This window comes from Dactylosporangium sp. NPDC006015 (assembly GCF_040614215.1).
GTDB classification, from domain to species: domain Bacteria; phylum Actinomycetota; class Actinomycetes; order Mycobacteriales; family Micromonosporaceae; genus Dactylosporangium; species Dactylosporangium maewongense.
Genome location: NZ_JBEXUD010000012.1, coordinates 225,820 through 283,490, shown reverse-complemented (window position 1 = coordinate 283,490; position 57,671 = coordinate 225,820). Strand labels below are relative to the sequence as shown.

Here is a 57,671-nt window from a genome sequence, read left to right as displayed (position 1 = left end):
CCGGCGGCGAGGTCGGCGCCCGCGAGCCCGATGGCGGCGAGCTTCCAGGTGCCGGTGCCGGCGAGCTCGGCGACCGTCGTCGTCTGCCCGGCCGCGGTGCGCAGGGTCAGGGCGCCGGTCCCGTCGTCGTGGTAGGTGACGACCACGACCAGGCTGTCGCCCGCGACGGACGCGGCGTAGCCGGTGTCGGCGGTCAGCCCGAGGTACGTGGTGCCCGCGGCCACCTGCGTCTGCCAGTAGCCCTTGCCGTCGAGGGTGCCGGTGCGCAGCCCGGTCGCCGCGTCGCCCGCGCGCACGGACAGTCCCAGCGTGCTGGGGACCGGGCCCAGGTCGGCGCCGACCCCGCGCGGGTACATGACCGGCCCTGGTCCGGCGGCCGCGACGGTACCGGGGGCGACGAGCGCCACGACGAGCAGGACGAGGAACAGAAGTCTGTGGGATGTCATGCCTTCACCGCTCCCATGAGGCCGTTGACGACGTACCGCTGCGCGGCGGCGAACAGCAGGATCACCGGGATGACCACGATCAGCGCGCCGGCCATGAGCACGTTGTAGTGCTGCACCGCGCCCGACTGCAGGTTCTGCAGGGCGATCGGCAGCGTGTACGTGTCGGGGTCGTTGAGCGAGACGCGGGTGAGCAGGTACTCGTTCCACGTCGGGATCGCGGTCAGCACGGCGATGGTGATGAGCACCGGCCGGGCCAGCGGAAGGTAGATGGTGCCGAAGATGCGCAGCTCTCCGGCGCCGTCGACGCGGGCGGCCTCGCGCAGCTCGGCCGGGACCGCCTCGAAGGCGTTGGTGAGCATGAGGACGGCCAGCGGGGCCGAGCCGTTGACGAACGGCAGGATCAGGCCCCAGTGGCCGCCGAGCAGCCCGAGCCGGTTCTCCAGCAGCACGATCGGCAGCAGGACGGCGACCCCGGGGACGAACAGCAACGCCATGAACATCCGGTACAGCGCGGTGCGGCCGGGGAACCGCAGCACCGCGAACGCGTAGCCGGCGGCGGCGTAGATGGCCAGGACCAGCACCACGGTCAGCGCGGTGACCTTGAGACTGTTGAGGAAGTAGTCGAAGAAGTGCAGCTCCTGCCAGGTGTCGACGATCGTGCGCAGCGTCGGGCGGTGCGGGATCAGGTGCCCGCCGGCGACGACCTCATACTGGTCCTTGAACGCGGCCGAGACCATCCACAGGAACGGGTAGAGGCTGATCGCGGCGTACAGCAGCAACAGCCCGCCGACCACGATCCGCGCCGCCCAGGCGCGTACGGCACTCATGTGGCCCGCCGCATCACGCGCAGGTTGACCGCGGCGAGGACGAGCGCGGCAACGAACAGCATCCAGCCCAGCGCGCTGGACAGGCCGAGCGTCGGGTCGAGCTGGGAGAGGAACGCGAGCCGGTAGGTCTCCAGGCCGAGCACGTTGGTGTGGTTGCCGGGGCCGCCGTTGGTCATGATGAGGAACGTCTGGAAGCCCTGCAACGAGTCGCGCAGGGACAGCAGGACGACGATCGCGGTGATCGGGCGCACCAGCGGCCAGACGATGTCGCGGGTGACCCGCCACGGTCCGGCGCCGTCGATCTGCGCGGCCTCGATCAGCGCCGGGTCGACCGCCTGGAGGCCCGCGAGGTACAGCATCATCGACACCGGTACCGCCGACCACACGGTGATGACGATCAGCGTGGGCAGCGCGGTGTCGGGGTTGCCGAGGAACCCCTGCGGCTGGCGCAGGCTGCCGAGGCCGAGCGCGCCGAGCAGCGCGTTGACGGCGCCGTCGGGTTGCAGCACGTACTGCCATGCGAAGTACACGGCGATGCCGGCGGTCACCTGCGGCACGAAGTACACGGAGCGCAGCAGCGTGCGCAGCCGGCGCACCGAGTTGAGCAGCACGGCGAGGGGGAAGCTGACCACGACGGTGAGCACCGGCACGGCCAGCATCACCCAGAACGTGTTGAGGGCGGCCTGGTGCACCCGTGGCGCGTAGCGGGGGCTGGCCCACAGCAGGTCGGCGTAGTTCTGCAGGCCGACCCAGATCCAGTGCGGCTGGAAGCCGTTCCAGGTGGCGAAGCTCAGCGAGAAGCCGTAGACGATGGTGTAGACGCCCATCACCAGGAACAGGCCGATGGCGGGCAGGACGAAGGCGTAGCCCCAGACCGCCTCGCCCGGGGCCCGCCTCTTCGGTTGACTCGCCACCGTCATTACTGCTTGGCCCAGTAGGAGTCGATGACCTTCGTCATCTCGGCGCCGGCCTGCTCCGCCGACTTCTTCGCCAGCGGCGTGTAGTCCATCAGCGCCGAGGCGACCGTGGGGCCGTCGTAGCTGTTGGGCCGGTAGGAGGTGTCGCCCGGGTTGTACGCCGACGGGCCGGAGCCGAACGCCTTGATCATCGCGCCCAGGGCGGGGCCGACGGCGGCGGCCGGGTCGGCGCCCAGGTCGGTCGGCGGGACGTCGAGGGCCTCCTTGGCGAACGTGGCGGACACGTCGGCCTTGGCGAGGTACTTCAGCCACTGGATGGCGCCGGCCCGGTTCTTCGTGGTCGAGGAGACCGACACACCGGTGAGCGTGAACGGGGCGAGGGTCATGTTCTTGATGGCACCGGCGGCCGGCACCGGCACCGGGAACGTGATGACGTTGCCGGCGTCCATGCCGTTCTGGGCCAGGAACGCCAGGGTGAACGTCCCGCCGATGTCGAATGTGGACTTGCCCTGCGCGAAGGCGAGGTCGGCGGCGTCGATGTCGAGGCTCTGGGTGCCCGGGTGCCAGTACGGCTGGACCTGCCCGTAGGTCTGCAGCGCCTGCACGCCGGCCGGGGAGGAGAACGTGCCGGCCTTGTCCTTGCCGAACAGGGCGTGGAACTTGTCGGCGCCGAGCATGCCGTACGCCATGGGCTGCAGGAACCACTCCAGCCCGGTCGTCGGCGACTTCAACCCGATGCTCACGCCGCCGTTGTCGGGGTACTTCGCCTTGACCTTGCCCAGGGCGGCGATGAACTCCTCCCAGGTGGCCGGGGCGCCGGTGACGCCGGCGTCGGCGAGGCGCTGCTTGTTGGCGTAGACGATGCCGAACGTGCCGACGGTCAGCGGGACGCTGAAGCGCTGGCCGAGCTTGATCCCGTGGGTCTTGGCGTCCTGGGCGAGGGACTGCTTGTAGTACTGCTCGGTGACGACGCCGTCCTGGCGGACCGCCGGCAGGTAGCCGGCCAGCCATGCGTCGTCGACGTCCTTGGCGAGGTCGGTGAGCAGGCCGGGGGCGCCGAACGCGAGGTCGTCGCCGTTGGTGTGCACCTCGAGCAGGTCGGGCAGGTTCTTGGTCTGCGCGGCGGCCTGCACTTTGGTGACGAACGCGTCGTCGGGGCCGTAGGCCTCGACCTTCACGGTGATGCCGGACTCCTTGGCGAAGGAGTCGGCGACCTTCTGCAGCGCCTTGACGTGCGACTGCTTGAACGTCCACATCGTCAGCGTCTTGCCGCCGCCGGACGTGTCGTCGCCGCCGCACGCGGCGGTGCCCGTCGCGGCGAGGGCCAGGGTTATCAGGGCGGCCAGAGCCGGCCGCCACGCGCTTCGTGGGGGTGTCATCGCGCGGCCTTCGCGTCTGGGGCACCATCGACGGGCGCCACTTGCCGAGAACGTAAATCGAATTGATGTACTCTGTCAATCCATGGACGAACTTCGGTACGATCCTTCGAAACTCATCGCTGCGGCGCCCTGGCCCGCCCCGGCGGACGCCGCCCGGATCACCCGGGTCCGCACCTTCCTGTGCGGGCCGCAGGGGTGCCCGTACCTGATCGTCCGGGTCGAGACGAACCAGCCCGGCCTGTACGGACTGGGCTGCGCCAGCGACCCGCAGCGGACCCTGGCGGTGCGGTCCGTCCTCGACGACTACCTCGGCCCGCTGCTGCTCGGCCGCGACGCCGGCGACATCGAGGACATCCACCGCCTGCTGCGCAACTCCGGCTACTGGCGGGGCGGCTCGATCGCCGGCAACGCCCTCGGCGCCGTCGACGTCGCACTGTGGGACATCAAGGCCAAGACGGCCGGCCTGCCGCTGTACTCGCTGCTCGGCGGCCGGGCACGGCACGGCGCCGCGGCCTACACCCACGTCGACGGCGACGACCCGGCCCGCATCGCCGAGGACGTCCTCGCGGCCGCCGAGGCCGGCTACCGGCACGTCCGGGTCCAGGTCGCGGTGCCCGGCGTGCAGAACTACGGCACCGCGTCCACCGGCAGCGCGTGGGACCCCCTGGCGTACCTGCGGCACGTCCCGCCCGCCCTGGCCGAGGTCCGCCGGCGGGTCGGCGACGGCGTCGAGCTGCTGCACGACGCGCACGAGCGGCTCACCCCGGCCCAGGCGGTCCGGCTGGTCGCCGCGCTCGCCGGCGCGCGGCTGTTCTTCCTCGAGGACGCCCTCGCCCCCGAGGACAGCGACCACTTCCCGCGGCTCGCCGCCGCGGCCGGCTCAGCCGGCTCGGTGCCGCTCGCCGTCGGCGAGCTGTTCGACGACGTCGGGCAGTTCCTGCCGCTGCTGACCGCGCGGGCGATCGACTTCGTGCGGCTGCGCATCCCGACCCTCGGCGGCCTGACCCCGGCGCGCAAGCTCACCGCGGCGTGCGAGCTGTTCGGGGCCCGGATCGCCCCGCACGGCCCGGGCGACGTGAGCCCGGTCGCGCAGGCCGCCAACGTCGCCCTCGACGTGTCGACGCCCGCGTTCGGCGTGCAGGAGGCGGCCCGGTTCCACGAGGCCACCCTCGAGGTGTTCCCGGGCGCTCCGGTGCCGGTCGGCGGGGTCCTGTACCCGTCGGAGTCCCCCGGCCTGGGCGTCGACTTCGACGAGTCGGCGGCGCGCCGCCACCCCGCTCCCCCGCCGCTGCGGCACGACCGCTGGGCCCTGGTCCGGGGCGTCGACGGCGCCGCGGAACGGCCCTGACCGCCGTTCTCAGCCGAGCAGCAGCGAGTGGGGCTGGGCGGAGAGGAACTGCTCCAGCACCAGGCAGGCGGCGCCGATCGCGCCGACGTCGATGCCCAGCCCGGTCGTCGTCACCACCGTCGGATGGATGCGCTCCACGAACGGCGAGCTCTCCACGATGCCGGGGACGATCGCCATGAACCGGTCGGCCAGCAGTGGCCAGATCGGCCCGCCGAACACGATCATCTCCGCGTCCACCAGCGTCGCCGCCGCGCTCACCCCCCGGCCGACCCGCACCGCCCAGCGGTCGATGATCTCACCGGCGGTCCGGTTGCCGGCCTTGGCCTGCCGGCACAGCGCGCGCAGGCTCTGCTCGGCGTCCCGCGGCCCGGCCGGCTTGGACTCCGGCCCGAGCACACCCTCCTCGATCGCCTCGGCGACCAGGGCGTTCGTGGTGCAGGCGGCGTACAGCCCGCCGACCTCGCCGGCGTTGCCGGACAGTCCGCGCAGCACCACGTCGTCGACGACGAGCCCCATGCCGGACCCGGTGCCCAGGTAGAAGAACAGGAAGTTGCCGGTGCCGGTGGCCGCGCCCGCCCAGCGCTCGGCGACGGCGGCGGCGATCACGTCCTTGTCGAGCAGCACCGGCAGCCCGGTCGCCCCGGCGAGGTGGTCGCGCAGCGGCACCCGCCCCCAGCCGACCAGCTCGGGCGGCGCGATGACCAGCCCTGCTGCCACGTCGACCGGGCCCGGCGCGGCGATGCCCAGCCCGAGCATCGCCTCCCGGGCCACCCCGGACTCGGCCACCAGGGCGTTGATCGAGTCGCCCATCTCCGCGAGGGTGTGATCCGGATCCGCGGCCGGCGGCGTCGGCCGCTGCGCGCGGGCCACGACCCGGCCCAGCAGGTCGAGCACGACCATCGTCACGACGGCCGGGTCGAGGTGCACCCCGACCGCGTACCGCGCCTCGGCGTTGACCTGTAGCAACCGGCGCGGCTTGCCGCTGCCCGTGACCCGCGTGCCGGCCTCGTGGGCCAGCCCCGAGTCCAGCAGCCGCCGGCAGATGTTCGACACCGTCTGCGCCGACAGGCCGGTCGACTCGATCAGCTCGACCCGGCTGAGCCCCTCGGGCACCCGGCGGATCGCGTCGAGCACCACCGACTCGTTGAAGTCGCCCATGCGCGGCAGGTTGGTGCCGCGCCGCATCGGCAACTGTCTGCCCATCGCCATCCTCTGCTCGCCCGCCCGGAGGCATTTATCCATCGAATTGATTTAGCCTAACATCGACCGTCACCGGTGCCCGGCGCCAGGCTATCGCCCCGCCCGGGCGACGGGCGCGGTCCTCACGGTCCTCTCGGCCGTGGCGTCGCTGCGGGCTGGCGGCACGCCCTCCGGGCAGCGGCTTCAGGACGGGGCGCGGCGGCGGTAGTACCTGGCCTGCCGGTCGCGGTGGGCGCAGGACTCGTGGCAGTACCGGCGGCGCGGGTGGTGCTGCACGAAGAACAGGCAGCAGTCCGGGGTCTCGCAACGGCGCAGCAGGCTGGCCCGGCCGTCGGTGAGCAGTCCGGCGCAGGCGGCGGCCAGGGCGCCGAGCAGCGCCGCGTCGCCGGTCGCGGCGCCCCGGTCGTCCGCCACCAGCTCGCCGGTGGGCTGTCGGACCAGGTGCGGGTACGTCGGCGCCTGCGCCGCGGCCGCGTTCACGTGCGCGATCGCGGCGGCGGGTGGTGCGGTGCCGGTGACCGCCGCCGTGAAGAGCGCGTGGATGCTGTCCCGCAGGGCCCTGGCCGCGGCCGTGTCGCGTGCCGGTCGCGCGCCGGCGGTGGTGAACCACAGCCTGGACAGCTCGGCCGTGCCGAGGAAGTCCTCGCCGCCGTGCAGCGTGTTGGCGAACTCCACCACCAGCGGCTCGGTGCCCAGGATCGGCAGCTCCTCGTCGTGCATGCGGAATATTCTATGCTGACGGTAAGACGATGCTGTTACCGTCAGCGGCATGATGACCTGGCGGCACGTCACCCCGCGGGACTTCCCGCTGCTCGCCCAGTGGCTGGCGGCCCCGCACGTGGCCCGGTGGTGGAATCACGAGACGTCGGCGGAGGCCGTGGAGCGCGACTTCGGGCCCTCCGCCCGCCGCGAGGAGCTCAACGAGGACCTCCTGGCGCTCCTGGACGGCGTGCCGCTCGGGCTGGTGCAGCGCTCGTTCTGGCACGACTACCCCGAATACGTGCGGGAGATGGCGCCGACCATGGCGGTGCCGCCGCGGGCGATGACGATCGACTACCTGATCGGCGACGTGGCGGACGTCGGGCGCGGGATCGGCACCCGCATGATCCGCTCGGCGCTCGAGCACCTGTGGGCCGAGCACGGCGACGCCGAGTGCGTGATCGTGCCGGTGCACGCCGACAACATCGCGTCGTGGCGGATGCTGGAGAAGGCCGGCCTGGTCCGCGTCGCCCACGCCGAGCTGGAGCCCGACAACCCGATCGACGACCGGCGGCACCACGTCTACCGGGTGGACCGCCCCACGGCCTGACCGCCGGCGGCACGGCCCCGTTCGGGTGTCGTGCCCCCGGATCCGTGGCCCGCATGACCGGATCCGGGGACGATTGTCCTGTCCGCACCGCAGTGCGTTCGATCGACCGGCGCGGCGGGTACCAGGTAGCCGACCCTGATCGAAGGAGGCGGCTCATGCAACCCATCGACGTGGCCACGCTACGGGCCGCACCGCGGCAGGCCCGGGTCTGGCTGCGCGCCGCGGGGCGCCAGGCCGGTCCGCTGAACGGCGTGCTCGGCTGGTGGGCGGTGACGAGCTTCGGCCTGCTGAGCCTGCTGCTCGCGGTCTTCGCGATGGTGTGGCCGTCGTCGGTACGGACGTTCGGCGCTGCCGCGGTCGGCTCATGGCTGCTGTTCGTCGCGCTCGGCCGGTTCGGCGGCGGGCAGCTGCTACGCGCCCGGTACGGCGGCGCCCGATGGTTCCAGGCCGGCGCAGCGCTGCTGGCGGTGGCCGGTGTGATCGTGATCCAGCTGCCGGCGTACGACCCGACGGTCGCGGTCGCGGCGATCAGCCTCGCCCTCGGTGTCGCGGCGGCCGGCGACGCCGGGGCCGCGGCGCAGTTCCCCAGCCTCGCCCGCGGCTGCCTGCGGATGCGGGCCCTGTGCGGACTGGTCGCCGCGATGACGGTCGCCGTCGCGCCGGCGACCGGCCTCGTCGTCGCCGCCGCGTGCGTGGGCCTCGGCGAGCTCATGTTCGCCGCGCGCCTCCTGCCGGAGGTGGAGCGGCTGTCCGGGATGCTCGACCGCGAAGCACCCTGGACAGACCCCGACGACGACCTCGGTTTCGTGCTGCCGTTGCCGGACGCCGACCGGCCGTAGGCGCCCGCCCGGTCTCCCCCAGCATCGGGTCATGACGCGCGTCAGGGCTGCAGGAGGACCTTGACCGCGCGGCGCTCGTCCATCGCCCGGTATGCCTCGGCGGCCTGCTCGAGCGGGAGGGTCAGGTCGAACACCTTGCCCGGGTCGATCGTCCGGCTGGTGATGAGGTCGATCAGTTCGGGCAGGAACCGCCGTACCGGAGCGGGCCCGCCGTGCAGGTGGACGCCGGAGTAGAACAGCTCCCGCCCCGGCAGGCTGACGTCGTGGGAGACGCCGACGAAGCCGACGTGCCCGCCGGCGCGGGTGGCGCGGATGGCCTGCAGCATCGACTCCTGCGTGCCGACGGCCTCGATGACCGAGTGCGCGCCGAGCCCGCCGGTGAGGTCCTTGATCCGGGCGACGCCCTCGTCACCGCGCTCGGTGACGATGTCCGTGGCGCCGAAGTCCAGAGCCAGCTTCTGCCGGTCGGCGTGGCGGCTCATCGCGATGACCCGCTCGGCGCCGAGCTGCCGGGCGGCCAGGACGCCGAGCAGGCCGACGGCGCCGTCACCGACGACGGCGACGGTCCTGCCGGGTCCGGCCTGCGCGGCGTCGGCGGCGAACCAGCCGGTGCCGAGCACGTCGGACGCGGTGAGCAGGCTCGGGATCAGGTCGGCGTCCGGCTGGCCGGGCGTGGCGACGAGGGTGCCGTCGGCGAGCGGGACGCGGGTGTACTGGGCCTGGGAGCCGGTGCAGCCGGGCTGGCGGTTGACGCAGTGGGTCTGGTACCCGGCCCGGCAGATCTCGCACGTGTTGTCGCTGGCGAAGAACGTGCCGACGACGAACTGCCCCGGCTTGACCGTGCGGACGTCGCTGCCGACCTCCTCGACGACGCCGACGTACTCGTGGCCCATCGGCGCCGGCTCGCTCACCGCGTCGGCGCCGCGGTACGGCCACAGGTCGGAGCCGCAGACACAGGCCGCGGCCAGGCGGATGATCGCGTCGGTCGGCTGCTCGACGGTCGGGTCCGGGCGGTCCTCGACGCGGACGTCGCGGGGGCCGTGCAGGACGGTTGCTCGCATGGTGCTGCTCCTCCGTGGATGTGATGTCAGCCGGCGAAGACCTGCTTGGCGACGGTGATCGCGGTCATGGCTTTCGGCCAGCCGGCGTAGAACGCGAGATGGGTGATGGCTTCGATGAGCTCGGTCTCGGTCAGGCCGTTCTCCCTGGCGCGACCGAGGTGGAAGCGCAGCTGCTCGGCGTCACCGCCGGCGACCAGGGCCGCGACGGTGACGAGGCTGCGGTCGCGGGCGGCCAGCTCGCCGCGGTTCCACACATCGGCGAAGAGCACGTCGTCGGTGAGCTCGGCGAGCTTCGGGGCGATGTCGCCGACGGCGCGGCGCCCACCGCCGACCTGCTTCGGCTGCTCGGGCATCGGGAAGTCCCTCCGGTCGGGATGGTCGGGATGGTCGGGATGGTCAGGCCTGGTTGCCGGCGACGTACTGCACGGCTTCGGTGGCGGCCCACGAGGCGAGCAGGGCGAGGGCCTGCGCGGCCGGTGAAGCCGGTGCGGCGGCGTAGATCGTCATGCAGATGCCGTCCTCGGCCCGCAGATCCATGGTTTCGTAGGCCAGCTCGAGCTCGCCGACGATGTGATGGCGGAACGTCTTGGTGCCGGTGCCGTGGATGCGCACGTTGTGCGCCGCCCAGCGGCGGCGGAAGTCGTCGCTGCGGGTCGACAGCTCGCCGACCAGGTCGTGCAGTCCCTTGTCGCGCGGATCCTTGCCCGCGGCGGTCCGCAGGTTCGCCACGAGCATGTCGGCGGCGAGGTTCCAGTCCGGGTAGAAGCGGCGCGCCGCGCTGTCGAGGAACGTGAACCGGCCGAAGTTCGGCGCGCCGGCGGCGCTCGCGTAGACGTCGCTGTACATGGCGCGGCCGAGCAGGTTGGCGGCGAGCAGGTCCTGCCGGTTGTTCACCACGATCGCCGGTGCGGTGATCGAGTCCAGTGTCCACTGCAGACTCGGCCGCACGGTGAATCGCTTGGGCCGGTGACTCGGCCGGACCAGCACGCTGCTGCCGTTGGCCTCCTGGGCCAGGCGCATCAGATGCGCGCGTTCGGCGTCGTCGAGCCGCAGGGCGCGGGCGATCGCCTCCAGGACCCCGGCGGAGACGCCGGCCAGCGCGCCGCGTTCGAGCTTGGCGTAGTACTCGACGCTCATTCCCGCCAGCGACGCCACCTCGCTGCGGCGCAGCCCGGGCACGCGCCGCTGCCCGGCCGTCGGGACGCCCGCCTGCTCCGGGGTTATCTTCGCGCGGCGCGTGGTGAGAAAATCTCGCACCTCGGCTCGGTTGTTCACACCTTCGACGGTACGGCGCGGCCTGCTGAGCTGCGATGTACTCCTGGTACACGCCTCAGAGTCGCGACAGATGTCGAACTGCGATATGGCATAATGCATTGGCACGCGAACGGTTGCCCATTCTTTGGGCTTGTGCGGCGAATGTCGGTCATCGCTATTGGTGAACATTCGCGCGAATAAAGCCGTATCCGGAAGTTCCCGTAAATCGCCGGGCACGCCCGTTGATCGATTTGCCCCTTGTCGCCCGAAGCGCCGCGCCGGCCGCCCAGCCGGGCCGGACCGGCTCCGAGCAAACTCCGAGCTATCCATTGTGGACGAAAGTGTGCGCGACCTGGTGTCCCTGCGCAGGGCCGTGATAGGCCCTATGAGATCAACTGGCGCCCCCGGAGCAACACACGCGCCCCCAACCAACCAGAGGAGAACCGATCGTGCGCAAATCTGGGTTGAACCCCAGGCGCTGGCGGGGCAGGACGCTAGCCGCGTTCACTGCCGCCGCCGTCGTGGCGACGGGTGCGGTAACCGCCGTGCCCGCCGCTGCCGATCCCAAGCCCAACCCCGGAAAAGCCCATGACGTCGACGGGCACGGCCCGCGCGACGTCGACAACCGCCGCGGCGGCAAGGCGCCGACCGCGAAGCAGAAGGCGGCCGCCGACCGTGTCGGCGGCGCGAAGGTCCGCTGGAACTCGCTCGGCCAGCCCGAGTCCGTCGGTCCGGACAAGGCCCTGGCCACCGGCCTGACCGGCGACCCGGTCGCTGCGGCCCGCCAGTACCTGCTCGGCAACCAGGACCTGTACGCGCTGGACGCCCCGGCCGTCGCCGCGATGGAACCCCTGCTGGTCCAGCAGCTCGGCACCGGCAACGTCGTGCTGCTGCGGCAGACCTTCGGCGACCTGCCGGCCGGCCACGACGGGCTCGTGTCGATCCTGATCGACAAGGGCAACGTCGTGCGGGTCACGTCGTCGCTGACGCGGGACACCGCCGCGCCGGAGCCGGCGACGCTGTCGGCGGCCGACGCCGTCGCCGCGGCCCTCGCCGACGCCGGTCTCACGGCCGGTCAGGTCAGCGAGCCCGACGTCATCGAGGTGGGCGTGCCCACTCCCGAGGATGGCGTGCGCGCCGCCTACCAGGTGAGCCTGGTCTCCACCGATGCCGACAACCCCACGGCGTACTCGACCTTCGTCGACGCGCGCACCGGCGGCATCCTGGTCCGTGAGGACATGGTCGACTTCGACTCCGACAACCCGACCTGGGCCGTCTTCCCGGCGACCGCGCCGCAGACGCTCCCGGCGGGCACCGACCCGCGGGTGACGTGGTGCTTCACCCCGGCGGCCAACTGCATCAAGCCCGTGAAGGACGCCGCGTCGGGCAAGGCCTGGGACGTCAACCAGGTGACCGGCCAGCCGACGTTCACCTCGTCGGGCAACGCGGCCAACAACGTGGTGCAGTGGGGTGGCGGCGTCGCCGCGTTCCCGGCGGCGACCCGGACGGACCGCAACTACACCTACCCGTTCACCGACGCGTGGCACGAGGCCAAGTGCAACCCCGACGTGTTCACCGCGGCCGGGCGCAACGACGGCGACGCGGCCGTGTCGAACCTGTTCGCCATGCACAACCGGATGCACGACTTCAGCTACCACCTGGGCTTCACCGAGGCCGCGTGGAACATGCAGGTCGTCAACATCCAGCCCGGCGGCCTGGGTAACGACCCGGAGCAGGGGCGCGCCCAGTCCGGCGCTCTCAGCGGCAGCCGCAACAACGCCAACCAGAGCACCGGCCGCGACGGCCAGGCGCCGACGACCAACATGTTCCTGTGGCAGCCCGTGGCCGGCTCGGCGTACCCGCCGTGCGTCGACGGCGACTACGACATGACCGTCATCGGCCACGAGTACACCCACGCCATCACCAACCGCATGATCGCCGGGCCGAACAACGGCATCACCGGCACGCAGGGCGGCTCGATGGGTGAGGGCTGGGGCGACCTGGTGGCGGCCGAGTACCTGTTCGAGAACGGCCTGCGCGCCGCCGGCGACACCCCGTTCGTCACCGGTGCGTACGTCACCGGCAACATGCACGAGGGCATCCGCGACTACGACGCCAGCAAGAGCCCGCTGAACTACTCGGACTTCGGGTTCGACCTGGTCGGTCCCGAGGTGCACGCCGACGGCGAGATCTGGGTGGCCACCAACCTGCGGGTGCGGCAGGAATTCATCAACCGCTACGGCCTGGGCACGCCCGAGCTGCAGCAGCAGTGCGCCGACGGTGCCGTCGACGCCGCCTCCTGCCCCGGCAACCGGCGCTGGATCCAGCTGATGTTCGACTCGTACCTGCTGCAGGCGGCCAGCGGCGCCACCATGACCAGCATGCGCGACAACATGCTGGCCGCGGACCTCGTCCGCTTCGGCGGGGCCAACCAGGACATCATCTGGAAGGCGTTCGCCGAGTCGGGCCTGGGTGAGGGCGCGACGGGTTCGTCGTCGGACACCGACCCGACGCCGAGCTTCCACTCGCCGTACGCCGACAACGCCACGGTGACCCTCCGGCCGATGGCCGGTTCCTCGGGCGCGAACGTCACGCTGTACGTCGGCGACTACGAGGCACGGGTGACCCCGGTGGCCGACACCGACCCGTCGACCCCGCTGCCGGACACGTTCCAGATCCTGCCCAACACCGAATTCCACTTCGTGGTCAACGGCAAGGGCTGGGGCAGCCAGAAGTTCACCGCTTCCTTCAAGCCCGGCAAGGCGCAGGACCTGAAGCTGAAGCTGCCGCAGAACGTGGCCTCCTCGACGCTGGGCGCGGTGGCGTCCGGCGACGGCGTCAACGTCAACAAGATCAACGACGAGACCGAGGGCACCAACTGGGCGTCGGTGAACGGCGTGGCCGGCAAGCAGGTCACGATCGACCTGGCCGGCGACAAGCCGGTCAACGTCCACTCGCTCAACGTCAGCGCCATGCTGCGCCCGGCTCTCCGGGGCGACGTCGACGCCAGCACGGCGAACCAGAACCGGTTCAGCGCGCTGCGCTCGTTCGCGGTCCTCACCTGCAACGCCACCACGGCCGACTGCAGCAAGGACGCGAGCTACACGGAGGCGTTCCGCAGCACCGACGACGCCTTCCCGGGCGGCGCCTGGCGTCCGGTGGCGCCGCAGCTGAACCTGCGCGCCTTCGACATCCACCCGACGCTGGCCACGCACGTGCGTGTGGTCGTGCTGACCAGCCAGTGCACGGGCAACCCGCTGTACGCCGGTGAGCAGGACAACGACCCGCGGGCGAACACGGACTGCGCTGCCAACAGCCAGTTCCGCAACGAGGTCCGCATCGCCGAGGTGCAGGTCTTCGGCTCCAGCGGCAAGATCACGCCGGAGCAGTAGCCCGGCACCGTCAGGGCCCCGTCGGCGTCGTCCGGCGGGGCCCGCACGCGTTCAGGCGCCTACCCGATCAGGCCGAGCTGCTGCAGGTGGCTGACGTCGTCACGGACGCCCCAGTGGTCGGTGACCCGGCCGTCGGCGCCGAAGCGCATCCAGTGCATCTGCCGGAACCGGAACGGGCGCCGCGTCGGGGCGTTGCCGAGGAACGGGCCGAGGTGGGTCCCGGCGTACCAGTTGCGCATCACCACCACGTCGCCGACGCCGGTCATGTCCTCGATCTCGGTGCGGGCGTCGGGGAAGGCGGTGCGCAGCATGGAGACCAGCCCGGCGACCGCCTCCGTGCCGGTGCGCAGCGGCTCCGGCGCGGTGTGGTTGACCAGGCCCGGGGCGAAGTGCTCGGCGATCAGGTCGGTCCGGCCCTGATCCATGATCAGCTCGTAGATGCGACGCATGGTGTGCTTGTTGCGCTCGACGGTGTCGTCCGCCGGCAGTGAGATCGTCATGACCCGAACGGTAGGGACGCGCCGGCGGGCCGCCCATCCCCAGAATTCGGGGGTCCCCGCCGCGGGGCTGGGCACTAGCGTTGAGTCCATGCCCGAGACCGCCCAGGAACGCACCCGCCGCGCGGTGCTGCGCCTGTCGCATCTGGGGCTGGACCTGACGACGTACCGCACGCGGCTGGACGCCGTGCTGCGCGCCGCGGTCGGCTGGGACCTGGCCGCCTGGTCCACCACGGACCCGGCGACGCTGCTGTTCACCAGCTGCGTGCTGGTCGGCCGCGACGAGGACCACGCCCTCGAGCAGCGGCTGTTCGACCTGGAGTTCGGTGAGCCGGACGTGAACACGTTCGCGGCGCTGTTCGCCGACGGCACCGTCGCCGCCGGACTGCACGAGTCCACCGGCGGCGACCTCGCCCGCTCGCCGCGCTGGCGCGGGCTCCTGGCCGGGGTCGGGGTGAGTGACGAGCTGCGGGCCGTGTTCACCGACCGGGGCGAGTGCTGGGGCACCCTCGTCGCCTACCGGCTGGGCGGCCCGCCGTTCACGACGGCGGACGCGCAGCTGCTCGCCACGCTCGCCCCGGTCATCGGCGACGGGCTGCGGCGCTGCCTGCTCAGCGCCGCCGCGGACGCGCCGCCCGGCCTGCCGGAACCGCCCGGGGTCCTCGTCATCGACGCCGCCGGCGCGATCACCGGGCGCAGCGCCGCCGCCGAGCGGTGGCTGGCCGAGATGGACGGCCCGGACGCGCTGCCGAGCGCGGTGCGCTCCGTGGCCGCGATGGCCAGGGCCGCGGGTGCCGGCACGGGCGGCGCGACCCCGGCGCAGGGCCGGCTCCCGCGGCGCGGCGGCGGCTGGCTGCTGCTGCACGCGTCCCTGCTCGGGGGCGACGCCGGCCAGGTCGCCGTGGTGATCGAACCGGCCCGCCAGACGCACCTCGCCGACGTGCTGGTGCGGGCCTACGCGCTGACGGGCCGGGAGCGGCAGGTCACCGAGCTGGTCCTGCAGGGCCGCTCCAACGCCCAGATCGCGCGGGCGCTGGGCATCGGCGTGCACACCGTCGGCGACCACCTGAAGTCGGTCATGTCGAAGCTGGCGGTGTCGAGCCGGACCGACCTGGTCGCCGAGCTCTTCGGGCGCCACTACCTGCCGGCGCGGCTCAGCGGGTCGCTGCCCAGCCCGTACGGCTGGTATCTGCCGCCGGCCTGACCGGACGTCAAGGGCCGTGGCGAAGTCCCGCCGCATGATCCGGTAGGGCGCGGGTAACTGTGGGCGAGCCGGATCAGGACGCCGGAGGAAACCAGGATACGACCCTCAGCACCAGCTAGGAGGACGTCATGGTAAGCCTGCCCAAGCGGAACCCGGAAAAAGACCACCTGCTGACTCCGGAGAACGCGGCCCTCGTCATCATCGACTACCAGCCGCCGCAGATCTACACGGTGCGGTCCATGGACACGGGCCGGATGGTCAACAACATCATCGCCCTCGCGCGCCTCGCCCGGGTGTTCAATGTTCCGACCATTCTCTCCACCGTCAACGTGAAGTCCGGCGTGAACCCGGACACGATCCCGCAGTTGAGGAACGAGATCGCCGACCTTCCCTCGTACGACCGGACGCAGATCAACGCGTGGGAAGACAAGGAGTTCCTGGACGCGGTGAAGGCCACGGGCCGCCGCAAGCTCATCATGTGCGCGTTGTGGACGGAGGCGTGCCTGCTGTTCCCGAGCCTGGACGCGCTCAACGAGGGATACCAGGTGTTCCCGGTCGTCGACGCGCTCGGCGGCACCACGATCGAGGCACACGACAACGCGCTCGAGCGCATCAACCACGCCGGAGCCCAGCCCACGACGTGGAACTCGGTGGCGTGTGAGCTCCAGCGCGACTGGGCCCGCACGGAGACGGTCGAGGGCTTCCTGCAGACCGTCATCGACCAGAACGAGGACTGGGGCTGGTACGAGGAGATGCGGGGACGCGGCAAGCGGCTCCAGGTCCCGGTGGGCGCGCGATAGACAGCCGGATCATCTCCCCCGCACCGCGTCGGCCTTCGACCCGCCGGAAACGGGTCGAAGGCCGATCCCTGTGGGTCATGAAGGCTTCCGGATGACCATGAACCTGTGCTCGGTGCGCCGGGCGAACTTCATGGATCCGCGCAGTCCAGGGATGCTCTCCATCATCCCGAAGACCGGGATCAGCAGGATGACGACCGGAGGCTCCCACCACTTGCGCCGGCCGTCGCCGGACACCACGGCGTTGAGCCGCAGGCCCTCCCAGTACATCCAGATCGTGTAGGCCATGTTCAGCGCCCAGAACGGAATGATGAAGAGCGCCACCGGAGAGGTGTTGCGTTCGGCGACAAGGATGCTGAGCGTCATGACGACCGCGACGTTCGTGATCGGGCCGACGACCCACGACGCCACCGAGTACCCGAGCAGCAGCCGGTTCCGCAGCTGCAGCGACCGGTTGAACACCAGGGCCGTCAGCCCCCACGACCAGCGTTCGCGCTGACGGACGAAGTCACGGAGGCCGGCGGGCGACGCGCCGTAGCACCGCCCGCTGAACCAGGCGCTCCGGCCCTTGTAGCGGGCACTGAAGATCAGCGCGAACTGCGCGTCCTCGACGATGCTCCGGGGACCGAAGTCCCAGCCGATCGTCGCCTCGATCGACGCCCGCACCAGCAGGAGCTCGCCGTGCACGCCCGCGCGCGGGGTGCCGCTGCCGGTCCAGGCCGAGAAGCGCCCGACGTCCTCGGCCGGCCGGACCGAGTCCGCGAGCCAGGTGAGCGTGTTCACGGCGTATTCGCGCGGGTACGTCAGGACGCCCTGAGCCAGGTGCTTGGCGTCGGCGCCGGCCTCGAACTGCTCCTCGATGAACCGGGCCATGGTCAGGGCGGTGTCGGGGCCGACGCCGGTGTCGTCGTCCATGTGCAGCACCCACACGTCGTCGCGGTTCTCCCGCTCGTGGATCCGCAGCTCGTGCGAGTAGTTGGTGACCCGCGCCTTGAACTTCGTCCCGTTCGCGGTGTGGTACCGGCTCGGCACGACGACGAGCCGGATCAGCTCGCTCCGCGCGGCCAGCCCTGCGATCCTGTCCGCCGCCTCGCAGCCCTCGTCGATGACGATGTCGATCCGCAGCCGCGGGAAGCACGGGGGCAGGTAGGTGAGGTAGGACTGGACCGAGCGCTTGAGCGCGGGGTAGGTGTCGTTCCGCCCGATGGTGGGGACGACGACGATCAGGAAGCCCGCGCTCACCGTCACCCCGCGGCCGGACCAGCGCGCCTCCGACTCCCGCAGTGTCCTGCGGGTCCGCCGGATACCGACGATGCCGGTGATCGTGGTGATGATGGGCCAGGTCCACAGCACGGTCAGCGGCCAGCTGAGCACGCCGGTGGCGAACGGGTTGACGAACCAGAAGTCACTCGCCACGACGACCAGATAGGACAGGATCAGCGGCCAGTACCCCGGCCGCCAGCGGGCGAGGCCGCGGTGCGGCCCTCGCGCCTGCCTCGGGCCGGACACGGTCTGCGTCACCTGGGGCTGCCCTGTGGCCTGCGCTTCCCGGTCCGCGAGCCAGGCGTCGCGATGATGCCAGGCGTCCCGGTCAGGAGTCGCGGTCTTCGACGCTCTCACGTTCGCCTCCCCCTGCGTGCGCGTTGTCGCTGGGCGATGGGCTACTACCCGTGGACAGCTCAGGGGTGGCTTGGGTGATGGTGCGGAAGTCGGCCCTACTTTCGGAGTAGTACCGATGTAGCGGGCCGTTGCCACTACAGGCCGGCGGGGGCGGCGGCGCCCCCGCCCGCGACTGCCGCTCTATCGGGCCATCGCCCGATCGCCGTAGACGGTGGCTTCCTTCGCGGTCGCCTTGATGCCGTTGGCGCTGTTGAAGAGGTGCTGGCCCCACTCGGTCAACCGGCCGGGGTCGAAGCCGGTGGCCAGGTCGAGGTACTCGACGCCACCGCTGTTGCCGCTCCACGACCAGCCCAGGTATCCGATCCCGCGGGACTGCGCCTCGTTCATGATGGTGTCCTCGTCCACGTCGCCGTCGGTGTGCTTCCACCCGAACTCACCGACCACCAGCGGCAGCCCGGCGTTCTGGAAGGCGTCGTAGTAGTCGGTGACCTTCGAGGCGGTGCCGTACACGCCGTACATGTGGACCGAGAACACGATGTTGCGCCGCGGGTCGCTGTTGAACACCGACGTGGCGTTGCTACGCATGACGCCCGACCAGTCCTGTCCCCAGTTCGGCCCGTCGACCATGATCAGGTGTCGCAGGCCGGCGTCGCGCAGCTTCTTGACCGCGCCGCTCGTCGCGCCGGCCCAGCCCGCGGTGTCGGTGTTGCCGTACGGCTCGTTGCCGACGTTGATGACGACGAAGTTCTCCTGGCCGGCGAGGACGCTCTTCAGCCCGGTCCAGTATCCGGCGGCCGCGTCCAGGTCGGTGGCGTCGTCCTTCTCGCCGTGCCCGGTGGTGTCGTGGTACTCCAGGACACAGATGAGCCGGTTCTGCTTGCACCTCGCGATGACGTCGGACACCTCGCCGGCGCCGACGTCGTTCGTCAGCACGACCCGCAGGGCGTTGGCACCCAGCCGTTTGATGTCGGCGAACGCCTGGTTCTGGTCCTTGTGCCAGGCGTACGGGTGACTGACGCCGCGCATGACGAAGCTGTTGCCGTTGGCCTCGACGATGTTCCTGCCGCTGACGTGGAGCCCGACCCCGGTCCCCGTCTGCAGCGACTGCGACGACCGAGACGGGTGCTTGACGGCGAGCATGAACGCGATGAACGCGGCGCACACCACTCCCACGGTAATGACTGCTTTTCTCATGATCTCCCTAGGCTTCGGTCGCCGACCGGAGAAGGCACGGGCGACTCCACGCCACGCGGCAGGCGCACACGTGGCGGGGTTGAGTCGGGCAAGGAAGCGGGCGGCGCCGGCGGCCACCTCGCCACCGGGTGGCCACACAGGACCCGAAGGACGCCCTGAACCCGGCGACGTGCCGCCGAGTGTACGGCCCCGCCGATCACCCGCAAAGTCATCCTGGCGCGTTGCCGCACGTCAGCGGCCCTGACGACCCACCATCCGGAGCGTCGGCATCGCGGTACACCTATCTGTAAAGAAACTGTACGATGCTGCCGGGTGATCGATGAACGCCGCGGTGACACGGAAGGACCGGTGGCATGGCAGAACAGATCATGGTCGCCTTCGAGGGTGAGGGTGCCGGTGTCGACGACCTGTCCTGGGGCCAGCTGGACCTGTGGATGGCGATGCGCCGCCAGAACTCCTGGCTGCCCATGGGCGGCGCGACGCCGCTGCCCGACGACACCAGCCTCGCCGACGTCGTGGAGAACCTCCGCTACCTGATGAGCCGCTACCAGCCGATGCGGACCCGGCTGCGCTTCGACGCCGACGACAGGCCGTCCCAGGTGGTCTCCAGCTCGGGTGAGATCGCGCTGGACGTCGTCGAAGCGGGCGATGACGACGACCCGGCGGAGCTCGCCGACGCGATGCGGCGGCGGTACGAGGAGACCGACTACGACTACGTGACGCAGTGGCCGATGCGGATGGGTGTGGTGGTCCGGTCCGGACGGCCGACGCACCTCGTCGCCATCATGTGCCACCTGGTCACCGACGGCTCGGGCGCCGCGGTGATGATCGCCGAGTCCGGCGCGCGGGTGGCCACGCCGGTCAAGGGGATGCAGCCGCTGGAGCAGGCCCGCTGGCAGCGCTCACCGGCCGGTGTCCGGCAGAACGAGGCGGCGCTGCGCTACTGGGAACGGCTGCTGCGGACCATCCCGTCCCGCCGGTTCGCCGGCTCGGACGACCCGCGGCAGCCACGCCACTGGCGGGGCGAGTTCAGGTCCCAGGCCCTGCACCTGGCGACGCAGGCGATCGCCGCCCGGGCCGGCATGGACGCCTCGCCGGTGCTGATGGCCGTCTACGGGGTGGCCCTGCACCGGATGACCGGGATCAATCCGGTGGTGTTCCGGCCCACGGTGAACAACCGGTTCCGCCCCGCCCTCGCCGACGTGGTGTGCACCGTCGCCGAGAGCGGTCTCTGCGCGCTGGATGTCGCGGGGGTACCGTTCTCCGAGGCGCTGGCGCGGACCCAGCGGGCGGCGATGACGGCGTACAAACACGCCTACTTCCATCCGGTACACCTGCAGGACCTGATCGCGAGCGTGGCCGCGGAGCGGGACCCCGACTTCGACCTCGGCTGCTTCTACAACGACCGGCGCATCACCACCCGGGCGGGCGCCACCGGCCCGGCCCCGACGCCGGACCAGATCCGCGAGGCGCTCTCCGGCGGCAACACCACGTTCCGCTGGACGATCCGGCAGGACGACCCCTTCGAGCGGCTGTTCGTCCACATCGACGACGTGCCGGACACGATCCAGATCACCGTGTTCATGGACACCCACTTCGTCTCGCCCGGCGACGCGGAGGCGTTCCTGCGCGGAATGGAGGAGGTCGCCGTCGAGGCCGCGCTCGACCTGGTGCCGCAAGGCCAGACCCGGTAGGACGACGCCTTCCCGGTTCAGCGGGCCCGGCGCGGGTAGGTGTACATCTGCCCCTGCGCCCGCCTCCGGGAAGGACGCGTCGATGGATGACACCGCACGGGCCGGCAGGATCGCCGCCGAGCTTGCTTCCCGCGACGTCCACGCGGTCGCCCTCACCTGGGTCGACAACGCCGGCATCACCAGGGTGAAGACGGTGCCGGTCCGCCGGCTCACCCACGCGGCCAGCTGGGGCGTCGGCATGTCGCCGGTCTTCGACGTGTTCCTCGTCGACGACTCGGCCACCACCAGCGAGCACGTCGGCGGGCCGGCCGGGGACCTGCGGCTGTTCCCCGACCTGGACCGCGCCACCGTCCTGGCCGCGCAGCCGCACTGGGCCTGGGCGCCGGCCGACCGGCGGACCCAGGAAGGCGAACCGTGGCCGTGCTGCCAGCGGACGCTGGCCCGCACCGCCGCCGCCCGCGCCGCCGAGACCGGCCTCGAGCTGCGGATGGCGTTCGAGGTGGAGTGGTACCTCGCCACCGCCGACGGCGAACCGGCCGTGACCGGGCCCGCCTACGGGATGACCCGCGTCGTCGAGGCGGCGGCCTACCTCGACGAGCTGTACCAGGCCCTCGACGCGCAGGACGTGCCCGTCGAGCAGATCCACCCGGAGTACTCGCCGGGCCAGTTCGAGGTGTCCGTCGCCGCCGCCGACCCGGTGCTCGCCGCCGACCGGACGGTGCTGGTCCGCCAGACCGTCCGGGCCGTGTCCCAGCGGCACGGCCTGCGGGTGTCGTTCGCCCCCGTCGTCAGCGCCGGCCAGGTCGGCAACGGCCAGCACCTGCATGTCTCGGCGCGCCGCGACGGGCAGACGCTGTTCAGCGGGGGTGCCGGGCCGCACGGGCTGCGCCCGGCCGGCGAGGCCGCGATGGCCGGGCTCCTGCGGCGGCTGCCGGCGCTCGCCGCGCTCGGCTCCCCCGGTGTCGCCAGCCGGCTCCGGCTGGAGCCGCAGCACTGGGCCGCGCCGTTCCGCTGCTGGGGGCACGAGAACCGGGAGGCCGCCCTGCGGCTGGTCACCGGCAGCCCCGGCGAACGCGACCGGGCCGCCAACGTCGAGGTCAAGTGCTGCGACGGCGCCGCCAACCCGTACCTCGTCGTCGCCGCCGTGACCGAGATCGTCGCCGCCTCGTGCGGGTACGACCTGCCGCTGCCCGCCGAGGTGCCGGGTGACCCGGCGCTCCTGCCCGAGGACCGCCGCCCCGAACGGCTGCCGCAGACAGCCGACGCCGCCGTCGCCGCGCTGCGCGCCGACGACCTGCTGGCCGGCCTGCTCGGACCGGCGCTGCTGGAGGCGTACTGCGCGGTCCAGCTCGCCGAGGCCGACCGGTTCGCCGGCGCGACCCCGCAGGAGATCGTCGAGGCGACCCGGTGGAGGTACTGATCGACGGGCTGATCGACGGACACTGTCACCGGGTGCTGGCCCGCGATCTCGACCGGGCCGCGTTCGAGACCGCCTGCACCGAGGCCGACCTGCCGCCCCCGCCGGGTGTGTCCTATCTGGACAGCCGGGTCGGGCTCGCCGTGCGCCGCTGGTGCGCCCCCGCCCTCGGCCTGCCGGTCCACGCGCCCGCCGACGACTACCTGGCCCGCCGCGCCGAGCTCGGCTGGCGGGCCACGACCGAGGCCCTGCTGCGCGCCGCCGGCCTCGCCGAGCTGCTCGTCGACACCGGCCTCGACGACCCCGACCTGCTCGGCGACGCCGGCCTCGCCGCGGCCTCCGGCGCCCGCGTCCGCGAGGTCGTCCGCCTCGAACGCGTCGCCGAGACGCTCCCCGCCGACACCGGCGCCGCCGAGTTCACCGCCGCCTTCGCGTCCGCCCTCGACGGCCGGGTCCGCACCGCCGCCGCCGTCAAGTCCGTCGCCGCCTACCGCCACGGCCTCGCCGTCCCCGCGCGGCCGCCCCCGCCGCGCGCCGTCCAGCGGGCCGCCGGCGCGTGGCTGCGCGGCGGCCGCGGCCGGATCACCGACCCTGACCTGCTCGGCCACCTGCTGTGGGCGGGCGTCGGCACCGGCCTGCCGCTGCAATTGCACACCGGCTTCGGCGACCGCGACCTCGCGTTGCACCGCGCCGACCCGGCCCTCGCCCAGCCGTTCCTCGCCGCGCTCGACCCGCGGGGTGCGCCGGTCGTCCTGCTGCACTGCTACCCGTTCCACCGCAACGCCGGCTGGCTCGCCCAGGTGTACCCGCACGTGCACGTCGACGTCGGCCTCACCCTCACCCACGCCGGCGACGCGGTCCTGCCCGAGTTCTTCGAGCTGGCGCCGTTCGGCAAACTGCTGTTCTCCACCGACGCCTACCTGCTGCCCGAGCTGTACCTCGTGGGCGCCGCCCGCTTCCGGCACGCCCTGCGCCGTCTGCTCGACACCTGGCGCGCCGACGACAGCGTCAGCATCGCCGACGCCGAGCGGATCACCGCGCTGGTCGGCGCCGGCAACGCCCGCCGGCTGTACGGCCCGGGAACCACCACGACCGTGCGGTGACGTGAACCGGAGCCGGTGGCGGGACCGTCAATTGCCAGCTCAACGCCAACGGTGGAGTCAGGCCACCGCTCGATCGGGCCGGCCGGTTGCTGCGGTCTGGCGTCGTTGTTGGCGGCGAGCCAGCGGGGTGAGCATTCGTTGGATGATGAAGTATTCCGGGATCACCGCACAGATCACGATGGAGGCCCACACGCTGGACGTGTAGATGTCGGCGAAGGTGATCCAGGGGTACGGCTCCTGCAGTGCGAGCCCAAGGCCGAGGAAGGCGCGCAGGACGACCGCTGCGAAGGTGAGCGAGTAGTTGCGGATCATCCAGATGCGGTGAAGCTGCACTTCGCCTCGGCGGATCGTGCGGTAGCCCCGAGCGAGGGTGTAGACCCACGCGGCGATGAGCAGCGCGAACCCGACCTGCACCGGCACGCCGTCCAAGGTGAAGATCGTGGCGAAGGTGGCCGCGATCGTCGCCGCCACGATGCTGATCATGTAGATCCGGCCGACGATGCGATGCAGGCCCGGACGTTTGACGCGCAGCGGGGTGATGAACTGCAGCGGGCCGAGGAACAGGGCGAGGCTGGCGGGCAGGGCGTGGATCACGATGGACAGGTAGTGGGGCGCGACGTCTGGGTTGACCGGGATCCGGCTCTGCGCGGCATCGCCGGTCAGGTATGCGGGGGCAGAGAACGCCGCGACGCCCATCGCGGAGATGGTCATCAGGAGGATGGCAATCCACCACCATCGGCGGCGGCTCGGTTGGGTTGGCGATGTAACGGTCACCGGGAACTCCAATGCTAGTGAGTGGTCACTATCAAAAGGGCAAAAAAAACAGGCCGCTGGGCAGCGGCCGACTGGCTCAGCCGGAAAACAGAAAACGGGCCCCCCAGTCCTCCTCCGTGGGCTCACTGTCGAGCTTCATGACGGCGCCCACCATGAAGATGAGGCCCTCCGCGAAGAACCGGTGTGCCTGCCCGGCGTCGACGCCGGGCATCCGCTCGACCCGCTCGAAGATCGCCCGGGTCGCCCGCTGCATGACCGCGCGGATGTCCGGGTCGTGACAGGCGGCGTAACCCTGCAGATACATCGACATCAGATCGTGGTCGGCGATCAGTTCGCCCCAGGCGGCCTCCATCGCGGGCAGCGGTGCCTCGGCAGCGGTGCCGCGCTGGATCATCTCGCGTTCGATCGTCGCGAATACCTGCTGCAGCGCCGCGATGAACAGCTCCTTCTTGGTGGAGAACAGCCGGAAGAGGTTGGGGTGCGACAGGCCGGCCTCGGCGGCGATCGTCGTGGTGGAACCGCCGTGCAGGCCCTTTTGGCTGAACTCGCGAAGCGCCGCGGCGAGCACATCCTCCCGCCGCTGCTGAGCCGCGACACGAGGACGCCTCTTGGATGCTGATTCCGACACGTTGATAGTGTGCACTCACTATCTAGCGCCGTCAACTCTGGTCCCGGCCGTCGCCTCCCCGCCGCCGGTCTGACGCTCGTCGCACCGTCGCGGCGCGGCCAGGTCGCGGACCGCGCCGCCGACGGTGCCACGAGTCGCTGCGCCCGACACACCGCCCTCCGCCGCGATTCGCGGTGCCGGTGACGCCGGCCTCGACGGCGTCACCGCACCGCTGACCGCGCCGGAGATGCTCGACTTCGAGGCCGTGGCCGACGTCCTCAGCGACCTCACCGGACGCGCCGTCACCCGGGTCGTCGTGGACGACGAGGAGTGGAAGGCGACGGCAATCGACCGCGGCATGCCGCCGCAGGCCGCCGACTTCACCCTGGACATGTTCCGCGCCGCCCGCCGGGGCGAGTTCGCCGTCACCGATCCCACCCTGGAGACCGTCATCGGCCGCCCCGCCGTCCCGGCCCGCACCGTCCTCGAGACGATGGCCGCCGCGGTCCGGCGAGCCGGTCCATCGGCGGCGCGACCGGCTCGGCACAGCGGGAGACCGGCGCGTTCGCGGCCGCGTCCGGTCTCCCGCCCCGCGGGACGCCGAGCCCTACCAGCCGACCGCGATGAGCATGTACTGCGGGTTGTTCAGGGCGATGAAGCTCGACTGGTCTGCGGGTCTGGCCGTTGAACGTCCAATACCCATCCGACATCGTCAATACATATTGGTAAGAGTCCGGTACGGACGACCCTGATCGGGCCGCGATGATCGACTCGGTATCGTCGGGGTCATGCGGTACGTGGCGATCGGTGACAGCTTCAGCGAGGGTATGGGTGACGAGCGGGCGGACGGCATCCCGCGCGGGTGGGCCGATCTGGTCGCGGCCGCGCTCGGCGCCGCCGACCCGCAGTGGCGCTACGCCAACCTGGCGATCCGGGGCCGGCTGCTCGAACCGATCGTGACCACCCAGCTGGACGCCGCCCTCGCCATGTCGCCGCTGCCGACGCTGATCTCGCTCAACGGCGGCGGGAACGACATGATGCGCCGCGGCGCCGACCTCGCGCACCTCGTGCGGCTCATCGAGGGGGCGGTCGAGCGCTGCGAGGCGGCCGGGGTCCGTCTCATGGTCCTCAGCGGCGCCGACCCGTCGGACCACCTGCCGCTCGGTCGGGTGCTGCGCCGCCGCGCCGAGCAGCTCACCGAGGCGGTGCGGGAGCTGACCGCCCGCCATGGCGTGCTGTTCGTCGACTGCTTCGGCGACGCCGAGCTGCGCCGCGCCGGGTACTGGTCGGCCGACCGGCTGCACCTCAACGCCGCCGGCCACCGGCGGGTCGCGGGGCTCGTCCTGGCCGCCCTCGGCGTCCCCGGCGCCGAGCACCGGCTCGACGACACCGCGGCGGCGGCGCGCGGGCTGGCCGTCCAGGCCCGGTACTACCGCCAGCACGTCCTGCCGTGGGTGCTGCGCCGGGTCCGCGGCCGCTCGTCCGGCGACGGGCGCGTGGCGAAGTACCCGGCGTGGACCAGCGTCTCCTGAGCCGGCGGGCCGGGCTCAGGTCACCAGGCCGCGCCGGTACGCGTAGATGACCGCCTGCACCCGGTCGCGCAGGTCCAGCTTGGTGAGCAGCCGCGACACGTACGTCTTCACGGTCTCGGGGCTGATGACCAGCGCGGCGGCGATCTCGGCGTTGGTCAGCCCTTCGGCGATGAGTCGGAGCACCTCCAGCTCGCGCGGGGTGAGCGGCGCGCCGGCCGGGCCGTCGGCGGCGGGCCGGATACGCGCGGCGTAGCGCCCGACGAGCTGCCGGGTCACCTCCGGGTCCAGCAGCGCGGCGCCGGCCGCCACGGTGCGGACGCCGTGCAGCAGCTGGGTGGTCGGCGCGTCCTTGAGCAGGAAGCCGCTCGCCCCGGCCCGCAGTGCCTCGTAGACGTACTCGTCGAGGTTGAACGTCGTCACCACCAGCACCTTCACGGGCTCGGCCACGCCGGCGCCGGCCAGCCGCCGGGTCGCCTCGATCCCGTCGAGGACCGGCATGCGCACGTCCATCACCACGACGTCCGGCCGTAGGCGCTCCGCCAGGCCGACCGCCGCCCGGCCGTCGCCGCACTCCCCGACCACCTCCATGTCGGGCTGCGCGCCGATGATGGTGACGAATCCCGTCCGTACGAGGGCCTGGTCGTCGGCGACCAGCACGCGGATCGTCACAGCGGGATCCGGGCGGTCGTGGTGAAGCCGCCGTCGGGCCGCGGCGCCGCGGTGAACGTGCCGCCGAGGGCCCGGACGCGCTCGGCGAGGCCGCTCAGGCCGCGGCCGCCGTCGGTGGAGACCTCGACCGTGAGCTCGTCCGGGCCGTGATGGAGGTGCACGACGGTACGACGGCCGTGGGCGTGCTTGAGCGCGTTGGTCAGCGACTCCTGGACCACGCGGTGGGCGACGGCCTCGGGGTCGCCGGGCGTCTCCCGGGGCGTGCCGGACTCCGTGACCTCGACCGGCTGGCCGGCGCCGCGGGCCTGATCGACCGGTGCGCGGAGGTCGGCCTGCCCGCCGTGGCCGGGGTCCAGGACGTCCAGGAGCCGGCGCAGGTCGGAGATGGCGCGGCGGCCCGTGCCGGCGACGGCGGTCAGCGACTCGTCCAGGCGGTCGGGCGCGGCGGTCAGGTACCGGGCCGCCTCGGCCTGCACGACCATCGCCGTCACGTGGTGGGTGACGACGTCGTGCAGGTCGCGGGCGATCCTGGCCCGCTCGGCGGCGCGGGTGCTCTCCGCGACGTGCCGGCGGCGCTCGGCCTCGGCGGCGCGGGTGACGCGCAGCCACGCGCCGATCCCCCACGCGAGCGCCACGGCGAGATAGAACGTGAGGTACCCGGTGACGCCCTCCGCCGAGCCCCGCCGGTCCAGGGCCACGGCGAGCGGCACGTACGCCACCGTCACCGCCGCCGCCGTGAGCACCCGGACCCGGCGAGCGGCACCTGGGCGCCCGGCGGGGAGCGCGTCCCCGCCGAGGTGGGCGCCCGCGCTCATCAGGGCGATGGGCAGGGCGGTGCCGGCGACGAGGTGGTAGCCGAGGAGCTGGTCGGCCGCGAACCCCGCTGCGACGAGCGCCAGGCACAGCGCCGGCCGGCGCCGCCGGAGCACCAGCGGCAGGCACTCGAGCGCGGCGACCGCGACGGCCCACCCGTCGAACGGGCGGGACGGCAGGTCCTCGGCGAGGCGCGTGCCGTAGCCGTGCAGCGCCGGCACGAGCGAGGCGGCGGCGAGCAGCAGCGCGAGCGGCAGGTCCCGGACCGTGACGTCGAGACCCGCCCACCGCTCCCGAAGCCGCTGGGCGTCGATCACCGGCTGAGCGTAGCGGCCGGGCGGCGGCTCCGGCGGGGCAGCACGCGGCCCCGGCGCCGGGCGAGGGCCATGAAGGCCACGGTGGCCATCACGCCGCCGACGACCGACGCCAGGCTCGCCTCGGGGCCGAACGTGCCGCCGGACAGCAGCACCGGCCCGGACAGCGCGCCGTCGAGCAGCCCCTGCGCCGTGTCGTTGCCGGAGACGTCGGTGCCGAAGACGCCCGCCTCCGCGAAGTTCCAGGCCCAGTGCAGGCCGATCGGCAGCCACAGGGTGCGGGTCGCGGCATAGGCGGCGCCGAGCATGCCGCCCGCCTCGATCGCGATGGCGACCGCGCCCCACAGGCTGGCGTGCGGGTTGAGCAGGTGCATGAGGCCGAAGAGCGCGCCGGTCAGGGCGAGGGCGGTCCAGGTGCCGGTGCGGACCTCGACGACGCGGAACAGCACACCCCGGAAGATGAGCTCCTCGGTGACTGCGGCCGCGAGCATCAGGCCGAGCAGTGCCGCAGCACCAGACAGCGAGCCCCAGCCTTCGACGCGATAGCCGCCGAGGAGCGCGATCACGGCGATGACCGCGGTGAACAGGGCCGCGCCCAGGACCGCGCCGCGGCCGAACGCGACGGCCGCGCCCTCGCGGGGCAGGTCGGGCGACGGGCGGCGGCCGATCCGGACGTACACGACGAGGGCCAGGACCGCGGTGGCGGTGCCGGCGAGGAGGGTGAGCCACGGGTTGCCGCCCATGACGAGACTGCCGAGGAACGAGACCGCGAAGACCGCGGCGAGCTGCAGGAACGATCGCATGCAGTGAACGGTATGGATTCGCGCGCGGCAGCACGTCACCGCGCGGTGGACACCTGACCGTAGCTCGCTCGGGGGACACGCGTGGGCGGCCGAGGGAAGCGTGGACGCTGAAATACCTGATCCTCCGCCTGCGCGGAGGTTCCCGAGTCGAACGGAAACAGCAGGAAGCGCCCACATGGCCTCGGCCGCCGCCGCATTACGCGGGGATCAGCTCGTGGAGCCGGTTCAGGGTATAGGTCTCCGAGCCGGCGGGCAGGCCCTCCGGTGCGTCGATGCCGATGAACGTGACGGGTTCGTCGGGGAGGCTGCCGTCCCAGATGGTCACGTCGGCGCCGGCGCGCCACAGGTCCACGAGGTACGACACGGTGAGGTACCGGCGCTCCATCAGTGCCCGCACCCGGTCGGCCGTGGTGAACGTCTGCTCCTCGACCCGGTTGAACGACGGGCGGCCCTCCAGGTACAGGTGCAGCCACACCGCCTCCCAGCCGCGCTCGCCGCGGGCGAACACCATCGGCAGGGCGATGCGGCCCTTGCCGCGCAGGTCCGAACGGGCCCGCACGGTCCGGGCGTCGAACGGGGCGCCGCGCTGGTCCAGGGCGCGGGTCTGGTAGCCGAACATCGACTCGGCGACCTGCTGGAACGACTCGCCCGAGTAGATGTGCACGTGCGGCGCGCCGATCGTCAACGGCACGTCGATGAACTCGGTCGCGCCGTCCGGTGCCTCGGTGATGTCACCGGAGTGCACCACCCCCTCGTGGTGGTAGTTCGTCCACGACACCTGGCCGACGCTGTGGTACTCGTCGTCGAGCAGCAGCACCGACAGGTCGAAGTCCGTGCGGAGGCTGGTCTGGCGCCAGTAGGTGAAGAAGCGCAGCAGCTCCCCCGCGACCGGCGCCCGCGAGCCGCGCGGCAGCACGCCGAAGCCGCCCTCCGCCGACTTGCCCGACAGCGGCAGCGCGACGTCGAGCACGTCCGGGTCGACCAGCAGCGGCCGCTGCGGCCGCGGCAGCCGCGCCGCGATCCGCGCGTCGAGCAGCGCCGACAGCTCGGCGACCAGCCCCGCAGGCAGCGGCGGCCGCTCGTCCGGCCCGATCCACGCGCGGCGCGACCGGTTCACGTACATGCGCGCCGACACGGGCGCCAGCCGGTTGCCGACATGCTCCCGCAGCGAGCACAGCACCCGCCCCGACGCCGAGCCGAGCGCACCCCTGACCGCGTCGACCACGACGCCCTGCTCCGCCGGCGAGGCGAGCCGCAGCAGCCGGTCCGCGGAGCGCAGCAGCAGGCCCGGCGCCGCCGACAGCACCGACGCCGCCGCGCCGGCGCCACCCGCACCGATCGCCTCCTCCGCACGGGCCGCCAGGTTGCGCACCCGCCGCTCGCCACGCGCGACCGCGAACACCGCCTGCGCGTGCGGCCACTGCTCGTGCTCGTGCGGGTGCAGCCGCTCGCCGAGCCGCTTCCACGGCTCGGCGTGCCGGGCGACGTCGCCGAGCCGGTCCTGGTGGGCGGCGACGACCCGGTCCAGCGCGGCCAGCAGGACGCGCCGCTCCGGGCGCCGGAAGGACCGGAACCGGGTGGGTGCCGCCAGCGAGACGTCCCCGCCGGAGACCTGGCAGGCGAGGCGCAGCACGTCGGTCGTGGTGTCCACGGCGACCAGCGTCCGGCCGAGCACCAGCCTGACCCCGTTGAGCACCGCCCGGTGCTCCCGCACCGGGATCACGTCCGGCTGCGTGCCGTCCATGCACGCGACCGCGAGCTCGCCGAGGAGCGCGAGGTCCGCCTCCCCGAGCGGCGTCGTGCTGCCGGCCAGGGCCAGGTACAGCCGCTCCGCCTCCACGTCGGCGGTGTCGCCGAGGTGCAGCAGCGTCAGCCGGTCACCGGCCGAGGCGATCAGCTCGTCGTGCGCGGCCAGCAGTTCCGCGTAGGTGTGCTGGTACGTGCCGTAACCCGGCAGGTCGAGCAGGTTCACCGCACCCGAGCGCACCGCGTCGCGCAGCACCGCGTCGGAGGCCGTCCCACCGCCGGCGAGCACCGCCGCGCGCAGCCGCTGCGTCCAGAACTCGACGGTGTCCGGCACGTCGTGCGGGAAGCCGATGAAGTACGCGTTGTGCTGGACGTGGTCGCCGACCAGCTCCCGTACCGCGGAGACCACCGTCGCGGCGAGATCCATCGCCGGCCCGGGGGCGACGCCACCGACGTGCTCCAGCAGCGCCCGCGACGCGGAGAACCCGGCGTCGAGCAGCGCCGCGTCCAGCTGCCGGGCCACCGCGGCACCGTCACCGGCCGCACCGGTGCTCGCCGGCACGCGCAGCGTCCTGGAGATGAGCAGCTTCTCGAGCATGCGGCCCCCATTCGGTCAACAGCCGGCCGGGGCCGGCACGGGTGGGCCGCCGGGGACTCGAACCCCGAACCCTTCGATCCAACAAGGAGAAGGAAGCGCCTCCATGTCCGCTCACGCGGGAAGCGGACGCGCTACTCAGTCGAATGCTCTACCAGTTGAGCTAGCGACCCGTGCGTCGATCATCGCACCGGCCCGATCGGCGCGGCCATCGATTATCGCGCTCCTCGGCCCGGCCGCTGCATGCGGAAGTGCGGCCGCTGTATGCGGGACGTGCTGCCGCTGTACGTCGCCCTTGCATGATGGGCGGGTCTTCATCGACAGGAGGTACGTGCATGCCGACCGCTGGAAGGCGGTGCCGCGCCGGCCGCTGGACGGTCAGCTCGGCGGCGTCTCGCCGGGGTGCCGGCCCGAGGCCGCAGCCGCGTCCTGCAGCGCCTGGGCGAGGAGCTCCTGCACGGCGGAGGCGGCCATGCGGTGGAAGCGGCGCTCGACGGCCGGGAGGTCGTCGTGCGAACCCTCCGCGACGAACTCCTCGAAGAACACGTTGAAGCGCTGGGCGATGCGGCGCACGTCCGCGGCGAGTTCCTCGAACTCGGTCATGGCGCGCGCCGGGGGGATGCGATGGGCCGCGAGCTCCCGGCCGATCTCCACGAAGGCCTTGCTCGGCGCCTTCACCATGCCTCGTTCGGGGTCGAACGACAGCAGGCCCAGGCCGATCGCGCGTCGGACCACGTCGGGGTCGACGTGGCCGTCGGGGAACAGTGCGGCGAAGTCCGCCGGGCTCATCTCGGTGGACTCACCGAATGCGGCCAGGTCCTGCTCCTCGCCCACCAGGGCGGCGATGCTCGCACCGCGGGACCAGTTCTCCAGCAGATCCTTGATCGCGGCGAGTGAGAAGCCGCGCTCCTGCAACCGGCCGATGACGCGGAGCCGGGCGAGATGAGCCGAGTTGTAGTAGCCGATCCGCCCGCGGATCTCCGGCCCGGGAAGCAGCCCCTTCGACTGGTACATGCGCACGGTCGATGTCCGACTGCCCACCCGTTGAGCCAGCTCATCAATCGTGAGTTCGTCGCTCACGGTAACAGCATACCGACACCTGAAGGACACCCTTCAGACGTTGAACCTCATCGCTTCATCTAGCACTTGACGAGTGTCCACTCTTCTAGTGTTTACTAGCACGGTTCGAAGCTTGTCGCTGCCGAACGTGTGCTGAGCCAACGGGGGAGGATCAGGATGACGGCGAAACGCGCCCTTTTACGGTTCCTGGCGGTGGTACTGGTCGGCGGCGCAGCGCCGCTCGCCGCGACGGCGGCACCCGCGACGGCGGCGCCGCCGAAGTGCGGGGCCGCCGAGCAGAGCATGGCGGCGGCCGCGGCGGCGGCGCGTGCCTGCGGCAGGCGGGTCGAGACGACGGCGGCGCGGTCCGCGACCACCCAGACGTTCGCGAACGCCGATGGCAGCACCACCGTCGAGCGGTCGGCCGAGCCCCGGTTCGGGCGGCGGGCCGACGGCGCCTGGGTCGACCTCGACCTGCGGCTCAAGCCGGGCTCTGACGGCGCTGTGCGGCCCGAGGCCTCGGCGCTGCCGGTCACCATCTCCGGTGGTGGGGCCACCCCGCTGGCGAAGGTGGCCGACGGTGCCCGCGAGCTCGCCGTGACGTGGCCCGGCATCCTGCCGGCGCCGCGGCTGGAGGGCGACACCGCGGTCTACCCGGAGGTGCTGCCCGGCGTCGACCTGCGGGTGAGCGCCGCGGCACTCGGGTTCTCCGAGGTGCTCGTCATCAAGGACCGGGTGGCCGCGGCGAACCCGGCACTGCGGCAGATCCGGTTCGGGCTGATGGCCAAGGGCGTCACGGCCAAGGCCAACGGCGCGGGCGGTATCGAGGCTCGCGACCCGGCAGGTGCGCTGGTCTTCAGCTCCCCCGCGCCGCTGATGTGGGACTCGACCAACAGCACCACGGCCGATCGGGGCAGCGGGACCGGCGGGCGGCGGCAGGCGGTGATGGCCGTGCAGGTCACCGGCGACCAGCTGACCGTCGTGCCGGACCAGAAGCTGCTCAACGACCCGGCCGTGACGTTCCCGCTGTTCGTGGACCCGTCATGGACCGGGCACGTCGCCGGCAGCGCATGGACCAGCGTCTGGTCGCGCAGCGACACCGCGGGCAGCTCGTTCTGGCAGAACGGCACGGCGCTGAACGACGCGGCGGCCAAGGGCGGCGCCGGTTCGGGCCGCACCGAGGACTGCTCCGGCTGCGGCCAGTACGTCATCCGGTCCATCTTCCGAATGGAGATCAACGGCGTCGCCGGCAAGCAGATCAAGGCCGCCACGTTCCGGGTGCAGCAGCGCTGGGCGTGGACCTGCAACCCGTCGTCCAACGCGCGGCTGTGGATCACCGACGGGATCTCCCCGTCGACGACGTGGAACAACCAGCCGACCTGGCACGGTGACTGGACCGCCGACGCGACCGCCAACCACCGCGAGGGCGGCGGCGCGGGATGCAACGGCACCGGGGACATCGAGTTCGACGCGACCGCGATGGTCCAGCACGCGGTCGCCGACGGATGGCCGGACCTCACGCTCGGCCTGCGGGCGATCGACGAGGGCACGACGAACCACTGGAAGCGGTTCAACGCCGGCAGTCCGGTGCTCGCGATCGACTACAACACCCCGCCGAACACGCCGGATGTGCTGACCGTCGACGGCAAGCCGTGCGCGACCGGCGCCGGCGCACCGTACGTCGCGACGGCCACCCCGACGCTGCGGGCCCGGGCCACGGACGTGGACAACGACGACCTCAAGGTCTCGTTCAGCCTCGCCCGGGCGCAGATCCGAAGCGGCATCACGTTCTGGACCGCGATCACCCCCGGCGGCGAGAACACAGTCCCCAACGGCGGCACCGCCCAGTTCACCACGGGCACGCTCGGCGACGGGGGCCGCTACAGGTTCAGCGCCCAGAGCGACGACCAGCACGGCGGGGTCAGCCCGGTGACCGGCACCTGCGAATGGCTGGTGGACCTCGTCAACCCGGTGGCGCCGAGCGTCACCGCGGACATCTACCCCGCGTCCTCGACCGGTTGCCCGGCGCAGGGCTGTGGCTCCGTCGGCCAGACCGGGACGTTCACGTTCGCCAGCTCGCCGGACGTCGCGTTCTACCGGTGGGGCTTCGCCGATCCACCGACCACGGTCGCTACGCCGGCGGCGGCCGGCGGCAGCGTCTCGGTGACGTGGACCCCCACCTCGGGCGGCGCCCGGACGATGTACGTGACCGCCGTCGACCGGGCCGGACGCACCGCCACGACACTCCACCAGTTCCTGGTCTCCGGGCCGTCCCCGGCGGTGGCGCGCTGGGACCTCGAGGAGGCGGCGGGCACCACCTCGCTGAACGACGTGACCGGCCACGGGCACACGGCCACGCTCGGCGGCGGCTCGCTCGGCGCGCCGGGCCGGATCGTCGGCGGCCCGACGGCGCTCTCGCTCACCGGCGGGTCCTCGGAGTTCGCCACCGCGTCAGTACCCGAGCTGGACTCCAGCAAGAGCTTCGCCGTCGCCGCCTGGGTGCGCCCGACGCTCACCACCAGCACCCGGGCCGTCATCAGCAAGGACGGCGTGCACACCTCCGCGTTCCGGCTTTCCGGCAGCAACTCCTGCGGCTGCTGGATCCTTTCGTGGAACACCGTCGATGCCGCCAGCACCGGCGATGCCCGCGTCGTGGGCTCCCCGGTGGTGGCCAACGTCTGGGTGCACCTCGCGGGCGTGTACGACGCGGCCACCGGCCAGGCGACGCTCTATGTCGACGGTAAGCCGGTCGGCACGGCGGCGATCCCGGCGCCGACGTGGAACGCCACGGGTCCGCTCGCCATCGGCCGGGCCCGCTGGGCGGACGCCGTCGCCGACCAGTTCGCCGGCAACATCGCCGGGGTCCAGGTGTGGAACCGATCGGTGACCGCGGCCGAGGTGGCGGAGCTGGTCGACCCGCTCACGGCCGGCGTCGGCGGCGAGTGGCACATGGACGAGATCGGCCCCGGACCGGCGTACGACTCCTCCGCGATGGCGCACGACCTGAACTTCGTGAACGGCGCGTACGTGCCGGAGTCCGACGCCGGCCAGACCGGCACCGGCCTGCGTCTGAACGGCGTCACGGCACACGCCCGGACCGAAGGCCAGGTGCTGCGTACCGACCAGTCGTTCACGGTGTCGAGCTGGGTGCGCATGGGCGACGGCGACACCTCGACGCCGGGCCCGCAGTTCCCGATCGGCAACCACAACGCCGTCGGGCAGGACGGGCAGAACCTCAGCGGTTTCTGGCTGGGCCTGCGCAACTACGACGGCGTCCCCCGGTGGCGGTTCAGCATGACCGACACCGACACCGACTCCCCCACGAACCCGTGGACGGAGGCGGTGTCGGCCCCGCTGGCGACATCCTCGATCGGCGCATGGGTCCACCTCGTCGGTGTCTATGACGCACAGGCCCGGACGTTGAAGCTGTACGTCAACGGCTCCCTCGCAGCGTCGGTGACCCGCTCGACGCCCAACTGGGACGCGACGGGCCCGCTCACGATCGGCGCCGGGAAGGTCGTCCCGGCCGGCGGCGGGGCGCCCGTCCTCACCGACGGGTGGTCCGGCGACCTCGACGAGATCCGTGTCTACGCCGGCGCCGTCGCCGACGTGACCCGCATCCCCTGACCCCCCTCGAACCTCGCACCGGCCGGGCCGCACAGGCCCGGCCGGCCACCTCTCATCGGTCCTGTACGGGGAAGGATTGACCGTGAATGTCCATGACGCGTGGCCGCGGCTCACCGCACGCGCCCGAGCGGTGCCAAGACGCCCGATCCTGATCGCCGGAGCCACCGTGTTCGCCCTGGTGGCCACCTCGTTGATCGTCCTTCCGCTGGTCAAGGCGGAGCCACGGCCGACCGCGCAGCGCGAGACGACCGTCGCCGGGCAGAAGCGCACACCGGAGAAGGCCGACCCGGCTGTGACCGGCCGCCCGTTCACCGCACCCGACCCGGTGTGGCCGGCGGCGGCGACGGTCGAGGTCGACCTGCCGTCCACCGGCGCGCAGGTCGGCGGCCTGCCATTCCGGTTGGAGCGGGTGTCCGGGGCCGGCCGGATCCGGTTGCGGACCTTCGACCAGCCTGCCAGCAGGTCCGCCGGTGTCACCGGGGTCCTGCTGCGGATGGACACCACCGACGGCACACCGGCGACGGTGCGGGTCGGCCTGGACTACTCCGCCTTCCGGGGTGCCTACGGCGCCGGCTGGGCGAGCCGGCTCCGCCTGGCGCAGCTGCCGGTCTGCGCCCAGCGCTCCCCGCAGGCCCCGGAGTGCGCCGCGATGTCGGTGCCGCACGTGTACCGCAACGACGTCGCGTCCCGCACGGTCACCGCGGAGGTGACCACTACTGGCGGCGGCACCCTCCTCGCGCTGAGCGCCGCGGCGTCCGGGTCGGCCGGCTCGTCGGCGGGCGACTACGCCGCGACCAGCCTGACCCCGTCGGCGACCTGGTCGGCCGGCGGCAGCGCCGGCGACCTGTCCTGGAACTACCCGATGCGGGTGCCGCCGTCCCTCGGCGGCCCGGCACCGTCGGTCGCGCTGTCCTACTCGTCGTCGGCGGTCGACGGCAAGATGGTGACGACCAACAACCAGCCCTCCGTCATCGGTGAGGGCTTCGAGTACTCGCCGGGCACGATCGAACGGCACTACCGCGCCTGCGCCGAGGACATGACGGGCAGCCCCTCCCCCAACAACGCCTCGACGAAGACCGGCGACCTGTGCTGGGCCACCGACAACGCGACGCTGTCGCTGTCGGGGCACGCGGGTGAGCTCATCAAGGAGCCCGGCGCGTCGAACCGCTGGCACCTGCGCAACGACGACGGCACCAAGGTCGAGCGGAGGCTCGGCGCCGCCAACGGCGCGAGGGACGGCGAGTACTGGGTGGTGACCACGACCGACGGCGGGCAGTACACGTTCGGGTCGAGCACCGGCGGCACGCTGACCGAGCCGGTCTACGGCAACCACCCCGGCGAGCCGTGCAACCAGGCGACGTACGCCGCCTCCGGCTGCACCCAGGCCTACCGCTGGCACCTCGAGTCGGTCGTCGACCCGCACAGGAACTCGATGACCTACTCCTATGCGAAGGAGACGGGCAAGTACGCCCGCAACGCCACCCGCACCGACCTGGTGACCTACGACCGGGGCAGCTACCTCACCACGATCGACTACGGCACCCGCACCGACGGGTCCGGCCCGGCACCGCAGCGGGTCAGCTTCGACCACGCCGACCGGTGCCTGTCCGGCTGCACCACCCACGACGCGGCGCACTGGCCGGACACCCCGTGGGACCAGCAGTGCTCGGCGTCGCCGTGCGACGTGGTCTCGCCGACGTTCTGGGTCACCAAGCGGCTCACGGGCATCGTCACCAAGGTGTGGAGCGCGAGCCTCGGCGACTACCAGCCGGTCGAGTCGTGGGGCCTCGAGCAGTCGTTCCCCGACCCGGGCGACGGGAACCTGCCGGGCCTGTGGCTGGACAAGATCAAGCACGCCGGTCTGGTGGGCGGCACCACGACGCTGCCTGACATGACCATCGTCGGCGTCCAGCTGAGCAACCGGGTCGACGCCATCGACGAGTCGGCGGCGTTGAAGTGGTTCCGGATCAAGACCGTCAACTCCGAGTCCGGCGGCAAACTGACCGTCACCTACTCGGCGCCGGACTGCGTCGCGGGCAGCCGGGTGCCCAACCAGGGCGCGCTGGAGAACAACACGCTGCGCTGCTACCCGGTGAAGTGGAAGCCGAACGGGCTCAACACGGCGATCGTCGACTACTTCCACAAGTACGTCGTCACCGACGTCACCGAGACCGACCTGACCGGCGGTGCGGTGCAGACCCGCACGCACTACGACTACCTCGGCGACCCGGCCTGGCACTACAACGACGACGACGGCCTGATCACCCCCGACGACAAGACGTGGTCGGTGTGGCGCGGCTACGCCGCGGTGCGCACCGTCAAGGGCGAGCCGGGCGAGCAGACCTCGGTCGAGACCCGCTACTTCCGCGGCATGCACGGCGACCACCTGCCCAGCGGCACCCGGTCGGTCACCCTGCCGGCGATCGCGACCGGTGGGGTGCCCGCCGTCACCGACGAGGACGCCTACGCCGGCATGGTCCGGGAAACCGTCATCTCCAACGGGCCCGGCGGCGCCGAGGTGTCCGCGACGGTGAACGAGCCGTGGCAGTCGGCGGCGACCGCGACGCGGACCATCAACGGCGTCACCGTGTCGGCGCGGTTCACCGGGACCGCCGCGACCCATACCCGCACGTCCCGCGACGGCGGCCGGAGCGCCCGCACGACCACCGTGCGGAACACGATCGACGCCACGTACGGCGACGTCAGCAAGGTCGACGACAACGGCGACGACGCCGTCACCGGCGACGAACGCTGCACGCTCACCGACCACACCCGCAACACCACGAACTGGCTGCTCACGCTGCCGTCGCGGCAGCGCCGGTTCGCGGTCTCGTGCGCCGCTGCCGCCGCCGGCGGGATCGGTGCGGACGACGTCATCAGCGATGATCTCACCTCCTACGACGGGCTGGCCAACGGCGCGGCGCCGACGGTGGGCGACGCGACGAAGACCGAAACCCTCGACACGTTCACCGGCGGCGTCGCCGGGCACACGGTGAGCGCGGAGACCACGTATGACGCGTACGGCCGGGTCACCCAGGTGAAGGACGTCCGCGGCGGCATCACGACGACGGCGTACTCGCCGGCCAACGGCCCGGTCACGCAGACCACGGTCACCAACCCGCTCGGCTGGCCGACCGTCACGACATTGAACCCGGCCTGGGGTGCCACGGTCGCCACGGTCGACGTCAACGGCCGCCGCACCGAACTGGACATGGACCCGCTCGGGCGGCTGGTCTCGGTGTGGCTGCCGGGGCGCGACCGCGGCCAGCCGGCCTCGAGCACGTACGCGTACCTGTACCGGACCGACGGCGCCATCACGGTGACGGCCAGGACGCTGAACCAGAACGGCGGCTACGTCACCGCCTACACGCTCTACGACGGGCTGCTCCGGCTGCGGCAGGTGCAGTCGGCCGACGCGACGGGCGGTCCGAAGGCCATCGTCACCGACACCCTGTACGACTCGGCCGGGCGGATCAGCACCGTGCGCAAGCCGTACCTGGCGTCGGTCGCGCCGAGCACCGACCTGTTCAACCCGACCGGCACGATCCCGGCGCAGACCCGCACGCTCTACGACGGCGCCGGCCGTTCCGTCGCCGCGGTCTTCCAGGTGCAGGCGTCCCCGGCCAGCCCGGGCGGCACCGAGAAGTGGCGGACGACGACCAGCTACGGCGGCGACCGGGTCGACGTGGTCCCGCCCGCCGGTGGCACCAGGACGTCGACGGTCACCGACGCGGCCGGCGTGACGGTCGAGCTCCGGCAGTACCACGCCGGGGTGACCCCCGGCCCGGCGGTCCCGGCGACCGGCTACGACGCCACCGTCTACCGCCACAACCGCAAGGGGCAGGTCGACCGGGTCACCGACCCGGCCGGCAACCGCTGGGACTACACCTTCGACCTGCACAACCGGCAGCTGACGGTCACCGACCCCGACAAGGGCCTGACCACGATGGTCTACAACGCCGGCGGTCTCCTGGAGACCAGCAAGGACGCCCGCAACACCACCATCGCCTACACGTACGACATCCTCGGCCGCCGCACGAGCGTGCGGGACAACGGCGTCACCGGGCCGAAGCGCGCGGAGTGGACCTACGACAACCTGAGCAACGGCACCACCGCCCGCGGTCAGGTCGTGAAGTCCATCAGATACGCCACCCCGACCGAGACCTACGAGGTCGAGACCCTGGGCTTCACCGCCGGCTACCAGCCGACCAGCGTCAAGTACACGATCCCGCCGACCGAGCAGAACCTGGCCGGCACCTTCTCCTACGTCTACACGTACAAGCAGGACGGCAGCACCGCCACCATGCGGATGCCCGCCCTCGGCGACCTGGCCACCGAGACGCTCACCTACGGCTACACCGACCAGGCGAAGTACAAGAGCCTCGGCACCAACCTCGGCACCAGCTACGTGACGGGCATGGACTACACCAGCTTCGGTGAGCCCGGCGCCGTGCACCTGGGCAACAACGGCGGCGCACCCGTCGACGTGGTGCGCACGTACGACCAGGACACCCGCCGGCTGGCCCAGATCTGGACCAGCAAGCAGTCGCCGGCGGCCACGGTGGCCGACGTGCGGTACGGGTACGACAACGCCGGCAACGTCACCAAGGTCGACGACATCACCGCCGGGGACCACCAGTGCTTCGAGACGGACCACCTGGGCCGGCTCGCCGAGGCGTGGACCCCCACCAGCGGCGACTGCCAGGCGGCCAGGTCCGTCGGGGCGCTCGGCGGTCCCGCGCCCTACTGGCAGTCCTTCGCCTACGACGTCGCGGGCAACCGCAGCGGCCTCGTCGAGCACCTGACCGGGCAAGGGCAGCGGACCACGACCTACGCCACCACCGCCGGCACCCACCGGCTCGCCGACGCCACGATCACCGACAACGGCGGGACCCGGAGCCAGTCCTACCAGTACGACGAGACCGGCAACACGAAGGCCCGCCCGGCGGCCACCGGTCAGCAGAACCTGACCTGGGACGCCGAGGGGATGCTGGCCTCCAGCTCCGACGCGACGGGCACCACGACGTACGTCTACGACGCCGACGGCCACCGGCTGATCCGGCGGGACCCGGCCGGCAAGACGCTCTACCTGCCGGGTCAGGAACTGCGCTTCACCAGCGCGACGGGCGCGAAGACCTGCACCCGGTACTACAGCATCGGCGACCAGTCCGTCGGCACGCGGACCGCGGCCGGCCTCACCTGGCTGATCAGCGATCAGCAGGGCACGGCGAACATCTCCGTCAACGCGGTGAGCCTGACGGTGGCGGTGCGGCGCACCGACCCGTACGGCACCGTGCGCGGCGGCACCGGCACGTGGCCGGCGAAGATGGACAAGGGTTTCGTCGGCGGGACCGTCGACAACACCGGCCTGGTCCATCTCGGCGCCCGCGAGTACGACCCGGCGATCGGGCGCTTCGTATCCGTCGACCCACTGATCGACAACACCGAACCGCAGCAGATGAACGGCTACTCGTACGGCAACGACGCGCCGCACACCAACACCGACCCGCACGGCGGACGCTCGTGCAGCGTCGAGGACGCCCGGCAGGGCTGCAAGGAGCCGGAGCACCACCTGCCGCCGATCAGCGACCAGTACGACACCGCCGGCGACGACTACTTCGGCGACGTCAAGAATCCCGGTGACAGGCGGTACACCATCAAGACCGGCCCGAAGGCGCCCGGGCAGGGAATCATCATCTGCCGCTTCTTCATCCCGGAGAAGGACGCCGCCGGCGGGTACCTCCTCGGCGACGACCGCGACTTCAGCCTCAACGCCGACGTTCCCTACCGGATCACGATGGCCTGGAACACGGACACCGGTGAGATCACCTACACCGTGTGCGCCAGCACGATCCAGGAGCAGCTCAACGTCCCGTGGCCGGTCATGGACAGCAAACCGCCATTCGTCCGGATCGACGAGGTGCCGCTCATCGCCAGCAGGCAGGTGCCCGCGCTGCCGATCGAGAAGGGCGGCGCCAACGACGCCACGGTGGTGTCGGCCCGGGAGAACCATCTGGACATCCAGTACTCGGGACTCAACAGCGCGCTCCCGTGCTGCGAGGTCAACGGCGAGATCTGGATCGACGTCAACGACAAGGGTGACATCCGCGTGGACCTGACCGGGGACGACTATCCGAACTTCGAGGTCGTGCAGTACCGGCCCGGGCAGGTGCCACGGAGCCTGGGCAGGGACTCGTCGGGAGTGGCCGGCGGCGGCAACTCGATGCCGTTCACGCTTCCCCGGAGGCTCAGCTGGGTCAACGGCGAGTGCGTCACGAGCTTCTGCTGATGACCGACCTGTCCGGCGCGGGCGACCGGCCGTCGAGCACACGTCCGGCGGTCTGGTGGTTCGCCGTGCCGCCGGCGCTGCTCCTGGTGTTCCTGTGTGTGGCCGGCGCGCTCGCTCCCCAGGGAGGGATCTCGGGCGAGCGCGCCGCCCGGCCGGTCGCCGGGCCGGGCAGCTCGGTGCACTTCGAGCTGCGGCCCGGCACCACGTTCACCGTCTACCAGGACGCCCCGACGAGCCGGGCCGGCATGAACTGCTCGGTGGCGCTCGACGACGGCGACCCGTCAGGGTTGAGCACCGGCAGCGGCGGCCAGGCCGGCGGCATGTTCGGGCGCCGGCCCAGGCGGGTGTTCGTCGGGGGCACGAGCTACAACTACGCGATGCAGCTCGCGGACAACCACACCGCGGGCATCACCGTGTCGTGCAGCGGCGGCGACGTCCTGGTGGAGTCGGGCACCACGACCTCGTGGACCAGCGCCGCCGTCACGGGGGCGGCCGTCGCGACCACGGGGGCGGCGCTCGTCCTCATCGCCGCACGCCGCCGGCGACAGCTTCCGTAACCCGTCGGTCGCCGCCGCGCGAAGCGGCGGCGACCGGAACCGGGCCTGCACAGGCGGCTGGATGGCCCGGAGGTCAATGCAGTGCCGTCACAAGATCGGCCCGATGCGGGCACGATCCTCACCGAAAGGAAACTGGATGTCGAACGTCCTGAGAAGTCGATGGATGCGGTGGATGCTGCCCGTCGTCGCCGTCGTCACGCTGCTCGCGGCAACGCCCGCCCCGGCGTCGGCGCAGGCCGCGGCGGGGCGGACCCCCGCGCAGTCGCAGGCCGATTCCGGCCCGGCGCCGGAGGGCCGGATCTACAACAGGAACGCCGCCAAGTGCATCGGTATCGCCAACGGCCTCGCCGGCATCTACACCTGCACGACCAACAACGACCAGACCTGGCACTCCCCCGCTGGCAGCTGCCATCCGACGTACCCGACGTACTGCATGTACGTGAACGGCGACGGCAGGTGCCTCGCCGTCAACGGGGGCAACATCTACAACGGATCACGCATCCTGGGCTTCCCCTGCACCGGGAGCCTGGATCAGTACTGGGCCCGGGCTCTCGACCCGAACCAGAACTCTGTCGAGCACAACCTGATGAACCTGAAGGGCGGCTTGGAGGGATGCGCATGCGTGCTGGCGGTGCAGTCCATCTCCACGTACAACGGCGCTCCGGTGGTGCTGTGGGCCTCCAACGGATCAGCGGACCAGCACTGGACGCTGTTCTAGCCTGACGAGAACCTGCGAGGGGCGCCGCGGCCGGCTGCCGCTGCGCTCGACGTGGTGCCGGAGCAGCCGGCAACCGCGCCTCCTCGTTTCGCTGGACCGCCGCCGCCCTGCCGGTCGGCGGCGGTCCTCCGCTGCGCGCAGTTCCTGCTTCGGGCGACCACGTCCGGGCAGAAGGCCGACACCGTAGCGGTCAGATCCATCGGCGTACATAGCACGTTCGCCGCATTGACGGGTCATTCACCGGTGTCTACGTTCGGCATTCGATTACCTCACGGGGGAGGTCTGTTCGGCATGCCATCTGCCACCCGCGGGCTGCGTCGTGCTGCCCGCACCACCGCGGCCGCCGTGCTGCTGTCCGTCGCCGTCGTCGCGCTCCACGCCGGTCCGTCCACCGCGGAGCCGGCGCCACCGGACACCAACTTCCAGAAGGTGCCGCTGGACGAGAACACGTCCAACCCGATGATGCTCGACATCGCCGCCGACGGCCGAGTCTTCTACGTGGACCGGCTCGGCGACGTCAACGTGATCCAGCCTGGCGGCGGGACCGTGCGGTCCGGGCGCCTGAGCGTCTTCACGTCGTACGAGAGCGGGCTGCTGAGCATCGCGCTCGACCCGGCCTTCACCACCACGCACTGGCTGTACCTGTACTACTCGCCGCTGACGGCGAACGTCGACCGGTTGAGCCGCTTCACGGTCAACGGCGACACGATCGACCCGGCCAGCGAGAAGGTCATCCTGGACGTGCCGGTGCAGCGGGCCGACTGCTGCCACCACGGCGCCGGGCTCGCGATCGACAAGACCAACGGCAACCTGTGGCTGGCCACGGGCGATGCGACGAACCCGTTCGCCTCGGACGGGTACACCCCCATCGACCAGCGGTCCGGCCGGGCGATCTGGGACGCGCAGGGCACCGCCGGCAACACCGACAGCCTGTCGGGCAAGGTGCTGCGCATCCATCCGGAGCCGGACGGCACGTACACGATCCCGAGCGGCAACCTGTTCCCGCCGGGGACCGCGAAGACCCGGCCCGAGATCTACGCGATGGGGCAGCGCAACCCGTTCCGGATGGGCCTGGACCCGAAGACCGGCTACGCGATGGTCGCCAACTACGGGCCGGACGCCGACACCGCGAACCCGGCCCGCGGCCCGCAGAACACCGTCGAGTGGAACATCATGTCCGCGCCGGAGAACTCCGGCTGGCCGTACTGCATCGGCAACAACACGCCGTACGTCGCCTACAACTTCGCGAACGGCACGTCCGGCGCGCCGTTCGCGTGCGGCACCGGCCCGGCGAACACGTCGCCGAACAACACCGGCCTGACGACGCTGCCCGCGGCGAAGCCGGCGACCGTCTGGTATCACAAGAATCCCGACCCGAACCAGTTCCCGCAGCTGTCCGGCGGCGCGCCGATGGCGGGGCCCGTCTACCGGTTCGACCCGAACCTCGTCTCGGACCGCAAGTGGCCGCAGTACTTCGACGGCCGGGCGATCTTCGCCGAGTGGAACAGCAGCTTCATGTACACGTTCCAGCTGTCCGCGGACGGCAAGGCGGTCACGGCGATCGACCGGCTGCTGGGCGCGTTCTCGTTCAAGAAGCCGATGGACTTCAAGTTCGGCCCGGACGGCGCGCTGTACCTCATCGAGTGGGGCAACGGGTTCGGCGGCAACAACACCGACTCCGGCATCTACCGCATCGACCACGTCGTCGGCGGCGCGTCACCGGTCACGAAGGCCGAGGCCAACCGGACGAACGGGCCGGCGCCGCTCACCGTCGCCTTCACCGGCGACAAGTCGAGCACCCCGGCCGGTGGCGCGTTGCAGTACCTCTGGACCTTCGGCGACGGGGGCACCTCCACCGCGGCGAACCCGAGCCACACCTACACCGCGAACGGCAACTACACGGCCGTGCTGAAGGTGACCAACACGATCGGCAAGTCCAGCACCGCGAGCGTGCCGATCACCGTCGGCAACACCGCGCCGACCGTCGCCCTCACCGCACCGCCGGACGGCGGGTTCTACCAGTGGGGCGACCAGGTCTCGTTCTCCGCCACGGTCACCGACCCGGAGGACGGCGCGGTCAACTGCACCGAGCTCCAACTCAACGCCATCCTCGGCCACGACGAGCACGGCCACCCGCTGGACTCCTACAACGGCTGCAGCGGCACCGTCACCACCACGTTGTCGAGCGGGCACGCCGAGGGCGACAACGTCTTCTACGTGCTGGAGGCCGTCTACACCGACCACGGCGGCGCGGGCGGTTCGGCCCCGCTGACGACCCGCAGCCAGGTCATCCTGCACCCGAAACGGACGGGCGCGGAGTTCTACACCAACACCGGGCGCGCCTCGAACGGCCACGGCACCGACGACGCCGGCGTCATCGTCGAGGCGAGCGCCGACGGCAGCAGGCACATCGGCTTCGTCGAGGACGGCGACTGGTGGAGCGTCGAACCGGCGTCGCTCGCGGGCGTCAACGTGATCCGGGTGCGGGCCGCGTCGGCGACGACCGGCGGCATCGTCGACGTCCGCTGGGGTGACCCCGTCAACGGCACCCTGCTCGGCAGCGCCACGGTGCCCGGCACCAGCGGCTGGCAGAACTACACCGACGTCGCCGTCGGCCTGACCGCGCCGCCGGCCGGCACCGGCAAGCTCTACTTCGTCGGCCGCAGCCCCGGCGGTGGCACCGAGTTCCTGTTCAACGTCGACTGGATGGACTTCATCGGCACCGGGGTCGCCGTGCCGACGGGCACCCAGCAGCAGGTGGTGTCGCTGCGGGCCAGGATCAACAACAGGTACGTGACGGCGGACAACGCCGGCGCGAGCCCGCTGATCGCCAACCGGACGGCGATCGGCCCGTGGGAGCAGTTCGACATGCTGAACCTCGGCGAGGACTTCGTGGCGTTGCGCGCCCACGCCAACAACAAGATCGTCTGCGCGGACAACGGCGGCGCGAACCCGCTGATCGCCAACCGGACCGCCGTCGGCGCGTGGGAGATCTTCCAGCGCATCACCAACAGCGACGGCAGCGTGTCGTTCAAGGCCGTCGTCAACGCCAGGTACGTCACGGCCGAGAACGCCGGCGCCGCGGCGCTGGTCGCGAACCGGACCGCGATCGGGCCGTGGGAGCGGTTCGACCTCCTGCAGTAGACGAGGACCGATGCGGCGGAACCCCGGCGCCCGGATCGTGCCCCACCAGGGCATCGACGCGCGTGCGGGGTCCCGGGGTTCCGCTGCCGCACCCCCGTCGGTAGTCTCACTGCAACTACCGACGGGGGTAGCCATTGGCGGGTGGCCGTCCTGCCAGGCACCCCCTCACTCGTCCTGAAAGGGCGGAAACCGAATCGTGTCCGAAACCCCGTTGTGGCTGCAGGGCCGCACCGCCGTCATCGACGCCACCGACTCGTCGGCCTGGCGTGACGGCACCACCCCCGACTACCACCTGTCCCACCAGGTCATGCCCGGGCAGCGCACCACCCAGCACGCACCGGACTCGCTGGAGGCGGTCGTCGAGACCATCGTCCAGGTCTTCGAGATGGAGGTCTCCTACAAGAAGGACCCCGCGACCTGGGTGTCGATGGTGACCGAGCACTTCCGGACGAACGTCAACGGCGGGCCGTGGGCGAGCGCGCAGGACATCGCCGACATCGGCAGCTACAACATCCTCATCGGCGAGAGCCCGTTCTACAAGACGGGCCAGGAGTCGTTCGAGTCGTCGCACCACATCTTCCACCAGGCGTTCCCGGGCGGCTTCTACTGGGAGGTCCTGGAGGTCCTCAGCCCGCCGCCGGTCGTCACGTTCAAGTGGCGGCACTGGGGCGCCTTCGAGGGCGAGTACCACGGCCACCAGCCCAACGGGCAGACGATCGAGATGTTCGGCATCAGCGTCGCGAAGGTCAGCGACGACCTGAAGCTCCTCGAGGTCGAGCACTACTACGACCCGAACCAGTTCCTCGGCAAGCTCACCGGCGGCTGCCCCGTCGCGCACTGACAGCACTACCCGGCGGCGGCCACCCGGTTCATCCAGTGGCCGCCGTCCACAATGGACAGACCACGCCCTTCAGGCGTTGCGGCCCGCGGCGTGCCGCTGCAGCGTCGACTCGGGCAGGCCGGACTCGGCGGCCAGCGCCCGCCATGTCGCGCCCTCCGCCCGCCGATGCGCGGCGTACGCGGCGACCGACGTGAACCCGAGCGGCGCGGCGGCGCTCGAACTGCGGCTCGCGGCCCGGTGCCGTTTCGTCGCGTGCGGGACCGCGGCGATGCCGTGCCGCTCCATCGCGGCGAGGACCGACCAGCGCGTCACCCCGGCCTCGGCGGCGATCGCGGCGACCGTGCGGTGCTGCCGCAGATGGCGGTGGCGGAGGTACGCGCCGACGTCGGCGTGACCGGCGGACCGGGCGGCCGGCAGCAGCCGGGCATCGCCGGGATGGGCGCGGATCCGCGTGCGCTGCGCGGCGAGGTCCGGTGCGATCGCGGGCAGGTGCCGGGACAGCCAGTCCTTGTGCAGCCCGGCCTCGCGGCTGATCGCGGCCAGGCTCCGCCCGCTCGCGAGACGGTCGCGGACGTAGCCGGCGAAGGACTCGAACCCGAACTGGGCCGCGACCTTGGCGCTGACGTCGGACAGGTGCTGCTCGGACCGCTGCCGGTTGCCTTCGGCGCGGGCCGCGGGGCGGATGGCCGACAGCGCCGCGAGGGTCTTCACGAGGCGCTCCTGCGGATGCGGCCGGCCCCGGGCGGCCTCGGCCGCGGCGACCGTCAGGGCACCGCTGCGCGCTCGGACCCGGGCCGCCGCCTGCGCCCGCTGGACGGCCGGGTCGCGATGCTGGCGGGCCCGCAGCGCCTCCGCGCGCCGCTGCCGGGTCCGCCGCCCCGCCAGCGGGTTGCCGACCTCCAGGCCGAACGCGGCGATGTAGGCGGCCTTGGTCCAGCCGTGCACCCGCAGGTGACTGGCCACCGACAGGTACCAGCGACCGCACAGGTGGCAGCAGACGCGTTCGCCGTCGCCGTCGCTGAGCATCACGCCGACCGGCGCGTGGAAGGGCGTGCCGTCGTCGAGGTGCCCGATCACGCCGCACCTCCCTCGGCTGGTAGTCGCATTGAGACTACCGAGGATGCGACGCGGGCGGAACCCCGCGCCGTAGGCTGACGCGATGGGTGAGCTGCCGCCACTGTCCCTGGCCGACTGGATCGTGCTCACCGTCGTCGACGAGCAGCCCACGCACGGCTTCGCGATCGCCGCGCTCACCGCCGAGGACGGCGCGGTCGGCCGGGTGTGGCACATCCCGCGCCCGATCGTCTACCGCTGCCTGGACCGCCTCACCGGGCTCGCCCTGCTTCAGGTGGAGACCACGGAGGCGGGCAGCCGCGGCCCGCAACGCTCGATCCTCGCCACCACCCCGGCCGGATCGGCGGCGGTCGCCGAGTGGCTGCACGAGCCGGTGCCCCACGTGCGTGACATGCGCTCGGCGCTGCTGGCGAAGCTGGCCCTGATCACCCGCCGCGGCGAGGACCCCGCCGGCCTGATCGCCGCGCAGCACGACATCCTGGCCCCGGTCCGCGACACCCTGCGGCGCCGGCACGCCGCCGCGACCGGCTTCGACCGGACCCTGCTCTTGTGGCGGCTGGAGAACGCCGAGGCCGCCGTGCGGTTCCTCGACGCGATCGCCCGGTCATCGCCCGCGCCGCCGCCGGACGACGCCGGCTGACCTCACAGCCGCGGGACCGGACCCGGGAGAAGTTGGTTGCACGCGTGAACCCGGAACGGCACTTCGGTGACACCGGCGCGCGGTTCGCTGCCCTCATGGTCGCCACGGGGACGCAGCTGCTCGCACCGGGGACAGGCGTCGACGTGCCCTGGGCTCAGGCGTACGCCACGGCCTGAGACGTCGCCGCGCCGTTGCCCGCTGTGCGGCTGCCGGTCGGCGGGGCGGCCGGGCAGGTCCTCGCGGACCCGATCGTCGCCGCCGCGCCGCTCCTGCAGCTGCCGTAACACCGCGCACCTGCGAGGGCCGGCGGCGGCCGTCCCGTGCACCTGCGGGGAAGGTTGCGCTGGTCCCGCGGCGCATGCACTCTTGGTGGACGAGTCTGGCGGCGACCTGCGGTCCTGCCAGGTGGCACGCCAAGGCGGGAGCTGATGGGAAACGCGTGGCTCGCCGACGTCGGCGCGGACCCGCAGCGGCGGGCCCGTGAGATCGCGGCCGCCCACGAGCGGTTCCTGTCCACGCAGGCCCTCGCCGGGATCGACCCGGGGCTGCGGGACGTCGTGGCCAGGTCCTGGCAGCGGTCGTCGGCCGCGCGGGTCGGCCAGGACGCGAGCCCGCCGGTCCTGCTCGCCGACGACGACCTGTCCGCGTACCGGGCGGCGCACCCGCTCTCCCGCGTCATCGGCGTGCTGCGACAGCTCGTCGGCGACACGGCGGACGACGGCGACTACCTCATGGCGGTGTCCGACGCCGCGGGCCAGCTGCTGTGGGTGGAGGGCCACCGGGTCGCCAGGGCCCGCGCCGAGCGGATGAACTTCGTCGAGGGCGCCCGGTGGGACGAGCCGCACGCCGGCACCAACGCCCCCGGCACCGCGCTGGCGCTCGACCACGAGGTGCAGATCTTCGCCACCGAGCACTACCTGTCGTCGGTGCAGGCGTGGACGTGCTCGGCCGCGCCGATCCACGACCCGGTCTCCGGGCAGGTGCTGGGCGTCATCGACATCACCGGCGGGCACGGCGTGGCCAACCCGCTGAGCCTGGCCCTGGTGCGCTCGGCGGCCCGTGCCTCCGAGGCCGAGCTCGCCCGCCAGCTGTCACGCCATCCCGCCGGCTCCCGACCGGTGCTCGAACCTCCGGGGCTGTGGACACCCGCCGCCGGGCCGTCGGTGCGCCTGTCAGCGCTCGGCGGCAACGACGGCACCCTGCACGTCGACGGGCGGACGATCCGGCTGCAGCGCCGCCACACCGAGATCCTGATCATGCTGGTGCTGCACCCGGACGGGCTGACCGGCGAGCAGCTGCTGAGCGCCCTGTACGACGACCAGGCGAACCCGGCCACCGTGCGGGTGGAGCTGAACCGGCTCCGGCACGTCGTCGGCGACCTGCTCGCATCCCGCCCGTACCGGCTGCGCACGAGCATCGACGCGGACTTCGCCGACGTGGCGGCGGCGCTGCGCGGCGACCACCTCGCCCGGGCCCTCGCCGGCTACCCCGGGCCGTTGCTGCCGACGTCGGAGGCGCCCGGGGTGGCCCGGCAGCGGCAGTGGCTGCACACCCAGCTCCGCTCGGCGGTGCTCGCCTCGTTCGACGCCGGGCTCGTCCGGGCCTGGGCCGACCGGAGCGGCTTCGACGACCTCGAGGTGTGGGAGCGTCTCGCCGCCGTCGCGCCGCACCGCTCGGCGCACCGCGGCGTGGCCAACGCCCGCGTGCGGCAGCTCCGCGCCGAGTACGGGCTGAGCCGCTGAGCGAGCGCCGACGCTACATTCATGTAACGTCCGCGAAACTACCGTGCCCGTCACGGCCCAACCGTCCAACGACGGACGGCGGCAGCTGACGGAAGGTCACCACGATGACCGACTTCGCCGCGCCCGGCACGTCCGGCGCGAAGATGCACTACGAGCCGCGCTACGACAACTGGATCGGCGGGCAGTTCGTGCCGCCGGTCAAGGGGCAGTACTTCGAGAACCCCACCCCGGTGACCGGTCAGACGTTCACCGAGGTCGCCCGCGGCACCGCCGACGACGTCGAGCTCGCCCTCGACGCCGCCCACGGCGCGGCGCCCGCCTGGGGCCGGACCTCGGCCGGCGACCGGGCGAACATCCTCAACAAGATCGCCGACCGGATGGAGGCGAACCTGGAGGCCCTCGCCGTCGCCGAGACCTGGGAGAACGGCAAGCCGATCCGGGAGACGCTCGCCGCCGACATCCCCCTGGCGATCGACCACTTCCGCTACTTCGCCGGCGCCATCCGGGCCCAGGAGGGGTCGCTGTCGGAGCTGGACGACGACACCGTCGCGTACCACTTCCACGAGCCGCTCGGCGTCGTCGCCCAGATCATCCCGTGGAACTTCCCGATCCTCATGGCGACCTGGAAGCTCGCGCCCGCCCTCGCGGCCGGCAACGCCGTCGTGCTCAAGCCCGCCGAGCAGACCCCCGCCTCGATCCACTACCTGATGAGCCTCATCGGCGACCTGCTCCCGCCGGGCGTCGTCAACATCGTCAACGGGTTCGGCGTCGAGGCCGGCAAGCCCCTCGCGTCCAGCGCCCGGGTCGCGAAGGTCGCGTTCACCGGCGAGACGACCACCGGGCGGCTGATCATGCAGTACGCCAGCGAGAACATCAAACCGGTCACGCTGGAGCTCGGCGGCAAGAGCCCCAACATCTTCTTCGACGACGTCAGCGCCGCCCAGGACGACTTCTACGACAAGGCCCTCGAAGGCTTCACGATGTTCGCCCTCAACCAGGGCGAGGTCTGCACCTGCCCGTCCCGCGCGCTGATCCAGCAGGGCCACTACGACCGGTTCCTGCACGACGCCGTCGCCCGCACGGAGCAGATCGTGCAGGGCCACCCCCTCGACCTGGCCACCATGATCGGCGCGCAGGCGTCCAACGACCAGCTCGAGAAGATCCTGTCGTACCTCGACATCGGTCAGCAGGAAGGCGCCAAGGTCCTCACCGGCGGCGCGCGGGCCGACCTCGGCGGCGAGCTCGCCGGCGGGTACTACGTGCAGCCGACGATCTTCCAGGGCAACAACGCGATGCGCATCTTCCAGGAGGAGATCTTCGGTCCGGTCGTGTCGGTCGCGCCGTTCGCCGACTTCGACGACGCCATCAAGATCGCCAACGACACGCTGTACGGACTGGGCGCCGGCGTCTGGACCCGCGACGGCTCCAGGGCCTACCGGGCCGGCCGCGCCATCCAGGCCGGTCGCGTGTGGACCAACTGCTACCACGCATACCCCGCGCACGCCGCCTTCGGCGGCTACAAGGGCTCGGGCATCGGCCGGGAGAACCACAAGATGATGCTGGACCACTACCAGCAGACCAAGAACCTCCTGGTGAGCTACTCCCCCAAGAAGCTCGGCTTCTTCTGAGCCGATGGCCGAGATGTCACGCGTCGCGGTCACCGACGCCGCGGCCGAGCTGTTGCGCAAGCTGTACGCGGCCAACGGGCCGCTGATGTTCCACCAGAGCGGCGGCTGCTGCGACGGCAGCTCCCCGATGTGTTACGTCGATGGTGAGTTCCGCACCGGCGGGTCGGACGTGCTGCTGCAGGAGCTGCGGATCGACGGCGTCCCGGAGCCGGTGACGTTCTGGATGTCCGCGGCGCAGTTCGAGGCGTGGCGGCACACCCACCTCACCGTCGACGTGGTCAAGGGCCGCGGCGGCGGGTTCTCACTGGAGGCTCCCGAGGGCGTCCGCTTCCTGATCCGGTCACGGCTGCTCACCGCCGAGGAGAACGCCGTCTTCAACCCGTAGACGGGCCCTACCCAACCCAGCCCCGTCCCGGGTCAGCCGGGACGGGGCTGCTGGCCGTGAACCAGTCGTGCCTGGTCACTGCCGACGCGGGCGGTCATCCCACGGGCCCGGTCATGACGCCGGCATGCAGATGCTGGGCTGATGAGACCAGGCTCTCGAAGACGCGAGCCCCGCGGCCGATTTGCTGCTGCACATGCGACAGCTAGGGTGAGCCGGTGACAGTGTTCCGGATCAGTGAAGCGGCCGAACTGCTGGGCGTGAGCGCGGACACCGTCCGGCGCTGGGTCGACGCGGGCCGGCTGACCGCCAGCCGGGACGAGCACGGCCACCGGCTCATCGACGGCCTCGATCTCGCCGAGTTCGTCCGCACCGAGGGCACCGACACCGGTGCGTCCTCGGCGCGCAACCGGCTGCGCGGGATCGTCACCGCCGTCGTCAAGGACACGGTGATGGCGCAGGTCGACATCCAGGCCGGCCCGTTCCGGATCGTGTCGCTGATGAGCCGGGAAGCCGTCGACGAGCTCGACCTGCAGGTCGGCTCGGTGGCCATCGCAGTGATCAAGTCGACCACGGTCGTGGTGGAGCGCTCCACCCCGGCCGTCGCGAATAAGGGGAGGACCAGCTCGTGACATCCCGTTGGATCCGCACCAGCCTGGCCGCGTTCGCGGCCTTGACCGTCGTGGGGATCAGCGCCTGCGCCGACGACACGAAGACCGCCGCCCCGCAGCCGTCCACCGGCAGCGCCAGCAGCGCCGCCGCGGTCACCGGCGACATCACCGTGTTCGCGGCCGCCTCGCTGACCGAGTCGTTCAAGACCATCGGCAAGGACTTCGAGACCGCCAACCCCGGCACGAAGGTCACCTTCAACTTCGCCGGCAGCTCCGCCCTCGCCACGCAGATCAACCAGGGCGCGCCCGCGGACGTGTTCGCCTCCGCCGCGCCGGCGAACATGAAGACCGTCACCGACGCCGGCGGCGGCGAGGGCGCGGCCACCACCTTCGTGAAGAACCAGCTCGTCATCGCGGTGCCGAAGGGCAACCCGAAGGCGATCAAGGGCCTCGCCGACCTGGCGAAGCCCGGCGTGAAGGTCGCCCTGTGCGCCGAGCAGGTGCCGTGCGGTGCCGCCGCGAAGAAGGCCCTCGACGCCGCCACCGTGAAGCTCACCCCGGTGACCCTCGAGCAGGACGTGAAGGCCGCCCTGTCGAAGGTGAAGCTCGGCGAGGTCGACGCGGCCCTGGTGTACCGGACCGACGCCAAGACCGCCGCGGCGGACGTCGAGGGCGTCGAGTTCCCCGAGTCCGCCGGCGCGATCAACGACTACCCGATCATCGTGCTGAAGAAGGCGAAGAATCCGGCCGGCGCGCAGGCGTTCGTCGCCTACGTCCTGTCCGACAAGGGCAAGGCCGTGCTCACGGGCGCCGGCTTCCAGGCACCGTAAACTCCGGCGATGCCGATCATGGACTCCACGAAGGCGGCGCGACCAGCGGTCGCGCCGCCCCGGCGGCAGCGGATCCCGGCCGGGCTGCTCCTGCCTGCCGGGCTCGGCCTGCTGTTCCTCACGGTCCCGCTGATCGGCCTGCTGATCCGCGCACCCTGGACCACGCTGCCGCAGCGGCTCACCGAGCCGGGCGTGCTCACCGCGCTGCGGCTGTCGCTGCAGTGCGCCACCCTCGCCACGCTGGTCTGCGTGCTCCTCGGCGTGCCCCTCGCCTGGCTCCTCGCCCGCATCGAGTTCCCCGGCCGGCGCCTCGTCCGGGCGCTCGTCACCGTCCCGCTCGTGCTGCCGCCCGTCGTCGGCGGCGTGGCGCTGCTGCTCGTCTTCGGCCGCCGCGGGCTGCTCGGCGAGTGGCTCGACACGACGTTCGGCATCACGTTCCCGTTCACCACCACCGGGGTCGTCATCGCCGAGTCGTTCGTGGCGATGCCGTTCCTCATCATCGCCGTCGAAGGCGCGCTGCGCGGCGCCGACAGCCGCTACGAGGAGGCCGCCGCGACCCTCGGCGCCGGCCGCTGGACCACGTTCACGCACGTGACGCTGCCGCTCGTCGCGCCCGGCATCGCCGCCGGCGCGGTGCTGTGCTGGGCCCGGGCGCTCGGTGAGTTCGGCGCCACCATCACCTTCGCCGGCAACTTCCCCGGCACGACCCAGACGATGCCGCTCGCCGTCTACCTCGCCCTGGAGACCGACCTGGACGCCGCGATCGTGCTGAGCCTGATCCTGCTCACCGTCTCCGTCGCCATCCTCGCCGGCCTCCGCGACCGCTGGATCACCAGCCCATGACCGGCGCCTTCGTCGACGCGCACCTCGTCGTGGACCGGGGCACGTTCCGGCTCGACGTCGCCCTGCGGATCGACCCGGGGCAGGTCGTCGCGCTGCTCGGCCCCAACGGCGCCGGCAAGACCACCGCGCTGCGCGCCCTCGCCGGTCTCCAGCCCCTCACGACCGGGCACGTCACCGTCGACGGCGCCGACCTCGACCGGCCCGACCGGCGCCGCTTCACCCCGCCGGAGCGCCGCCCGATCGGCGTCGTCTTCCAGGACTACCTGCTGTTCCCGCACCTGACCGCGCTCGACAACGTCGCGTTCGGCCCGCGCCGTCACGGCGTCGACCGGCGCACCGCCCGCGAGCAGGCCGCCGCCTGGCTCGCCCGGGTCGGGCTGGCCGAGCACGCAAAACGCAAACCCCGCCAGCTCTCCGGCGGGCAGGCCCAGCGGGTCGCCCTGGCCCGCGCCCTCGCGGTACACCCGGCGCTGCTGCTGCTCGACGAGCCCCTCGCCGCCCTCGACGCCCGCACCAGGCTCGACACCCGCGCCGAGCTGCAACGGCACCTCGCCGAGCACGCCGGCGCCGCGCTGCTCGTCACCCACGACCCGCTCGACGCGCTCGTCCTCGCCGACCGGCTCGTCATCGTCGAGGACGGCCACGTCGTGCAGGAAGGCGACGCGGCCACCATCACCGCCCGGCCACGCACCGACTACGTCGCCCGGCTCGTCGGCCTCAACCTGTACCGCGGCCGCGCCGACGGCCACACCGTCCACCTCCCCGGCGGGTTCGACCTCGCCACCACCGACCGGCTCGACGGCGACGCGTTCGTCGTGTTCCGGCCCTCCGCGGTCGCGCTGCACCCGCACCAGCCCGACGGCAGCCCCCGCAACACGTGGAGCGCGACCGTCGCCGGCATCCAACGCCACGGCGACAACCTACGGATCCAGCTCGCCGGGCCGATCACCGCCGCGGCCGACGTCACCCCGGCCGCCGCCGCGCACCTGAGCCTGGCCCCGGGCCAGCAGCTGTGGGCCGCGGTCAAGGCCACCGAGACACACGCCTACCCGGCCAGCGGGCCGGCCGACCGCGCCGAGCTGCTTGGCACATGACCTGATGCCGAGGTGACCACCAGCTCGGACCGATGGGCCGTACACGGTGGACCGGCGCTACAGTCGTCGGATGGGCTCCGTAGCAAAGCTGCTCGCCGCGCGACTCGTGCTGTTCGTCGCCGCGGCCGGCGTGATGTACATGCTGCCGATCGCCCTCGACCCGGCGTTCAAGCTCGCCATCGCGCTCGTCGTGAGCATGATCCTGTCGGCCTTCCTGCTCCGCCGCCTCCGCGCCGACGTGACCGCCGACGTGCAGGACCGCGTCCAGCGCAGGCAGGAGCGCAGGAGCGGCTCCGACCGGCCGGCCCGGTAGGCCTCGCGCAGCGACCCGGCACGCGCCCCGCTACGGATGGGTGGGGTGTTCGTGGCCGGCATGGCCGGCCGGCTCCAGCTGGAACGTCGAGTGGTCCACGTCGAAGTGCCCGGCCACGCAGGCCTGCAGCGCGTCGAGCAGTTGTGGGGCGTGCCCGTCCTGGAAGCATTCGTCGCGGACGACGACGTGGGCGCTGAGCACCGGCAGGCCTGACGTGACGGCGTGGACGTGCAGGTCGTGCACGTCCAGGACGTGGTCGAGCCCGGTGACGTGGTCTCGAATCTGGTCCAGGTCGATACCGGACGGTGTCGCTTCGAGGAGCACGTTGACCGCCTCGCGCAGCAGCCGGACCGCCCGCGGGGCGATGACGAGGCCGATGAGCACCGACACGATCGCGTCGGCGCGGTTGAACCCGGTCGCCGCGATCACCCCTGCCGCGACGAGGACGCCGACCGAGGTGACGGCGTCGGTGGCAACCTCGAGGAACGCGCCGCGCATGTTGAGGCTGGCGTTGCGGGCCCGCCACAGCAGGGCGACGCCGACGAGGTTGCCGGCCAGGCCGATGAACCCGAACAGCGCCATGCCGCCCGGTTCGACGGTGGACGGCTCGACCAGCCGGCGGACCCCCTCGACGAACACGTAGACGCTCATTCCGGCGAGGACCAGGCCGTTGACGGCGGCGGCGAGGATCTCCGCGCGGGCCCACCCGAACGTGCGGCGGCCCGTCGCCGGGCGGGCCGCGAGCACCGTCGCACCGAGGGCCAGGGCCACCCCACCCGCGTCGGCGAGGACGTGCCCGGCGTCGGCGAACAGCGCGAGGCTGCCGGTGACCAGCGCACCGACGACCTCGACGGCGAAGATCGCCACCGAGACGGCGAGCGCCCCGGTGAGCGCGCCACGGTGCCGGCCGGTCGCCGTGACCTGGTGG

The 57,671-nt window shown here is 72.1% G+C and carries 48 protein-coding genes and 1 tRNA gene (2 of these 49 only partly in view); 27 read left to right on the top strand and 22 right to left on the bottom strand.

The genetic code is table 11. The annotated features are described in order from the left end of the window. The 4 genes in view from ABZ321_RS23705 to ABZ321_RS23690 are tightly spaced (at most 5 nt apart) and all read right to left on the bottom strand, a layout consistent with a single transcriptional unit that may run on beyond the window. Positions 1–446: the start of a glycosyl hydrolase family 28-related protein gene (locus ABZ321_RS23705; protein ID WP_354894645.1), read on the bottom strand. Its footprint begins 3,415 nt before the window's first position; only the first 446 of its 3,861 coding nucleotides appear in the window; it begins with the start codon at positions 444–446; its stop codon lies beyond the left edge, outside the window. Beyond that, positions 443–1,273: a carbohydrate ABC transporter permease gene (locus ABZ321_RS23700; protein WP_354894642.1), complete on the bottom strand. Its 831-nt coding sequence runs from the start codon at positions 1,271–1,273 to the stop codon at positions 443–445. The genes ABZ321_RS23705 and ABZ321_RS23700 overlap by 4 nt, the downstream gene beginning before the upstream one ends. Next, positions 1,270–2,187, bottom strand: a complete 918-nt coding sequence (locus tag ABZ321_RS23695; protein ID WP_354894639.1) for a sugar ABC transporter permease — start codon at positions 2,185–2,187, stop codon at positions 1,270–1,272. The genes ABZ321_RS23700 and ABZ321_RS23695 overlap by 4 nt, the downstream gene beginning before the upstream one ends. A gap of 5 nt (positions 2,188–2,192) precedes the next feature. After that, a complete protein-coding gene (locus tag ABZ321_RS23690; protein ID WP_344500130.1) occupies positions 2,193–3,569 on the bottom strand; it encodes an extracellular solute-binding protein in 1,377 nt (458 codons plus the stop codon). A gap of 82 nt (positions 3,570–3,651) precedes the next feature. Between ABZ321_RS23690 and ABZ321_RS23685 the strand changes: the two genes are divergently transcribed. Next, complete coding sequence (locus tag ABZ321_RS23685) at positions 3,652–4,917, top strand: enolase C-terminal domain-like protein (protein WP_354894636.1); 1,266 nt, start codon at positions 3,652–3,654, stop codon at positions 4,915–4,917. A gap of 9 nt (positions 4,918–4,926) precedes the next feature. Here the strand turns inward: ABZ321_RS23685 and ABZ321_RS23680 are convergent, their stop codons facing one another. Together ABZ321_RS23680 and ABZ321_RS23675 are read right to left on the bottom strand one after the other, a co-directional pair. Continuing rightward, positions 4,927–6,120 (bottom strand): ROK family transcriptional regulator, encoded by a 1,194-nt coding sequence (locus ABZ321_RS23680; RefSeq protein ID WP_354894634.1) that lies wholly within the window; start codon positions 6,118–6,120, stop codon positions 4,927–4,929. Between the two features lie 180 nt (positions 6,121–6,300). Then, complete coding sequence (locus ABZ321_RS23675) at positions 6,301–6,837, bottom strand: ABATE domain-containing protein (protein WP_354894631.1); 537 nt, start codon at positions 6,835–6,837, stop codon at positions 6,301–6,303. A gap of 49 nt (positions 6,838–6,886) precedes the next feature. On the opposite strand from ABZ321_RS23675, the gene ABZ321_RS23670 reads away from it, so the two are divergent. Both ABZ321_RS23670 and ABZ321_RS23665 read left to right on the top strand, forming a co-directional pair. Further along, complete coding sequence (locus ABZ321_RS23670; RefSeq protein ID WP_354894629.1) at positions 6,887–7,426, top strand: GNAT family N-acetyltransferase; 540 nt, start codon at positions 6,887–6,889, stop codon at positions 7,424–7,426. A gap of 155 nt (positions 7,427–7,581) precedes the next feature. Next, on the top strand, positions 7,582–8,265 hold the full coding sequence (locus ABZ321_RS23665) for a hypothetical protein (RefSeq protein ID WP_344500120.1): 684 nt from the start codon (positions 7,582–7,584) through the stop codon (positions 8,263–8,265). A gap of 41 nt (positions 8,266–8,306) precedes the next feature. On the opposite strand, the gene ABZ321_RS23660 is transcribed toward ABZ321_RS23665, so the two are convergent. The 3 genes from ABZ321_RS23660 to ABZ321_RS23650 are packed head-to-tail and all read right to left on the bottom strand — an operon-like array spanning position 8,307 to position 10,601. Beyond that, a complete protein-coding gene (locus ABZ321_RS23660) occupies positions 8,307–9,326 on the bottom strand; it encodes a zinc-dependent alcohol dehydrogenase family protein (RefSeq protein WP_354894626.1) in 1,020 nt (339 codons plus the stop codon). Between the two features lie 26 nt (positions 9,327–9,352). After that, positions 9,353–9,679 (bottom strand): carboxymuconolactone decarboxylase family protein, encoded by a 327-nt coding sequence (locus tag ABZ321_RS23655; RefSeq protein ID WP_344500117.1) that lies wholly within the window; start codon positions 9,677–9,679, stop codon positions 9,353–9,355. Positions 9,680–9,722: 43 nt separating this feature from the next. Then, on the bottom strand, positions 9,723–10,601 hold the full coding sequence (locus ABZ321_RS23650; protein WP_354894623.1) for a helix-turn-helix transcriptional regulator: 879 nt from the start codon (positions 10,599–10,601) through the stop codon (positions 9,723–9,725). Between the two features lie 524 nt (positions 10,602–11,125). Here ABZ321_RS23650 and ABZ321_RS23645 point away from each other — a divergent pair. After that, positions 11,126–13,972, top strand: a complete 2,847-nt coding sequence (locus ABZ321_RS23645; RefSeq protein ID WP_354894620.1) for a M36 family metallopeptidase — start codon at positions 11,126–11,128, stop codon at positions 13,970–13,972. Between the two features lie 59 nt (positions 13,973–14,031). Here ABZ321_RS23645 and ABZ321_RS23640 read toward each other — a convergent pair whose 3' ends face one another. Then, on the bottom strand, positions 14,032–14,472 hold the full coding sequence (locus ABZ321_RS23640; protein ID WP_354894617.1) for an ester cyclase: 441 nt from the start codon (positions 14,470–14,472) through the stop codon (positions 14,032–14,034). Between the two features lie 88 nt (positions 14,473–14,560). On the opposite strand from ABZ321_RS23640, the gene ABZ321_RS23635 reads away from it, so the two are divergent. Beyond that, entirely contained in the window at positions 14,561–15,673 is a 1,113-nt protein-coding gene (locus tag ABZ321_RS23635; protein WP_354894614.1) for a helix-turn-helix transcriptional regulator, read from the top strand. Between the two features lie 128 nt (positions 15,674–15,801). Continuing rightward, positions 15,802–16,473: a hydrolase gene (locus ABZ321_RS23630; protein ID WP_344500107.1), complete on the top strand. Its 672-nt coding sequence runs from the start codon at positions 15,802–15,804 to the stop codon at positions 16,471–16,473. A 75-nt stretch (positions 16,474–16,548) separates the two neighbouring features. Here ABZ321_RS23630 and ABZ321_RS23625 read toward each other — a convergent pair whose 3' ends face one another. Both ABZ321_RS23625 and ABZ321_RS23620 read right to left on the bottom strand, forming a co-directional pair. After that, entirely contained in the window at positions 16,549–18,090 is a 1,542-nt protein-coding gene (locus tag ABZ321_RS23625; RefSeq protein ID WP_344500105.1) for a glycosyltransferase family 2 protein, read from the bottom strand. Positions 18,091–18,270: 180 nt separating this feature from the next. Continuing rightward, entirely contained in the window at positions 18,271–19,254 is a 984-nt protein-coding gene (locus ABZ321_RS23620) for a glycoside hydrolase family 5 protein (RefSeq protein WP_354894610.1), read from the bottom strand. A 383-nt stretch (positions 19,255–19,637) separates the two neighbouring features. Here ABZ321_RS23620 and ABZ321_RS23615 point away from each other — a divergent pair, with 383 nt between their 5' ends. The 3 genes from ABZ321_RS23615 (at position 19,638) to ABZ321_RS23605 (ending at position 23,498) form a co-directional block, all read left to right on the top strand. After that, positions 19,638–20,978 (top strand): condensation domain-containing protein, encoded by a 1,341-nt coding sequence (locus ABZ321_RS23615; RefSeq protein WP_344500103.1) that lies wholly within the window; start codon positions 19,638–19,640, stop codon positions 20,976–20,978. Between the two features lie 82 nt (positions 20,979–21,060). Further along, positions 21,061–22,398, top strand: coding sequence for a glutamine synthetase family protein (locus ABZ321_RS23610; protein ID WP_344500101.1), 1,338 nt, complete (start codon positions 21,061–21,063; stop codon positions 22,396–22,398). Next, complete coding sequence (locus tag ABZ321_RS23605) at positions 22,386–23,498, top strand: amidohydrolase (protein WP_354894607.1); 1,113 nt, start codon at positions 22,386–22,388, stop codon at positions 23,496–23,498. Before ABZ321_RS23610 ends, ABZ321_RS23605 begins: the two co-directional genes overlap by 13 nt. 57 nt (positions 23,499–23,555) lie before the next feature. On the opposite strand, the gene ABZ321_RS23600 is transcribed toward ABZ321_RS23605, so the two are convergent. Both ABZ321_RS23600 and ABZ321_RS23595 read right to left on the bottom strand, forming a co-directional pair. After that, entirely contained in the window at positions 23,556–24,209 is a 654-nt protein-coding gene (locus ABZ321_RS23600; RefSeq protein ID WP_344500097.1) for a DUF2306 domain-containing protein, read from the bottom strand. 139 nt (positions 24,210–24,348) lie between these two features. Then, positions 24,349–24,900, bottom strand: a complete 552-nt coding sequence (locus ABZ321_RS23595; RefSeq protein WP_354894605.1) for a TetR family transcriptional regulator — start codon at positions 24,898–24,900, stop codon at positions 24,349–24,351. Positions 24,901–25,024: 124 nt separating this feature from the next. Here ABZ321_RS23595 and ABZ321_RS23590 point away from each other — a divergent pair, with 124 nt between their 5' ends. Both ABZ321_RS23590 and ABZ321_RS23585 read left to right on the top strand, forming a co-directional pair. Beyond that, positions 25,025–25,567, top strand: a complete 543-nt coding sequence (locus tag ABZ321_RS23590) for a hypothetical protein (RefSeq protein WP_354894603.1) — start codon at positions 25,025–25,027, stop codon at positions 25,565–25,567. A 100-nt stretch (positions 25,568–25,667) separates the two neighbouring features. After that, positions 25,668–26,411: an SGNH/GDSL hydrolase family protein gene (locus ABZ321_RS23585; RefSeq protein WP_344500091.1), complete on the top strand. Its 744-nt coding sequence runs from the start codon at positions 25,668–25,670 to the stop codon at positions 26,409–26,411. Between the two features lie 15 nt (positions 26,412–26,426). Here ABZ321_RS23585 and ABZ321_RS23580 read toward each other — a convergent pair whose 3' ends face one another. From ABZ321_RS23580 to ABZ321_RS23555, 6 genes are all read right to left on the bottom strand, one after another. After that, the gene (locus tag ABZ321_RS23580; protein WP_344500089.1) at positions 26,427–27,080 is read right to left on the bottom strand and encodes a response regulator transcription factor; all 654 of its coding nucleotides are present in this window, start codon (positions 27,078–27,080) and stop codon (positions 26,427–26,429) included. Continuing rightward, positions 27,077–28,210, bottom strand: a complete 1,134-nt coding sequence (locus ABZ321_RS23575) for a histidine kinase (protein WP_354894598.1) — start codon at positions 28,208–28,210, stop codon at positions 27,077–27,079. The genes ABZ321_RS23580 and ABZ321_RS23575 overlap by 4 nt, the downstream gene beginning before the upstream one ends. Continuing rightward, a complete protein-coding gene (locus ABZ321_RS23570; RefSeq protein WP_354894595.1) occupies positions 28,207–29,010 on the bottom strand; it encodes a type II CAAX endopeptidase family protein in 804 nt (267 codons plus the stop codon). The genes ABZ321_RS23575 and ABZ321_RS23570 overlap by 4 nt, the downstream gene beginning before the upstream one ends. Before the next feature lie 196 nt (positions 29,011–29,206). Beyond that, positions 29,207–31,354 (bottom strand): hypothetical protein, encoded by a 2,148-nt coding sequence (locus ABZ321_RS23565; RefSeq protein WP_354894592.1) that lies wholly within the window; start codon positions 31,352–31,354, stop codon positions 29,207–29,209. A 42-nt stretch (positions 31,355–31,396) separates the two neighbouring features. Continuing rightward, positions 31,397–31,524 (bottom strand) — tRNA-OTHER (locus ABZ321_RS23560). A gap of 205 nt (positions 31,525–31,729) precedes the next feature. Further along, the gene (locus ABZ321_RS23555; RefSeq protein ID WP_354894589.1) at positions 31,730–32,431 is read right to left on the bottom strand and encodes a MerR family transcriptional regulator; all 702 of its coding nucleotides are present in this window, start codon (positions 32,429–32,431) and stop codon (positions 31,730–31,732) included. A gap of 156 nt (positions 32,432–32,587) precedes the next feature. Here ABZ321_RS23555 and ABZ321_RS23550 point away from each other — a divergent pair, with 156 nt between their 5' ends. The 6 genes from ABZ321_RS23550 to ABZ321_RS23525 all read left to right on the top strand — a co-directional run bounded on the left by ABZ321_RS23550 (position 32,588) and on the right by ABZ321_RS23525 (position 47,586). Beyond that, the gene (locus tag ABZ321_RS23550; RefSeq protein ID WP_354894586.1) at positions 32,588–36,037 is read left to right on the top strand and encodes a LamG-like jellyroll fold domain-containing protein; all 3,450 of its coding nucleotides are present in this window, start codon (positions 32,588–32,590) and stop codon (positions 36,035–36,037) included. Between the two features lie 82 nt (positions 36,038–36,119). Beyond that, positions 36,120–42,326 (top strand): RHS repeat-associated core domain-containing protein, encoded by a 6,207-nt coding sequence (locus ABZ321_RS23545; protein ID WP_354894583.1) that lies wholly within the window; start codon positions 36,120–36,122, stop codon positions 42,324–42,326. Then, complete coding sequence (locus ABZ321_RS23540) at positions 42,326–42,883, top strand: hypothetical protein (RefSeq protein WP_344500075.1); 558 nt, start codon at positions 42,326–42,328, stop codon at positions 42,881–42,883. The genes ABZ321_RS23545 and ABZ321_RS23540 overlap by 1 nt, the downstream gene beginning before the upstream one ends. Positions 42,884–43,019: 136 nt before the next feature. After that, on the top strand, positions 43,020–43,601 hold the full coding sequence (locus ABZ321_RS23535) for an RICIN domain-containing protein (RefSeq protein WP_344500073.1): 582 nt from the start codon (positions 43,020–43,022) through the stop codon (positions 43,599–43,601). 291 nt (positions 43,602–43,892) lie between these two features. Further along, complete coding sequence (locus ABZ321_RS23530) at positions 43,893–46,745, top strand: PQQ-dependent sugar dehydrogenase (protein ID WP_354894578.1); 2,853 nt, start codon at positions 43,893–43,895, stop codon at positions 46,743–46,745. A 196-nt stretch (positions 46,746–46,941) separates the two neighbouring features. Then, a complete protein-coding gene (locus ABZ321_RS23525) occupies positions 46,942–47,586 on the top strand; it encodes a SnoaL-like polyketide cyclase (protein WP_344500069.1) in 645 nt (214 codons plus the stop codon). Positions 47,587–47,655: 69 nt separating this feature from the next. Here ABZ321_RS23525 and ABZ321_RS23520 read toward each other — a convergent pair whose 3' ends face one another. Beyond that, on the bottom strand, positions 47,656–48,663 hold the full coding sequence (locus ABZ321_RS23520) for a hypothetical protein (protein ID WP_354894575.1): 1,008 nt from the start codon (positions 48,661–48,663) through the stop codon (positions 47,656–47,658). An 82-nt stretch (positions 48,664–48,745) separates the two neighbouring features. Between ABZ321_RS23520 and ABZ321_RS23515 the strand changes: the two genes are divergently transcribed. The 10 genes from ABZ321_RS23515 (at position 48,746) to ABZ321_RS23470 (ending at position 56,743) form a co-directional block, all read left to right on the top strand. Further along, entirely contained in the window at positions 48,746–49,300 is a 555-nt protein-coding gene (locus ABZ321_RS23515) for a hypothetical protein (protein ID WP_354894572.1), read from the top strand. 44 nt (positions 49,301–49,344) lie between these two features. Continuing rightward, positions 49,345–49,476, top strand: a complete 132-nt coding sequence (locus tag ABZ321_RS23510; RefSeq protein WP_354894569.1) for a hypothetical protein — start codon at positions 49,345–49,347, stop codon at positions 49,474–49,476. A 252-nt stretch (positions 49,477–49,728) separates the two neighbouring features. Then, positions 49,729–51,042, top strand: a complete 1,314-nt coding sequence (locus ABZ321_RS23505) for a transcriptional regulator (protein ID WP_354894566.1) — start codon at positions 49,729–49,731, stop codon at positions 51,040–51,042. Between the two features lie 104 nt (positions 51,043–51,146). Continuing rightward, entirely contained in the window at positions 51,147–52,670 is a 1,524-nt protein-coding gene (gene adh, locus ABZ321_RS23500) for an aldehyde dehydrogenase (protein ID WP_344500059.1), read from the top strand. Between the two features lie 4 nt (positions 52,671–52,674). Then, the gene (locus ABZ321_RS23495; protein ID WP_344500057.1) at positions 52,675–53,055 is read left to right on the top strand and encodes a DUF779 domain-containing protein; all 381 of its coding nucleotides are present in this window, start codon (positions 52,675–52,677) and stop codon (positions 53,053–53,055) included. A gap of 215 nt (positions 53,056–53,270) precedes the next feature. Further along, complete coding sequence (locus tag ABZ321_RS23490) at positions 53,271–53,684, top strand: TOBE domain-containing protein (protein WP_344500055.1); 414 nt, start codon at positions 53,271–53,273, stop codon at positions 53,682–53,684. Next, on the top strand, positions 53,681–54,493 hold the full coding sequence (gene modA, locus ABZ321_RS23485) for a molybdate ABC transporter substrate-binding protein (RefSeq protein ID WP_354894562.1): 813 nt from the start codon (positions 53,681–53,683) through the stop codon (positions 54,491–54,493). Before ABZ321_RS23490 ends, modA begins: the two co-directional genes overlap by 4 nt. A gap of 18 nt (positions 54,494–54,511) precedes the next feature. Continuing rightward, positions 54,512–55,336, top strand: a complete 825-nt coding sequence (locus tag ABZ321_RS23480) for an ABC transporter permease (protein ID WP_354894677.1) — start codon at positions 54,512–54,514, stop codon at positions 55,334–55,336. Continuing rightward, the gene (locus ABZ321_RS23475) at positions 55,333–56,430 is read left to right on the top strand and encodes an ABC transporter ATP-binding protein (RefSeq protein WP_344500051.1); all 1,098 of its coding nucleotides are present in this window, start codon (positions 55,333–55,335) and stop codon (positions 56,428–56,430) included. Before ABZ321_RS23480 ends, ABZ321_RS23475 begins: the two co-directional genes overlap by 4 nt. 70 nt (positions 56,431–56,500) lie before the next feature. Beyond that, positions 56,501–56,743, top strand: a complete 243-nt coding sequence (locus ABZ321_RS23470) for a DUF4229 domain-containing protein (protein WP_344500049.1) — start codon at positions 56,501–56,503, stop codon at positions 56,741–56,743. Between the two features lie 30 nt (positions 56,744–56,773). On the opposite strand, the gene ABZ321_RS23465 is transcribed toward ABZ321_RS23470, so the two are convergent. Then, a protein-coding gene (locus tag ABZ321_RS23465; RefSeq protein WP_354894558.1) for a cation diffusion facilitator family transporter crosses the window boundary here: on the bottom strand, positions 56,774–57,671 show its 3' portion. Its footprint extends 23 nt past the window's final position; the window shows 898 of its 921 coding nt (coding positions 24–921); the start codon falls outside the window, past its right edge — the gene reads right to left on this strand; the stop codon is at positions 56,774–56,776.

Coding starts and splice junctions, on each gene's coding strand:
- ABZ321_RS23585 (WP_344500091.1), top strand. CDS start 25,668: ATGCGGTACGTGGCGATCGGTGACAGCTTCAGCGAGGGTATGGGTGAC.
- ABZ321_RS23630 (WP_344500107.1), top strand. CDS start 15,802: ATGGTAAGCCTGCCCAAGCGGAACCCGGAAAAAGACCACCTGCTGACT.
- ABZ321_RS23480 (WP_354894677.1), top strand. CDS start 54,512: ATGGACTCCACGAAGGCGGCGCGACCAGCGGTCGCGCCGCCCCGGCGG.
- ABZ321_RS23540 (WP_344500075.1), top strand. CDS start 42,326: ATGACCGACCTGTCCGGCGCGGGCGACCGGCCGTCGAGCACACGTCCG.
- ABZ321_RS23635 (WP_354894614.1), top strand. CDS start 14,561: ATGCCCGAGACCGCCCAGGAACGCACCCGCCGCGCGGTGCTGCGCCTG.
- ABZ321_RS23570 (WP_354894595.1), bottom strand. CDS start 29,010: ATGCGATCGTTCCTGCAGCTCGCCGCGGTCTTCGCGGTCTCGTTCCTC.
- ABZ321_RS23675 (WP_354894631.1), bottom strand. CDS start 6,837: ATGCACGACGAGGAGCTGCCGATCCTGGGCACCGAGCCGCTGGTGGTG.
- ABZ321_RS23610 (WP_344500101.1), top strand. CDS start 21,061: ATGGATGACACCGCACGGGCCGGCAGGATCGCCGCCGAGCTTGCTTCC.
- ABZ321_RS23475 (WP_344500051.1), top strand. CDS start 55,333: ATGACCGGCGCCTTCGTCGACGCGCACCTCGTCGTGGACCGGGGCACG.
- ABZ321_RS23565 (WP_354894592.1), bottom strand. CDS start 31,354: ATGCTCGAGAAGCTGCTCATCTCCAGGACGCTGCGCGTGCCGGCGAGC.
- ABZ321_RS23690 (WP_344500130.1), bottom strand. CDS start 3,569: ATGACACCCCCACGAAGCGCGTGGCGGCCGGCTCTGGCCGCCCTGATA.
- ABZ321_RS23670 (WP_354894629.1), top strand. CDS start 6,887: ATGATGACCTGGCGGCACGTCACCCCGCGGGACTTCCCGCTGCTCGCC.
- ABZ321_RS23640 (WP_354894617.1), bottom strand. CDS start 14,472: ATGACGATCTCACTGCCGGCGGACGACACCGTCGAGCGCAACAAGCAC.
- ABZ321_RS23515 (WP_354894572.1), top strand. CDS start 48,746: ATGGGTGAGCTGCCGCCACTGTCCCTGGCCGACTGGATCGTGCTCACC.
- ABZ321_RS23680 (WP_354894634.1), bottom strand. CDS start 6,120: ATGGGCAGACAGTTGCCGATGCGGCGCGGCACCAACCTGCCGCGCATG.
- ABZ321_RS23470 (WP_344500049.1), top strand. CDS start 56,501: ATGGGCTCCGTAGCAAAGCTGCTCGCCGCGCGACTCGTGCTGTTCGTC.
- ABZ321_RS23665 (WP_344500120.1), top strand. CDS start 7,582: ATGCAACCCATCGACGTGGCCACGCTACGGGCCGCACCGCGGCAGGCC.
- ABZ321_RS23655 (WP_344500117.1), bottom strand. CDS start 9,679: ATGCCCGAGCAGCCGAAGCAGGTCGGCGGTGGGCGCCGCGCCGTCGGC.
- ABZ321_RS23505 (WP_354894566.1), top strand. CDS start 49,729: ATGGGAAACGCGTGGCTCGCCGACGTCGGCGCGGACCCGCAGCGGCGG.
- ABZ321_RS23495 (WP_344500057.1), top strand. CDS start 52,675: ATGGCCGAGATGTCACGCGTCGCGGTCACCGACGCCGCGGCCGAGCTG.
- ABZ321_RS23530 (WP_354894578.1), top strand. CDS start 43,893: ATGCCATCTGCCACCCGCGGGCTGCGTCGTGCTGCCCGCACCACCGCG.
- ABZ321_RS23615 (WP_344500103.1), top strand. CDS start 19,638: ATGGCAGAACAGATCATGGTCGCCTTCGAGGGTGAGGGTGCCGGTGTC.
- ABZ321_RS23700 (WP_354894642.1), bottom strand. CDS start 1,273: ATGAGTGCCGTACGCGCCTGGGCGGCGCGGATCGTGGTCGGCGGGCTG.
- ABZ321_RS23685 (WP_354894636.1), top strand. CDS start 3,652: ATGGACGAACTTCGGTACGATCCTTCGAAACTCATCGCTGCGGCGCCC.
- adh (WP_344500059.1), top strand. CDS start 51,147: ATGACCGACTTCGCCGCGCCCGGCACGTCCGGCGCGAAGATGCACTAC.
- ABZ321_RS23535 (WP_344500073.1), top strand. CDS start 43,020: ATGTCGAACGTCCTGAGAAGTCGATGGATGCGGTGGATGCTGCCCGTC.
- ABZ321_RS23600 (WP_344500097.1), bottom strand. CDS start 24,209: ATGACCATCTCCGCGATGGGCGTCGCGGCGTTCTCTGCCCCCGCATAC.
- ABZ321_RS23660 (WP_354894626.1), bottom strand. CDS start 9,326: ATGCGAGCAACCGTCCTGCACGGCCCCCGCGACGTCCGCGTCGAGGAC.
- ABZ321_RS23550 (WP_354894586.1), top strand. CDS start 32,588: ATGACGGCGAAACGCGCCCTTTTACGGTTCCTGGCGGTGGTACTGGTC.